The following is a 56,222-nucleotide window of genomic DNA, read 5'->3' as shown; positions in this document are numbered from 1 at the left end:
GCGAGGCCGCACAGGAGCGCTGCAGCTCCTGTGCGGCAGCCTGAAACGACCCGGGCTACAAGAAATAGCGATGTATTTTTCGAGTCGGCAAATTTACTCAAAATTGAGTTTAATCAACCATCTCTGATGCCACTCAAGTTGTATCAAGGTGATGATATGCCCGAAATCGATATTAAACGTCCTTTGTGGATTACGATAACAGCCTGCGGCTTTGCGGCAGTGCTATTTTCCAGCGTTGCGATCGGAGGGACGGCCTGGTACCGGCAGTCGATTGCGACCGATGATGCCTTGCAGCGGGAAGTCGCGAGCGACCTGGCGCTGATCGAGACCGACATGGCAGCCCAGCGCAAAGCTGCTTCCGCTCTTGCGCTGACGCTCGCCGCCGAGCCCGAGGTCGCCGGCCTGATCACCAGCAATGCCCGCGACGAGATCATTGCCCGGCATGCGGCCGCCTGGCCCGTCGTTGTCAGCGAAGGCGGTCTGCAGCTGATGACCTTCATCAACGCGAAGGGCGAGGCCGTCGCACGCATCCATACGCCGGATAAGTTCGGCGACGACATGAAGGGCCGCCGCAAGACCGTTGTCGAGGCCCTGTCGAGCGGCAAGCTCGTGGCGGGCATCGAGCCGGGCCGCACCGCAGTCAGCATGTTCGCTTCCGCGCCCGTCGTCAGCGGCGGCGAGACCGTCGGCGTCGTTGACGTCGGGACCAGCTTGACGAACGCCTACTTCGAACCGCTCGCCGCGCGCATCGGCGGCGAGGTTGCGGTCCATATCCTTGTCGACGGCAAGCTGGCAAAGCAGGCATCGACGACCGAGGCTTCATTGCTTTCCGAAGACGACCTGACGGCGGCCTTCGCCGGAGAGGCAGTTCAGAAGCGCGTGAGCGCCGGTGACACGACGTTCGTCGTCAAGGCCGTGCCGTTCAACAACTATTCCGGCACCAAGATCGGCATCATGGAGATTGCGTCCGACGTCAGCGCTGTCGTCAACGACGGCAAAACAGCCGTGTGGATGACGGTCGCCGGCACGGTCGTGGTTTCGCTGCTGTCGCTTCTCGGCTTCTTCCTCTTCGCCCGCGCGCTGGCCGGTACGCTCGGTCGCCTCACCGGCACCATGACGCGGCTGGCCGGCGGGGATCTCACGGCAACCGTCGAAGGTGACGCGCGTCCCGACGAGGTCGGCGCGATGGCGCGCGCGGTCAAGGTCTTCAAGGATAACGGCCTCAAGGCACGCCAACTCGAACAGCAGGCGGAAGCCCTGCGCGATCAGTCCGAAGAGCATCGGCGCATCACGGCCGAACAGGAGCGCATACGCGCGGAAGCGATGGAACTGGCGACCAGCGGGCTTGCCGGCGGTCTGCAACAGCTCGCTTCCGGCAATCTCGCCGTTCAGCTGAACCAGTCGTTCTCCGAGGAGTTCGAGAGCCTGCGCGACGACTTCAACCGCGCCGTGCGGCAGTTGCGCGATACGATGTCGGCCGTGGCTGATGCGACGGGCTCCATCGACAGCGGCTCTCGCGAAATCAGCCAGAGCGCCGACGACCTTTCCAAGCGTACCGAGCAGCAGGCCGCGTCGCTGGAAGAAACCGCCGCCGCCCTCGACCAGATCACGACCAATGTCGCGAACTCTTCCAAGCGCGTCGAGGAGGCCCGTACGGTCGCCATTCAGGCGAACCAGAGTGCCAGCCAGTCGGGCGAGGTGGTTGCGAAGGCTGTCGATGCGATGGGCAAGATCGAGCAATCTTCGAACCAGATCTCGAACATCATCGGCGTCATCGACGACATCGCCTTCCAGACCAACCTGCTTGCGCTCAATGCGGGCGTCGAAGCGGCGCGTGCCGGTGAAGCCGGCAAGGGGTTCGCCGTCGTCGCACAGGAAGTCCGCGAGCTTGCGCAGCGTTCCGCAATGGCCGCGAAGGAAATCAAGGGCCTGATCAACAATTCGTCCGTCGAGGTCGAAAGCGGCGTTCATCTCGTCAGCCAGACGGGTGCGGCCCTCAAGACGATCGAAGGCTATATCGTCACCATCAACCAGCACATGGATGCGATCACGACCTCATCCCGCGAGCAGTCGATCGGGTTGACCGAGGTAAACACGGCCGTCAACCAGATGGACCAGGTGACACAGCAGAATGCGGCAATGGTGGAAGAAGCCAATGCTGCCGGTGCTACGCTCGCGAACGAGGCGGCCCGGCTGCGCGATGTGGTTGCGCGGTTCCAGCTGGGAAGCGGCACATCTGCGGGCTCCCCGGCACGCCGTGCGGCACCCGCTTTGGCGGCCGCTCATGCAGCCCCTTCGAACTCGCCCGCCCGCAACATGGTCAATCGCATTGCCAACGCCTTCACCGCCCGGGGTTCGGCGGCAGTCGCGGTCGACAAGGATTCCTGGGAAGAATTCTAAAGCCATCACTGGCGCCGCTCCGAGACGAGACGGCCAGGAGCGGATAGACTACATCACTGCTGATACGACACGCGTCGAACCCGAGAGGTTCGGCGCGTGTCGTGCTGTGCGGCTTTGCCGTAAGCCTCTTGCCTCGCGATGATGAACCTTGAGTTGGCCGACGCCCTCGGACCCTTGATGCTTAAAGCCGCGCCAACCGCGCCCGGCGATAGGCATCCGGAATGGACAGGGCCCAGATGAAAAGGCCACCGGCGTGCCGGCCGATGAATGATTGATCCGGCGTCGTCGTCATGAAGGTGAGGATCGAGAAGAGCATGACGAAGAGGGCGAAGGTGAGCCCGCGCCGCGGCTCTCCTATCGCCACATGACCCGCGCCCGGTAAAGCGACGGCAAGGGCGAGAACGAGATAGGGATTGGGTTCTTTTCCCATTGCACAGTCCTTAGGTGATGCTAACCGCTGCGCGTTGCGCAGCACTGCCCGCGAGCGAGCGGAGCTCCATGGCGAGATCGAGCGCCTGGCGTATCGTGCTCTGGGGCACGGTATCGACGGCGAAGCGCGCCTGCCGCAGCAGGAGATGAGCCGATCGCTCGCCTTCCGCGGCCTGCACCACCACGCGGATCATGCGCGGCGTGACGACAGCCTCCTTTAGTCGTGGGTCCGCGACCAGGCCGGCAAGGCTATGCCGCAAGGGTTGCCACTGCTCATCCCTGGCGTTCGCGCTGCCGCGCATGAGCATGGGAACCTGCGACATCGGCGGCGTCAGCCATTCGTTCAGGCCATGCACTGCCGAATAGTACTCCGACCCGGTCGGCCGCGCGAGCACGCCGATTGCCGGCCAGAGGTGAGGAACGCCGTCTTGCAGCGTGACCCTCAGCCAAAGCTGCGGCAGCCGGCGTGTCACCATCGTATCGGTGACGACATCGAGCGTCACCTGGGTGCCATCCTCCAGAACCCCGCTCACGACAGGATGGTGATCGGCGGAAAGCCCGAAACGAGGGGCCTTCAGGACCGCCCCCGCCTCTTCCAGCAGCCGATGCCGCTGCGTCATCGTCTTGCGATGCTCCCTGGTCGCGAGCACCGCGAGAAGGGCGCATGCGGCCAATGAGAGGATCAGGAACAGGGCCTGGGAAAGAATCATGTGACCATACAGCAGGAAGTGTCAGGCGTTGGCGGTCGCAAGGCCGCCAACTGTTTCTTCAGTAGCCCTCGGGCCTCGGCCACGGCATGGTAAACTGGTCGCCGCGCCGCACATAGCGGTAGCGACGGAAGTGGAACCACAGCGAAGCCACGATGTAGAAGCCCGTCATGGCGATGAGCTGCGTGCCGTACCCCAGGAACACCGCGAAGTAGGCCGTGCCGCAAAGCAGCAGCAACACGATGGTCGGCAGGGGATGGAACGGGTGGACATATCCGCGTTTGATGCTCCCCAGTGGCCATTTGTTACGGAACATCACCATGTTGAAGGTCATGAACGTATAGCCGAGCAGGCCGGACAGGATCGAGAAGGTCACGACCTGGTCGAGCGGTGCGCCCAGCGCGAAGATCAGCGCGATCGGTACGAGAAAGACGATCGAGCGATAGGGTGTGCGGTAGACGGGATGTACTGCACCGAACCAGATCGGCAGGTAGCGGTCGCGGCCCATGGAGAACCACGCGCGGGACGCATCGTTGATGCAACCGTTGGCCGAGGCGAGGGTCGAGAACATCGTACCGACGAAGAGCAGCACCATGAGGCCGCTGTTTCCTGTCACCCGGGCGGCATCGAACAGTGGCGTGCCGGCCTGGCCAAGGTATTCCCAGGGGATGAGGCCGGAGCATACATACCAGGTCATCGTTGCGGCAATCAACAGCGTCATGATGCCCGCCATCGTGCCGTAGGGCAGCGAACGGGCGGGTGAGCGCACTTCCTCTGCCGCCTGGCAGGTGCCTTCGATCCCGAGATAGAACCACAGGCCGAAATGCAGCGCGGCGATGATGCCGACCCAGCCATAGGGCATCGGATCGGTCGTCACGGCGGAAAAGTCGAGCGGTACGGCGGAGCCGCCCAATTGCACGACTAGAAACAGTGTGACAATGGCGAGAAATGCGATCGCCGTGATGACCAGGTTGAACGTCAGCGTCGCAAGGACGCCGCGATAGTTCAGCCAGGCAAGGAACATGATCGCCAGCACAATGAAGGGTTGCTGATTGAGGCCGCTGTGCCCCTGCAACCCGGCGACGGTATCCAGCAGGAAGCCGATCGTGATCGCGTTACCGGCTTCGAGCATCGTGTAGGCCATGACCAGAAAGAGACCCACATTGAAGGCCATGAGCGGGCCGACGATGTGTTTTGCCTGGGCATATTGTCCGCCGGCGGCCGCAACCGTCGAGGTCACCTCGGAATCGATCATGGCGACGCACGTGTAGAGCAGGCCGGCGACCCAGCAGGCGACCAGGCCAGCGATCATGCCGCCTTTGCCCACCGAGAAGTTCCAGCCCATATATTCGCCGACGAGAACGATGCCCACGCCAAGCGCCCAGATGTGGGCGGGGCCGAGGACGCGCAAAAGCTGCAGTCTTGCCGGTTGGCCGGCATTCGCATTGGTGTTCGACATTGCCGCAGCCCCCTCAGATCACGTGTCGCTCGGCCTCGGCCTCTATCTCGCCTTCGCGCGATGAGGTCAGCAGGTCGTTGTCATAGGTGGTGTCGATGCGCGCCATGTCGGTGAGCATCAGGATGGCGAAAAGCGCCGAGAGCGCCCACGCGGCGTATTCCAGGATGTTCCAGGTATCCATGTCGTCGCCTATTTCTTTTTGGGGCCGAAGCGCTCTTCGATCACGTCGCGGTACTCCTTGTCGGAGAGCCTCACCACGAGGATGAAGTAGCCGATGACGAGGACGGCCATGATGATGAGGGCCGACCAGCTGAAGGAATAATCGAAGCGGGCGGTGATCATGTCGTTGACGGCGGCAGGATCGGTATAGCCGAGTGCCGCCCACTGGGCCTGTTCGTTGGCGTTCTGGCCGAGCGCTTCCCAGGTCGGGTTCTCGATCGGCGCCGGCGTCTTGGCCGCCCCGGCGAGGCCGAGATAGAGCGGGATGTACAGCGCCCCCACGGTCAGCGCCAGAAGCGTCAACACGTCGAAGATCTGTCCGCCGAGGCTTTGTTTCGGGGGCTTATACGCCATGATGCTCCCCTCCGCGCCGGCGGGCCCGCATCTCGTCGAGATGCTTGAGATCAAGGCCGTAAATGAACTCTTTGTCTTCGACGTAGTGCCGCAGCATGGCAACGATCGCCGCCGTGTTGAAGAGCAACACCAGCGCGCAGAAGACCGCAAGAATGATGCGAATGGCCGGCACGGAAATAAACGGCCAAACGATGAAAAATGCAAAAAGCATCGTGCACCACAGCACGACGACGAATACAATGAGGCTTGCCCGGTCGCGCGCGTGCATCTGGTCGATGCGCCGCGCGAAGTGCACGTCAGCACCTCCGCTATGCGATACCATTCGTTCTCCTCCCGAAGCGAATTTTGCCTTTTAGGCAATTTAATTTCGCTGGAGGAATATGAACCCGTGACCTCAGAAGTCAAGCGACGCCTGTGTGATTTTGTCGCATCTTGGAACGAATCCACCGCCGCCGCCGCGCGCGATCGTGCGGCTGAAAATGGTGAGACGATTTGTGCTGGTTACCGGCGTTCAGGACGTGCGGTCTGTCGGAGCGCCAATCAATTGGCGGTGGTGATCGCCGACCGTTCCGGCGATCACCACAGGCAAATCGGTATCAGGCGGCTTTTCGAGCGCGATAACCCGCGCCTGTTCCCGAACCTAGCTCGAACTGGCTCAGCAGCCGGTTCAGCGCATTGACTTCCATAGCGAGACTATGGCTTGCGGCAGTCGTTTCCTCGACCATTGCCGCGTTCTTCTGGGTGTCCTGGTCCATCTGGTTCACGGCCGTATTGATCTGCTGGAGGCCCGATGCCTGCTCCTGCGCGGATTCCACGATCGCGGCGACGTGCAGGTTGATTTCCTGCACCTCGGTGACGATGGCATCCAGAGCCGTGCCGGTATTGCCAACCAGCTGAACACCTTCCCCGACATGGAGATTTGACGCCGAAATAAGCGCCTTGATCTCCTTGGCGGCGTTTGCCGAGCGCTGGGCAAGCTCGCGAACTTCCTGCGCCACGACCGCAAAGCCCTTGCCGGCTTCACCGGCCCGGGCTGCTTCCACGCCCGCATTCAACGCCAGCAGGTTGGTCTGGAAAGCGATCTCGTCGATGACGCTGATAATGTTGGAAATTTCGTTCGAGGATTTTTCGATGCGTTCCATGGCGCCCACGGCCTGGCGAACCACCTCTCCCGAGCGCTCCGCCCCGACGCGGGTGCGGGCGACCAGCTGGCCCGCCTCATGGGCACGCTTTGCTGCGTCTCGCACCGTCGTGGTTATCTGTTCCAGAGCCGCTGCGGTTTCTTCAACGGCGGCGGCTTGCTGCTCGGTGCGCTTCGCCAGGTCGTCGGCCGCGGACTTGATTTCGTTGGCGCCGGCATCGATGCCCCGTGCATTCTCCGATACATGGACCAACGCGTCCTGCAGCTTCGCGGCGGAGTTGTTGAAGTCGTTTCGAACGGAATCGAGCTGTGCCACGAACGGCTGCGTGATGCGGAAGGAAACATCTCCCTCCGAAAGCTTCGCCAATGCGCCCGCCAGGCTGTCGATCGCAAACTTCACGTCAGCCGCTTCCTTTGCCGCTTTCCGCTGTTGCGTGGCGCGTTCTTCTTCACTGAGATTGCGGTTGGATTCTGCCTCGCGTTCGAGCCGGGCCTTTTCCCTGTTGTTCTCCAGCAGCACTTCGAGCGAGCGGGCAAGATCGCCGATCTCGTCCTTGATCCCGCTGTCCTTCAGGCTGAGCTGAAGGTTTCCTTGTGCGATCTGCGCCGTCTCGCCGATGATGTTGGAGATGCGGCCTATGAAACGACGCGCGATAAGCCAGCCGGCGAGCGCAAGCAGCACCGTTGCGGTCACGATGATGGCCAGCGCGTCACGCATCATGGCGTCGAGCTGCGCAAGCACCGTGCTTTTCGGCACGGAGACGATGGCATACCACTTCATGTCAGCCGTCAGCGAGACGGGCGTGGCCACCGCGAAATGAACCGTCCCATCCGACGCCGTCACTTCCCGCTCAACACCGGGATTTGCAATGAGTGCATCCCAACCTGCCGTTTGCGCGCCGCCATCGACCAGGCTCTTGCCGATCAATGCCGGATCGGGATGGCCGACGATCTTGCCGGCACTGGTAACGAGGCTGAGGAAGCCCGTGCCCATGGGACGGACGGCCGCGAGCGCCTTGCTTGTGTCCTCAAGGGAAAGATCGAGGCCGGCAACGCCGAGCGTCTTGCCATCGACGACGATCGGTTTGGCGACCGAGGTGATCAGGACGTCCTTGCCGTCGATCGCATAGGGATACGGCTCGATGACGACTGTCTTCTGCGTTGTGAACGGAAGCTGATAGTAGTCGCCGGGACCTGCCGTCGCATAGTCGGTGAGGGCCGTGTTGGTGATCTGGCCCTTGCCGCCGCGAACCCAGTAGGGAACGTAGCGTCCCGTCGCATCGTATCCTGCCTTTCCGGCAAAGTCGGCATCCTTGCCGTCGAAGGCGTCCGGCTCCCAGCCGGTCCAAAGTGCCAGAATGTTCGGGTTGCTTTCGAGCATGTCGCGCAGGATATCGTCGGCCTTGCCGCGGTTGGCGTCGCCGCCTTCCTTTATGGTTTCCAGAACCGAGGCCAGGTTGTTTATGATATGCACCGTGCCGCCGATTTCCTTCTCGGAAACCAGGGCTTCGGACTTTGCGATCTGCAGCATGCGCTCCAGGCTGGTGCTTCGGACGTCCTCATAGGATCGATAAAAAAGCACGGCCGAGGCGGCAATCGTCGCGATCACGCCGCATGCGGCAACAGACAGAATATTCCGGCCAGTGGCCGATCGGAAAAGCATTTTCAATCCCCCAAATGCTCGTCCTCGATTGTTTCGCTCTTGGACGAGACTCCCCCCATGACGCTGGCAACAGCCCATTTGGCGAAGCTTAGGGTTTTATGCTTAACGAATTGCACTCGGTTGCAGACACCATTCGCCCGCGCGGCGGAGCGTTCGACATGCCGTCCTGCGGTGTCGCCTCCGCCGGCATTCATGCCTGATAGGGGCTCGCCATTCGCAGCCAACGGACGTCCAGATCGCCGGCGAGCAGCGTGTGGCGCGACTGAAGAAAACTCTGCACATAGGGTTGCGAGAGGTGAGCCTCGAGGTGAGCGACGCTCGCCCAAACCTCGTAGAAGACAAAGACATCAGGATCATCCCGGTCGCGATGCACATGGTACTGTAGCGCACCGTCTTCTTTGCGCGTCGGTCCGACAAGCGCGAGGAGGGCGGCCTGCAGCGCTTCGGCTTTTCCGGGCTTGGCGCGTGCCTGGCCGACCAGCGCATAGGGGCTCGATTCGTCTCGTTCTGGCGCCGGGAGGTTCAAGGCAGGGCTCGACATAGGGTCTCCTTATGGTACGGTTCTGTTCGTACCTATCATTGCAATAGGTATGATGCAATCCGTACCTTTGGAATGAAGATCATGGATAAGGAAGGCCATCCGGACGAGGACGAAATCACGCTCGGCGCTGTCTTGTCAGCACTGGCCGATCCTCTGCGGCGACGCGTCGTCATGGAACTGGCGCAGGCACCTACAGGCACGGATCGTACCTGTGTGTCATTCGGGCTTCCGGTCAGCAAGGCGACGCTGACGCATCATTTCCGTGTTCTTCGGGAGGCCGGGCTGATCCGTCAGGTCGATCGCGGCAACAGCCGGGCGGCGACCCTCCGGCGTGATGAGATCGACAGACGCTTGCCCGGCCTGCTCGACCTGGTTCAGGCGGAAGGGGACGGCGAGCCGGCCGCTTGACCATGATCGGCATGGCCGAGCTGCTATCAGCGTAACGCTGGGTTCCACTGCAAGCCCGCGTGTGAACCAGCCGTTCGATCGCGGCACACTGGAGCGTTCTTTTCCACAAAGCGTCCGCGAAAGAGTGCCTGATTTCTTTAATTGACAAAATTTATAGAGAATTATCAAGCCAGATTGGAGGATACCGATGTCCACATTCAGGCTGTTTCGCCTTGCAGGCAGTTTCAACCGCCTATCCGCGGCCGGTCATGTCTCGTCGATGAGCGAGGCGCGATATGCGGTGGCGCCAGAACGTTGCGATTTGAATGACGTCAGTCCTTCGCGTGGCAAGGCGCTGCGGCGCAGAAATGTGCGCCAACAGGCCTTGCATGCCGATCAAGTTTCCGTTGCGAGAAGAAGGACTGCCTGATGGATATCCGCAAGATCAATGATGACTACTCGGTATCGCCCCAGATCGAAGCCGAGGATGTCGATATCGTCAGCCTGCTGGGTTTCCGGTCGATCGTCTGTCATCGCCCGGACCATGAGCAGGCCGACCAGCCTGAATTCTCCACGATCGCCGCGCGTGCTGCCCAACTCGGCATGGAGGTGCGGCATATACCCGTCGTTCCAGCAGGGCTGACGAGCGACGCGGTCGACAGCATGGCTCAGGCGCTGCGTGACCTGCCGGGGCCTGTTCTCGGCTATTGCCGCTCAGGCGCGCGCTCGACGAAGATTTACGAACAGGCGCTTCAGCCACTTTGATCCACCGCAAATCGTTGGAGCCGCCCATGCCCGGACAGGAAAGCAATGTGGTCTTCCTCCCCGTCGAGGACGTCGCCCGCCGTGAAGTCACGGCACTTTGGGAAACCCTGCGGCTGGAGGCCGGTGCGGCAGTCCACCGCGACCAGGCGCTGGCCCGGGCCATGGGGTCCGCCGTGCTGATGCATGCGAGTTTCGGCCATGCGCTCTCGCACCGCTTGGCGGTCAAGCTTGCCGACCACGACGTCGATCGCGACGAGTTGCTAGCGCTGATCTACGGCGCCTATATCGATCGGCCGAGCCTACTCGGTGCTGCGACAGCCGATCTCCAGGCGGTGAAAGACCGCGATCCGAGCAACAGCGAAGTCTTGATCCCCTTCCTGTATTTCAAGGGTTTTTCCGCGCTGCAGGGCCACCGCGTTGCCCACTGGCTCTGGACGACGGGCCGCCGCCATCTCGCCCGCCACATCCAGAGCCGGATTTCGGAGGTCCTTGCCATCGATATCCATCCGGCCGCCGAGATGGGGCGCGGCATCATGCTGGACCATGGCAGTGGCCTTGTCATCGGCGAGACGGCAGTCGTGGAGGACGATGTTTCCATCCTGCAGAATGTTACGCTCGGCGGTACCGGCAAGGACACCGGTGACCGGCATCCGAAGGTCCGCCGCGGCGTGCTGATCGGCGCGGGTGCGAAAATCCTCGGCAATATCGAGATCGGCATCGGCGCCAAAGTTGGTGCGGGCAGCGTCGTGGTCGCGCCGGTCGCACCTTATACGTCGGTCGTCGGCGTGCCGGCGAGACCGATCGGCAAACCGCACACCGCGCTGCCGGGTATCACCATGGACCAGACGCTCAGCGAACCGGAATACATGATATGACGAGGGCGAGGCCGCTGAATTTAGAGGCCTTTTTCCGTTCCTGAAATCTCCCGATTGCGCCGCCCGTCAGGCCTTCGCCACGACGAGGTCTATCTCCACAAGCGCGTCGCGTCCGAGTGCCGCGACGCCGACGGTCGTGCGGGCCGGCAGATTGTAATCCTCGCTGAAATGCTGGTGGTAGATTGCGTTGAGGCCGGCATAGTCGCGGGCGAAGTTCGTGAGATAGATACGCGCGAAGACGGTGTCTTCCATACGATATCCGGCGGCATCGAGGATATGGCGGAGATTGCGGAAGACGCGTTCGGTCTGGGCCCCGATCGAGGCGGGGAGGGGCGCCTGCGGATCCTCTGGGTCTATCGGCAACTGGCCTGTCACGTGGAGCAGGCCTCCCGCTTCCACGGCGTGCGCATAGCGGGCGGTTTTTGGCGGCGGGGGGGCGTCGGCGACGAAGTGGCGGTGCAGTGTCGGCATGGGGGCAAAAATCCAGTTCGAAGATCGGGCGCCGGCACGGCGGCCGGCACCCGATCCGCTGTCAGCTCCAGGGATGGCGCGGCGGGTTGATGCCGTTGAGATAGAAGTTTCCGACGTGGAAGAACTTCCAGCGCACGGGATCGTGCAGCGTATGCGCCCGCGCATTGCGCCAGTGGCGGTCGAGATTGTGTTTTGCGAGCGTTGAGCGCGTGCCCGCCAGTTCGAACAGTTTGTTCGTGGCAAGGATTGCGATTTCCGTCGTCAATACCTTGGCCTCGGCGGTCTTGACGGTCGCGTCGGTGATCGTCTCCTCCGTCGAATTCTCAAGACCGGCGTCGATGGCCTCGCCGGCGATGCCAAGCAGGGCTTCGGCCGCATGCAGCCTGATCTTCAGGTCGCCGATGGCGGCGATGGTGAAGGGGTCCTCGCCCGCGGTCTCCTTGCCGCTGTCGATCCATGGCCGACTCTGCGTCTTGATGAAGGCGATCGCGTCTTCGATCGCCCCGCGCGCGATACCCGCGTCGATGGCGGCCTGGATGATCTGCGAGACGGGGCCGGCGATGGTCGGCCGGTCGAACGCCGCGACGGGCAGCAGGCGGCTCTTCGGCACGCGCACGTTGTCGATCCTCACCGAGCCCGAGGCGGTGGTGCGCTGGCCGAAGCTCGACCAGTTGTTCGTCACCGTGATGCCGGGCGTGTCCCGCTCGGCGAAGACAAGATAACCCTGTTCTTGCGCATCGACCGCGACGATCGGGATGAAATGGGAGAGCAGGGCGCCAGTCGTATAGAACTTTTCGCCGTTCACCACAGCCTCGTCGCCGTCAATGGTGACGCGCGTCTCGAAGGCGGCGACGGTCTTGCTGTTCAGCTCTGAAAAGGCATTGCCGAAGCGCAGGCCGGAGAGAACCCAGCCGAAGAACTCCTTCTTCTGCTCCTCCGTGCCGTCGAGATCGATATGGCCGTTGATGGCGAGGTGGTTCTGCGTGATCTGGGCGATCGACGGATCGGCGGCGGCGAGAATGGCGATTACGCGCGCCAGCGTTTTGTAGGACACGCCGGGGCCGCCATAGGCCTTCGGAATGTTGATGCCCCACAGGCCGCTCTGCGAATAGGCGTCGATCTCGGCGATCGGAAGCAGGCCCTCCCTGTCGCGAAGGGCAGCGCCCGGCGCGAAATCGGCGGCGAGACGCTTAGCGACGGCGATCGCCTCGTCATCGCTCTTGATAATATGGGCGGGCACCTGCGGCCGCGGCCGCGGCGGAACCGTATCATCCGAATTCACGCGCGGATGCTGCGTGTAATCGATAGGCTGTTTTTCGATAATCCCCATGGCGATGCTCTCCTGTCTGGTCAGGCGAGAGTGGCAATTTAAATATAAAATCCATAGATATTATATATTATAAGAAGGCGGACTTGTGGAAAATTCTTCGAAGGATCGTCTCCCGCCAGCGGGGTTCGATGCCTTTCATGCCTCTTGCGCCTGTGAGAGCGGCTTGGGCTGGCCGACGGCAGGCCTGCCGGCACTTCAACCTCGGTTTACCTATTGCCGGTAAAAGGGACCTTCGCCTCCCATGGCGTTGCACGTCCCAACCTCCGGTGACTCATGTCCGAGACCTTCGATTCCGATATCTTCAACCTCGCCCCCACAGCCATGTGGATCGAGGATTTCAGCGAGGTCAAGGCGCTCTTCGACACGTGGCGCGCCCAGGGCGTGATGGATATCCGGACGTTTCTCAACGAGGACAGGGACCGTGTTGCGCAATGCTCGCAGCATATCAAGGTGCTTGCCGTCAACAGGAAGGTGCTGGAACTCTTCGAGGCCGATGATATCGACCATTTGCGCGCCAACCTGTCGACCATCTTTCGCGGCGACATGCTCGAAACGCATGTGATCGAGCTGGCGAAGCTGTTTGATGGCGAGCTGGGTTTCGAGAGCACCACGTCGAACTATACGATTTCCGGCCGCCGCCTCGATATCCAGCTTCGGGGAACCGTCATGCCGGGCTACGAGACGTCGCTCGGCAAACTGCTGTTGACGACCGAAGATATTACCGCACGCGAGGATGCGCGACGGGCAGAGGCCGTGCAGAGGCGTCATGCGGAAGGCATTTTCGAGCACTCGCCGGTCTCGTTGTGGATCGAGGATTTCAGCCGGATCAGGCTGCTGCTCGAAGACATCCGCGCGCGCGGCATCACCGATTTCCGCACGTTCATGGACGTGCATCCTGAATTCGTGCGCCAATGCATGAGTGAAATTCGCGTCATCGACGTCAACCGCGCGACGCTCGACCTGTTTTGCGCGACCGAGCGAAACCAGTTGCTGCATCGACTAAGCGATGTTTTCCGCGACGACATGGAAAAGCCGTTCCGCGAACAGCTCATCGAATTGTGGAATGGAAACCTCTTTCATCATCGCGAGGTTGTGAACTATGCGCTTGACGGCACCGTGCGCCACATCCTGCTGCATTTCTCCGTCTTCCCGGGACATGAGCTCGATTGGTCCCGTGTACAGGTCGCCCTTACCGACATCACCGCGCGCAAGAAGGCGGAGGCCTACCTCGAATATCTCGGCAAGCACGATGTGCTGACCAAGCTCTACAACCGGGCCTTCTATGCGGAAGAGATCAATCGGCTGGAACGAAAGTCGCTGCGTCCCGTTTCGACGATCATCTTCGACCTCAACGGCCTGAAGGAAGCCAACGACCAGCTCGGGCACGATGCGGGTGACGCCTTGCTGCGCCGCTTCGGGGAAATTCTGAACGGCGCCGTCGCACAGCCCAACCACGCCTGCCGGATCGGTGGCGACGAGTTCGCCGTTCTCATGCCCGGCGCGGATGCGAAAGCGGCGGTGACCATGGCCGAAACCATCAGCGAGCTGCTCAAGATCAACAACCAGTTCTATTCGAGCGCGCCGCTACGCATGTCGTTTGGAGCCGCCACCAGCGAGGGCGGCGAAACGATCGAGAGTGTAGTAAGGCGCGCGGATGTTCAGATGTACGAGCATAAGCGGGCCTATTACGAGGCGAATGGTGTCAGCGGCGTTGCCAAGGCTCGATCAGTGCGACGCGCCACCTGATCATCGGACATCACGTCGGGAGCGGCTATAGGTGTCTTGAATTGAGGCGATCGAGTCGATATCGAACGTACTCGAACGTATCCGCAAAATTTCCGAAAGTTTGACCGGTATGACCCCAGAATTTCTCGTCACGCATTCCGGGGGCTTCCACGCGGATGAACTTCTGTCGAGTGTCGTCCTGACGCGTCTTTTTCCCGACGCGCGCCTGATCCGCAGCCGGGCGCCCGAATGGATCACGCCTGGCACCGACCGGATCATCTACGATGTTGGTGGGGCCTATGATCCGGATGCCGGGATTTTCGATCACCATCAACGCGGGGCGCCGCTGCGCGATGACGGCCAGCCGTTCAGTTCGTTCGGCCTGATCTGGCGCCAGTTCGGGCGGGACTATCTCGCTGCTTTCGGCGTTCCGGCCGAGGATATCGAAACCGTTCATGCAGGCTTCGATGCGGACTTCGTCTTGCCGGTCGATCTCATGGACAACGGCGCTTTGAGCCCATCGGCCGCCGGCGCAATGGCCAAGCTGACGCTGCCCGTCCTTCTGGAGACGCTGAAGCCCGTCTTCGACGAGACGGAGCCGGATGCGGACAACCTTGCGTTCCACGATGCGCTTTCGATTGCGCGCAGTTTTGTGGAGGCGAGCATAAGGCAGAGTGCCGCCAAGCTGCGGGCACAATCGATCGTGCGCCAGGCAATAGAGGCGACGGGAGAAGGCCATGTGCTGGAACTTCCCATGGGAATGCCCTTCCGGCCGGCGATCGTAAAGGCCGGCGCCGACCATATCCTCTTCGTCGTCCATCCGCGCGACACCGATTGGTGCCTGACAGGTGTTCGGCGGTCGAGCGAAGGGTTTGAACTGCGCGCCGATCTGCCGGCGGCCTGGGCCGGCCTTACCGGTCAGCATCTCGAAACCGCCTGCGGCGTTGCCGGCGCAACATTCTGCCACAACGGCCGCTTCATCGCCGCTGCAAAGACGCGTGAGGCCGCGCTTGAGATGGCGAGGATCGCGGTCGCGCAGGCCCTGAGTTCACAGTCGCCAGCCGCTCTCACCGCATGATCCTGCGGTGAGGCAGCCTTCCAAGCCGTATTCGCTCCATCCTGAACCGTAGGGCGAACGTGCAGCAGGCCTTTGCCAGCGGATCTCTACGCCGGCTTCCCTCTATCCAGGCGGACAGATCGCCCCGGTGTCGACCCACGCCTGGATGATCTTTCCGAACTCTTCCTGTGTGCCCGGAGCCGGCTCGCGGCCATCGCCGGGATGCCATCCCCATCCGACCAGGTCGTCCTTGGCCATATGCTCGACGATTTCGACCATGGTCTTGTCGCCATTGCGCGCTGGGTCCTTCAACTGCGTGCAGATCTGGCCAAGCGTCTTGCCCTCCCAGGCCATCTCGATCGGGGCGAGGTGCCAGGCGGGATTGCCGGGTATGCTCTTCAGGGTATCCGCCTGGCCGATGACGGGCGTGTTCTGTTCGCTGTGGCAGGTGTTGCACTGCATGCCCACGAGGCCCATGCCTCCGTCGCCCCGGAAGACCGGCGGCTGGTGCGGATGCATCGACATGCCTTGCAGCGGGCGATCCGTCGCCGGATGACAATTGACGCACCGCGGATGCTGGATGACCTTGCCGGCTTCCTCGAAGAGGGCGAGCGAGCGCGCCCGTTCATCGGAAATCGACTGGAAGGATTCTGCGGGGCGCAGCGAATTGGTGTTTTGCGCCACGACCGCCGGAGCGAGCAGGATGCCCGCGCCGACGATAAGACAGTGTGCCGCGACGCCCGAAAAGAGAAGTTTGATTTTCATCTGACGGTATCCCTCACGCGGAAATGAGACTGACGATGGGAAGCTGACGCACCGGAGCGTTTGTCAGCTTTCGCCACGCATTGGCGACCGCCGGCCCCACGGGAGGCACGCCGGGTTCGCCGACACCGGTCGGACTTTCCGCAGACCTGATAATCACCACCGCTATGTCGGGCATTTCGTTGATGCGGATCGAACGGTAGTCGTGGAAATTCGACTGCATGATCCGCCCACCCTTGCCAAGGGTGATGGCGTCGAAGAGCACGGCGCCCAGCCCGTAGCCGATGCCGCCCTCCATCTGCGCCTTGATGATGTTGGGATTGACGGCAACGCCACAATCGACCGCGCACCACACTTTGTGGACGCGTGGCGCGCCATCGGACCCGACGGACACCTCCGCCACCTGTGCGACGAACGAACCGAAGCTTTCGACGACCGCCACGCCGCGGGCTCGCCCCTCCGGCGGGGTCGATCCCCAGTCCGCCATCTCGGCCGCCTTGCGCAGAACGCCGGCATGGCGCGACTCTTTGTCGAGAAGCGCAAGCCTGCCTTCCACCGGGTCGCGGCCCACACGCGCCAGCAGCTCATCGACGAAGGTCTCGACGGCGAAGCCGGTATGGGTATGCCCGACGGAGCGCCACCAGAGCGGTGGGATCGGGAGCGTCACATTGTGGGAGGTGACCTTCAGGTTGGGAATGCGGTAGGGCAGGTTCGAGGCTCCCTCCACCGAGGTGGTATCGAGGTCTGCCTTGGCCATGATCGACTGGCCGACGATGACCTGCTCCCAGGCTGTGATCCGGCCCTCGGCATCGATCGCGCCGCGCATCTTGTGGGCATACATCGGGCGGTAGAACCCGCCCTGGATGTCGTCCTCGCGGGTCCACATGTGCTTGAGCGGCCGCTCGCCGCCGATCGCCGCATACACCATCGCGGCTTCCTGCATATAGGGTGAGCCGAACTGCGCCTTGCGGCCGAAACTGCCGCCGGCGAGCTGCGTGTTCACGCGGACCTTCGATTCGTCCAGCTTGAGGATCTCTGTCGCCACCTGCTGGTCGAAGCCCGGGAACTGTGCGCCGTTGTAGATATCGACGGAGCCGTCCGCCGCCTTGATGAACACGGCGTCGAGCGGCTCCATGGGCGCATGGGCGAGGAAGGGAAAGACGATTTCGGCTTCCACCGTCTGGAGCCCGTCCTGCCGGAAGGCCTCGTCGACATTGCCGGTATTCGTGGCCTCGAGGCCCGGTTCGTTAAAGTGGCGTACATATTCGGCGGCCAGTTCCGCGGAAGACCGGGTCTCCGCCTTGGCGAGGTCCCATTCGATCTGGAGCGCATCGCGCCCCTTCAGCGCCGAAAAGGTGTTGTCCGCATAGACCGCTATGCCCTGCGGGATCTGCTTGACGTCGACCACACCGCGTACCTTGCGGGCCTCGCCGTCGTCGAAGGATTTCACCGTCGCGCCAAAATGCTTGGGATGGGCGACGACGGCGGTGAGCAGGCCATCGGGCGTGATGTCGAGCGTGAAGATCGCCGTGCCGTTGGTCTTGCCAACGGTGTCGAGTTTCGGCAGGTCCGTTCCGATCAGAACGAAGTCCTTGGGATCCTTCAGTTTCGGGTCCTGAGGCACCGTTTGTGTCGCGGCCTTGTCCGCGAAGGCGCCGAAGCCGCTTTCCCTGGACGATCCGACATGTTTCAGCCGGCCTTTCTCGACGGTGATTTCCGTCGCCGGCACGTTCCATTCCTCGGCAGCGGCGGCGATGAGCATGGCGCGCGCGGTGGCACCCGCCTTGCGCATCTGCTCGTAGGCATTGGCAATCGAGCTTGACCCGCCGGTGCCCTGCAGGCCAAAGGCGAGATTGGCATAGATCTTGTTGTCGGTCGGCGAGTGGACCGCGCGCATCTGGCTCCAGTCGGCATCGAGCTCTTCCGCGACAAGCGTCGCCAGTCCCGTGAATGGCCCCTGGCCGAACTCGATATGTTTTGACAGCACGGTGACGGTGTCGTCCGTGCCGATCTTGACGAAGGCGTTCATCGGCACGAGCTCGGCCGCGCCGCCGGCGGGAACGCCTGTTGGTGCGGCCGCAAGGAATTTCGGCGCGATTGCCACGCTGATGACGAGGCCTGCTCCGGCGAGGAAACCGCGGCGGGTGGTTGTGATGTCATGGATCGTCATCGCTCAACCCTCCATCGAATTGGCGGCATTGTGGATGGCCGCGCGAATGCGATGGTAGGTGGCGCATCGACAGAGATTTCCGGTCATGGCGCCGTCGATCTCATCGTCCGTCGGCTTGGGCACCATCTGCAAGAGAGCCACCGCCGACATGATCTGGCCGGATTGACAGTAGCCGCATTGCGGCACGTCGAGCCCCGTCCAGGCGGTCTGGACGGCTTGCGCCTCCTTGCCTGAGATTCCTTCGATCGTCACCACGTCCGAGCCATCGATCATCGCAATCGGCGTGATGCAGGAGCGCCGCGGCATGCCGTCGAGATGCACGGTGCAAGCCCCGCACTGTGCGACGCCGCACCCGTATTTCGTGCCTGTCAGCTTCTCGAAATCCCGGATGACCCACAAAAGCGGCGTATCGGGATCCCCATCGAAACTGCGTTCTTTTCCATTGAGCGTGAAAGTCACCATGTCCATGCTTCCTTCCAAAGGAGCCGAGTGGGGGCGGGCTTATCGTCAAAGACATATGGCGTCAGTCGAAGATGAAAAGGGACTGAGCGAAAGAGAGGATTAAGGCGGTTCGGTGTTGGCGGATCAAGTCAAATGCGTGTGACAGCGTCCGGGGGCTGAGGCCCCGGGGTCGAGATGAGCCCCGGGGCATTGCGCGGCCAGCCGGCATGGACGCCGAGCTGGATTGTTCAGCGGCATCGGTGCAGCATGTGACAAGCATATAGTACCCTGGGGTTATTGGCTTCAAAGCTATCTTCCTTGACCCTTCACATCGTTATTTGGAGGAGGGGAGCATGACGCAGACTATCAAACTCGACCGGACCCTTGGCTTGTGGTCCGTCGTATTGTTCGGCCTTGCCTATATGACGCCGATGATCGTGTTCGGCACGTTCGGCGCCTTGGCATCGGCGAGCCAGGGAACCACGGCGATGGCCTACTTCATCGCGGCGCTGGCGATTTTCCTGACGGCGGCAAGCTACGGCATCATGGCAAAAGTCTATCCGGTCGCCGGATCCGCCTATAGCTATGCGCGAAGATCGTTGAATCCGGGCGCTGGCTTTCTCGTCGGCTGGGCGGTGCTGCTCGATTACTTCTTCCTGCCCATGGTCATATGGCTGATCGGCGCGGCCTATCTGACGGCCGCCTTCCCGGCGGTGCCCGCCTGGCTCTGGATCGTCGGCTTCATCGTTCTGACGACAGCCGTCAACGTCATCGGTATCGCCTTTGCCAACCGGGTGAATGTTGTGCTGATGCTGGTGCAGCTTTCCGTGCTGCTCATCTTTCTTGCGCTTGCCGCGCGCTACGTCGTAGCGCTCAACGGCGTCGGCGGGCTAGCCTCTGTGCGACCGTTCTTCGAGCCCGGGGTGCCATTCAGCGCTTCCGTCGCCGGTGCGGCGATCGCGGCCTATTCGTTCCTCGGCTTTGATGCCGTCTCGACGCTGACGGAAGAAACCCGCGATCCGACGCGCACCATGCCGAAGGCGATCATGATCATCGCGGTGATCGGGGGGCTCATTTTTACCGGTTCCGCCTATATGACGCAGCTTGCCCATCCGGGCGGTGAATTCGCTGCGGTGGATTCGGCCGCCTCGGAAATCGCGCTGATGATCGGTGGCGATCTCTTCGTTACCGTGTTCCTGGCAACGCTTGTGGTCGCCCAGTTCACCTCCGGCCTCGCGGCGCAGGCAAGCGTCGGCCGGCTGCTCTTCGCCATGGGCCGCGACGGCGTGCTGCCGGCCAGCATCTTTGGCCAGTTGCATGAGAAATGGCGCACGCCCGTGCTCAACCTCGTCTTCGTCGGCATCGTCGGCCTCTTGGCCCTGACGCTGGACGTGACGACCTCCACCTCCTTCATCAATTTTGGTGCGTTCCTTGCCTTCACCGCGGTCAACGTCTCGGTCATTGCGCTCTATCTCAAGGGCAATGCCATCGTCCGGCCGCTTGGCCCGGTGCTAGGGCTCGTGGTTCCCGCGGCCGGCGCGCTCTGCGACCTGTTCCTGCTGTGGAACCTCGATGGCCACGCCAAACTTCTCGGCGTCATCTGGCTGGTGATCGGTGTCGGTTACCTTGCCTATCTTACGCGCTTCTTCCAGCTTGCTCCGCCGGAAGTGGAATTTCAGGAATGATCACCGCTCTTGCCGGCCTTGCCTAGCGCCGGCTGAGGAAGAGATGAAACAGTTCCGCCTGGCTGGAAATGGTGAGCTTGGCATAGGCCTGGCGGCGGTGGACCTTGACGGTGTTGGGCGAAAGGCCGAGCATGGCGGCGATGGAATAGCTCGAATGACCCTTGAGAATGAGGGTCACGATCTCCAGTTCCCGTCTGGAAAGCAGGGGGTGGCTGATCGTCGGCGCCGCCCGTTCGTCTTCCCCCGGCAGGGTGAAGCGCTCACGCCAATGGCGTTCCGCCAGCGCCTGGAGGAGAGGGGCTGCGCTTTCCAGTCGGGTGATGTCCCGGTTGGAAAAGGGCCGCGCATCCCCCATGCGCGACAGCGAGAGCACCGCATCGGCATGGCGCAGCTTCAGGATGAAGCCGATCTCGTCGACGATGCCCGTCGCACGGTAGTGGCGGCGGAAATATTCCGTCTCGGCAAAACGATCGGGTGCCAGGCGCCGCATGACCAGCACGCCGTCGCGCCCGTCGCGCACCGCATCGTAGAAGGGGTCAAGGATATAGGCACCAGCGAGATAGTGGTCGACGATGGTGGTGCGGTCGCCGGCAATGCGCGCATTGTCGAGGTCGAAGGCCTTGCCGCCCGGGGCATAGGCAAAGCCGTTCATCATCTCGAAGGAGACAAGATGACGAAGCGAACGCTCCAACGCCTCGGGAAATGCAGGTTCCCCGAGCGCCACCACGGCCTCGGCGAGGCCGGAATGCCACAGGTCTATATAGGCGCCCGCCGCGCCTGGTCTTGTCGCCACGTTCTTTCCCCTTGTCTTTTCAAGGAGACCTAGCACGGGATCCGCGGTCCCGACAGGACCAGCCCGTTCGATGTGTTGTCGATCGGGCCGGCGTCACGGCGTTGTCGGTTGCTCGATCAGGTGGCGGGCCACTGCCTCGTAGGCCGGCAGCGATGTCGGGTCGTTGGCGGCGTTGCCGGCGACGGGGTGCGAGGAGAAGCGTGCGATGACCATCTCGGCGGTGGGGTCGATGTAGATCGCCTGGCCGTGCACACCGCGCGCCATGAAGGCGCCGTTGGCATTGTGCGTGATCCACCACATCGCGCGATAGCTCCACCCCTTCAGCGCCGGGTAGCCGCCTTTCTCGAAGGCCGCCTTGTCGCCGCCAGCGCGAATGCTGTCGATCGCCTTCTGCGGGATGAGGCGCTGGCCACCTGCCATGCCGCCATCGAGCAACAGCTGGCCGATGCGCGCCATGTCGCGCAGGCCGGCGTTCAGGCCGCCGCCTGCGAAGGGCGTGCCGGTGGAATCGACTGTGTAGTAGGCATCTTGCTCGGCGCCGATCTTGCTCCAGATCCGCTCCGACAGCAGGTCCGCCACCGATTTTCCCGAGATGCGTGCGATGATCCAGCCGAGCGCATCGCTGTTGATCGTCTTGTAACCGAAGGCCGGTCCATGTTCGCCTTGTTTCACGACCGTCTTCAGGTAGTCGAAATAGCTGCGGGGGCCGGTATAGCCCTCAGGCTTGGGAAGGGGATTGCCAGCGGCCGAATAGATCCACACGTCGGCATTGGGATCGGCATAGTCTTCGCTGTAGCGCAGGCCCGTCGTCATATCGAGCACTTGCCGTATCGTCGCATCGCCGAAGGCGCTTTGCGCAAGTTCGGGAACGACGGTCGCGACGTTGGCCTTGTCGTCGAGCACGCCTTCGGCAACCAGAACCTCGCCGAGAAGGCCAGTCAGTGATTTCGTCACCGACATGGCGCCATGTTGCCCCGCCTCGTTGAGGCAACCGGAATAGTGCTCATAGACGAGCACGCCCTTGTGCAGCACCACGATGCCGTCCGTGTAGTTTGCCGAGAGCGATTGCAGCCAGGTCATATCCTGGTCAGCGCCGGTCGGGCGGAAGGTGACGCCGTCGATGGCGGGATCGATCTTCCGTTTGAGCATAGCCGGCGCACCGAGGCCGCGGCTCACATTGGTCGTCGGCATCAGCTGGCGGAAATGGCAGACCGTCCAGCGCGATTTCGGGAAGCTGAAATAGTCGCTGTCCGAAAAGCGGATGATCTTGTCTTCCGGCGGCGGAAAGCCCTGCATCCAGCCGAGGGTGCGAGGATCCGACTGTTCCGCCGAAAGCGGCGCTGTGTCCTGGCCCGAGGCGCCGAGCGGCAATGCCAGAACCGGCAGGGCGACCGCGAGTGCGACTGACAGGGTTTTAGAAATTGACGATGACATTGACGAAGCCTCCAAGCCAGTTCGGCGAATTTTCCTTGGTCAGGGAATCCATGCCCTTGCCGGGAATGGAAATGCTGACGCCGGCCGTCAGAAAGGTGTTGGGATTGATGACGCGCGAATATTCGAGATAGACGTCGTCTGCGAGGTGGTAATCGCCGACGCCGGCTATCGGCGTCGGTGTACCGTCGATGTCGTCGAGGCGCGTGCCCTGGCCGAACTGGATCGGGCTGTTCAGTTCATTGGCGCGGATATGCGCATAGCGCAGCGTCCATGTGTCGGCCTCCGTCGGCCTCACCTGCAGACTGAGCTGGTGTGCGTTCACGTTCGTATTGAGGAACATCATGGACGACTTCGTGCCTGTCGACCAGGCATTGGGATTGCCTTCATAGTACAGGGGGTCGAAGCGCTCCACGCGCGAGGTCGAGGGATCGTCGCCGGAGAAGGTCTGGTAGCTGTAGGCGATCGTCGGCGCCCAGGACAGTTCCTCGAACACATAGCCGATCTGGATGCGGCCGCCCCATGCCTGCAGGTCGATCTCAGGATTCCACTGGTAGGCGAGGTCGCCTCCGATGAAAAACCCGGCCATCGCCCCATCGAAGGGCTGGGTCCGGCCATAGGCGTTGGCGAAGCTCAACCCGTCGCGCGCGCCCGGCATGATTACCGGCGGGCCGATACCGCCGGCCGCAGCCCGCGGATAGGGCGAGTTGGATTCCAGGACATGCCCGATCGTGAGGCCGGCATATTGTCCGTCGTCTGTCTCATAGCGCAGGTCGCCCCCGGCGATCTTCGTTCCGCTGTCCGTGTCGGACAGTTCATTCGCGTCGATGAAAAAGGCCGTCGCGGTCACGTCATCCTGGCCGAACCGCAGGAGGGCCGCCTGTTCCCAGGCCGTGCGGGGGCCGAGCTTCAAGGCGCCGCGCTCGAAGCCGCTCGACCCGCCATTGGCGATCAGCATGCCCGTTCCCGCCTTGAACGGACGCGGCCCGAGGGAAATATCGAAGAAAGGGCCGGTTTCCGCCGTGGAGCGTATGCCGAGATAGCCGTCTTCGAGCGTGATGGCACCCGTGCCGCCCGCGTCGAAGGCATCCGTGCCCAGGGTACCCGAGGCGACGAAGGACAGTTTTCCGTAGATTGCCAGCAGGTCGCCGGCATCCGCGGTGAAGCTGATGTCGGGCATCAAATACCCTTCGAGCCATCGCGTATCGCTGTCGAAATTGGCCTCCGGCGCGAAGGTATCGGCGAAGTTCCAGAACAGGTTCTGCTCAGCCACGACATTGATGCCCGCCTGAAAGTGTAGCCGCACTTCCAGGCCCGGCTCGTCGATCAGGAGCATCGGATCCTGGGCGCTTGCAGCAGCGGGCACGAGCCCCAGACCGATGGCCAGTAGGGTTGCGGTCGTCCGCCGACCGTCCCTCACATTTCCCATGCCGCACTCCGATACCGGTTTGGAAACCCAAACAGAGATGACCGCGCCAGCATAGGCACGGATTCGCAAGAATACCCCATTCAATCGAGATTGATGCGCAAAAAGGTCGTTCCCGGTTTTGACGAGATATGACGGCCGTCCCGGAGCTGCGCCTTTCGCGCTCTAACGCGCGACAAATGCGGAGCATTGGAGGCGCAGCGCATCGACCACGGCAACGTGGCCTGATGATCGGCCGCCCGCATAAGCCAGCGGCGGTCGGAAAGTGTCAACGCCCACTCGACCTCGGCCTAGGCCGGAGGGGGCGAGGTTTTTTTCGGCTATGGTTTGCCCAGGGGATATCTCAAAAGCAGTCCGAAGACGATTTGAAGCAGGGCGTTCAACGTCTATGCGCTTTTGAGGTGGTACAGTCTCGCTGGAGACCTGTGGTGTGGACGCGTGGTTTAGCCCCGCGTCCACACAATACTTATTTGCCAGCTGGCTCAGGCGGATCGAGTTTCGCGATGCGGTCGATCCAGACCCGACGGTACATCAGAGAACGCGAACGTTTTCGGCTTTCGACTTGCCGGTCTTGCGATCCTGGCCGACGTCGTAGCTTACGCGCTGGCCTTCGCTCAGCGAACCGCCCTGAAGCGCGGATACGTGTACGAACACGTCCGTTCCTCCGTTTTCAGGCGTGATGAACCCGAAACCCTTTTCTCCATTGAAAAACTTAACTGTGCCAGTGGCCATAACTTATCCTCGACGATTCTACAGCTGATTGCCGCGGAGAAAACCTATAGCTGTTGCACATTATTCGCAAGACATTCGTAGATGATAAAATTTCCTGTGTATGCAGCCTCCAAATTGAACGAGTTGTGTCTCGTCTGCCCATAGCAGCCTGCCGGATTTGGATGCTCAACTGCTCGGGGTGATTGCAGCAACCCCATGGCGATGCTGCCGGCCGCGCGCCTGGAGGCGACTTTCGCATTTTATCTCTACCCGCCGTGTACTTACGGCCGTTTCAGGAGAAAATGGATTGTATAACGCCATCGGCCCCAAGTCCTGTCGCGAAGGCTCGGTCAGCGCCCGGCTATAAGTGTTGAAACGAGCGCCAGGGCGGGCAGATAGTTTGCGGCAACGCGGTCGTATCTTGTTGATATCCTGTCCGATCGACGTCTTCGACATCGGCTTCATCCAAGTGTGGATGAGGAAAGCAAGCTACATCTATGTGTTGGCATCGGCCGCCCCTCGTTGACAAGAACGATACGATTTCTTTCCCGAGGGTCAGGTGGGCGGCAATGTGGTTACTTCCGAGGGCACCATCTTTCTTTCCGGCACCGTCGACTAGAAGAGCCCGGGCTTGGAAAGCAGTTTGCCGCGCGCCGTGCGCGTGCTAGGCAGTCGCGCTTTGATCGAAGGGCTGCGGGCGAGGTTTCATGAGCGTTGGATTGTATGCTGATTACGTCGCGGACTTGAGGGCGCTGTTTTCCGAGCTGGATCGGTATCCCGACCTCTTCCAGAGTTTTGACACGCGCCTCGAACTGGCGGCCGCCGGCGGCCTTGTCGTCTACGAGACGAAACGGCGCAAAAGTCAGACGGACAGCCTATATTATGGCCGTTCCGCTGCGACCGTCGCCAACCAGCAGATTTCACAGGCGGCGTCCTTCGCTGCGATCGACCGGTTTTTCGCTCTTGGCCAGTTCGTGGCCTTGACTGGTAACGGGACGCAGGCGCGCGCGTTGGATGGACAATATCCGCATTGCGCGGTCAATTTTTCCTATCGCAAGAAGGGCCAACCCAAGGCCAGGTCCATGCTCATGGTGTTCATCGGATTCAACGATGAAGCGGACGCATTGGCCTATGTGTCGGCGAACGACGATCCATCCGCCCTTGTTGCCGAGCGGCCGTACCGCGGGGTGCGGGCCTTCGAGTGGAAGTAAAGAGCCGGCTGATCAGCTGCCCGCAGAAAACAGGCACGATTCAATCGGCGCCCATGGCCCGTCGAGATACTGCCAGATATCGATGCCGATGATCCTGATCTGGCAGGGAACGAAGTCCTCCGACAGCATCTCGAAGAGCACATCGGCCTGGGTGTGCGGCACGCCGTTCTGCACGGTGATGTGCGGCCGCCACGTCTGACGGTCCTGTGGGCCGAGCGTCGGCAAAAGATGCGTCCGGAGATTTGACCGAATTTCCATCAATTGCGGGGATGTGATCGTGAAAGCGGTTCCCGCACCGAGATGACGGACGGCGCTGACCTCCGCCAGGATCGGCCGGTGCCCGGCTGCCTCGGTGCGAACGCATGCGCGAATGTTTTCAACCTCTTCGTAGGGTAATTTATGAAACATCGTGAGGTGGGCGCGCAGAAAATTGCGTTTGGCTGGGAAATGCCGGCTGCGAAGCGCGTCGAACGGAAGGAGGTCTGCCTCCTCGATCCGCGCCGTGATGATGACCGGAGCCTTCAAAGCCTTCACCTCAAAATGGCAGCCGCTCTGCCGGCCTGACGGTCTAGGTATACCGCGGCCGCATCACGAACAGCTCTGAGCGAAGGAAGTGGCGTGTCGCATCTTATCCGTCAAGGAGAAGAAAAAACGGCTGTAGTTGAAGCCCTGACGGGGACGACGCTACCGGATACGATGAAATCCGGCCGCATCCGAGTGACTGTCTTGCTTGCCTGTCGCGCGTCCTCCCGCAGTCCGGCGCCGAAGGCCGCCGCCCGAGAGTCACCAGGCATATGGGTCGCGAGCACGCGGGTTCCGTGATAATATCCGCCCCTGCCCGGGTTGAGGGCAAGCGCCTCATCCAGAAGTGCCACGCCTCGCTCCCATTGCCCAGCGATGGCCAGCCTGGTTCCGAATTCCCCGATCAGTTCCGTATCGTTCGGATTTGCCGCCAGTGCCTGTTCCCCGACCCGTATCGCCTCGGCTACTTGCCGATCGAAGAACAGCGCCGTCATCAGCGCCTGAAGGCCACGAACGTTGGCGGGGTCCAGCTGGATGGCTGAGCGTGCTGCCCGAAGTGCTCGTTGCAGAGGTTCGCCGGCGTCGGGTTTCGGATTGAATCCAAGCCGCTCCTCATCGAGATAGAGAATGGAAAGCATTGCCCAGGCGGTGGCATATCCAGGATAGCGTGCGACAGCCCCTTCCAGGCAGTCACGAACGTCCGCATGACGTTCGACGCTCAACGCCTTGCGATATGTGTAGAAGTTCAAGGTGCAGGTATAGGCTCCAAGATCATCGGGCGGCAGTTTGGTGTTACTTGCCTGGGCAATAATGCCGTATGGCTGCGCGATGGTCGCCGCCACCTTGTTGGCAACGTTGGTCTGAATGGTGAAGAGGTCGCGGGAGCGCAGGTCATTCTCATAGTCCTGCGACCACAGGATTGCACCATTGCTGGTATCAAGAAGCCTTGCCGTCACCCGGATACGACTGCCGGCCGTCTGCACGCCGCCGGAGAGCAGATAGGGCGCAGCATCGCCATCCCGAGCCTGCGACATGCCGACATCCGACGGCAGGGATTGGGATGTTTCGCGGCTGAACACCCTTATCTCCTTGAACCGGGGGAGAGCGGTCAGCAGTTCTTCTGTCAATCCGTTTGTATGGATTTGGGCGTCGGGACCGTCGCCGAGGTTGGCAAAGGGGGCGACTATGAGCGTTGGGAGTCCAATCCCCAGCATATCAGCCTGCTGGATAGCGGTGTCGTCCATCGTCCAGCGGCCGTAGGCGAAGGCGCCTAAGCTGGCAAGGACAACAATCGCAAACAGCATCCGGCTTCTGCCCTGCCAGAGCGCGCCAGTGGCCGGGTTGGAGCGTTCAAACGGCCGGGGCTGGTTGCGGGGCGGTGCCTCCGAACTCTCGTTGTGCCAGGAAAAGACCGGAACATATCCGCCTTTCGGAATGTCGATCCTGACGGGATCGTTCGACCCGGCAACCAGATAGTAGCGTTCCAGTGCGCGTCGGAGCCTGCCCGCTTCGATCCGCACGACGGGATCGTCCTGCGAGAAACTCTCCGATCGCTTGAACACCTCGATCGCGATGGAATGCCCTTTAATTCGCGCTTCGCGCCCGGCCAGCACTTCTTCGACGATATAGGTCAGGAAAAGGCCCACTCGTCCCGTTTGGGGAAATTCGAGGCTTGAATCGAGACGCTGCAGCTGAACGCGAACATCCTGCGCTCCCGGCGGAGGGCGCATAGGCGACCCGGCGTATCGTTCGAGTGTGCCTCCATTCGCGCCTCGCTGCTCGTCTACATTGGGAAACCCATCGTTCGGTATGCTTTTTATGGAGAAGCTCGGAACATAACTGCCTTTGGGAATATCGATGACGATCGGATCGGCCTTGCCGGACGTCAGGTAGTATCGTTCCAGGGCGCGGCGGAGGTGGCTGGCGGCAATGCGCACAATTGGATCAGCTTGTGGATCGAAGGCATCGCTTCGCCCGAACACCTCGAGCGCAATGGTATAGGCCTTTATGCGGTTGCCCCGGTCCGCCAGTGTCTCCTCGACCACGTATTCGAGCAAGCGGCACTCGCGGTCGGTTGCATCGAAGGCAGCGCTCTGTCTTATCCGCGCGAGTTGCCCGCGGCACGCGATGGTGTCTGGTCGCGATCCTTCCGCCCCAGAATAGGCAGCATAAATCATGGACATCCCCCGAAGCGTGAAAGCACGGGGCCGCGCCGGCCACGACTTTGCCTCACACCAACTTCCGGCAAAATGCTATAGATTGCGGGTGTAGGCCGCAATAGCGACAACCATCGCGTGGTTACCGGACAATAGCAGGCCCATTCATCAGAGATGCAAAATCCAGATACCAACCTGACGCCGGCAGCCCGTAGGCGTGGAGTATCGGTGGAGAAATGTCATCCGCGCCGCGCGACAAGAATACCCGCAAGCACGATCAACCCGCCCACGGCCTGCATCATGCCAACGGGTTCGGAAAGCACGAGCCAGGCAAGGATTGCTGCGACGACGGGCTGCAATAGCAACGTCAAGGAGGAAAAGGCTGTCGGCAGATAGGCCAGCGCGTAGGTAACGAGCCCCTGGCCGCTGACATGGCTGATAAAGGCGAGGCCGACGACCATTGCCCAACCGAAGAGCGTGACCGGCATCAGGCTGCCTTCGAAAAACAAGGCAATGGGCAGCATGCAGATGGCAGCCGAAAACGTCGTCCACACCATGATGCGCAGTGTCGAGAAGCGCGACCGGACATGGCCGATCGCCAGCATGTAGCAGGCGTAGAAGATGGCGGCGACGATGGCCGTCGCGTCGCCCGCAAGCTGTCCGCCGCCAATGGCCGCCGGTCCCCCCTTCAGGACGACGATGCCGACCAGCGCCAGCGCCAGCCCCGTCAGGAATATGGGGGTGATGCGCGTGCGGAAAACCAGCCAGGAGCCGAGCGTCACGAAGACCGGCGCCAGATTGGCGAGCAGTGTCGCGTTGGCGACTGAGGTCATGTGCAGCGAGAGGTGCCATGCGACAAGGTCGATGGCGAGGAAAGCGCCCGGTAGGAGCAGGACGACGTAGTCCCGCAGCCCAGAAGGCCGCTCCTCCGCCTCCTTCGTGACACGTGAGATCAGCAAGAAGGGCAGCAGCGCCAGCGAGACACGCCAGAAGCCCGTCGCCAGCGGCCCTACCTCGGACAAGCGGACGAAAATAGGCGATCCGCCAATGGCCGCACCGCCGATCAGGAGAGCGATGAGAGCAAAGCGGGCGTGCTGGGAGCGGGTAATCTGGGACAAGGTGACAGTCCGATGGTCGGGAAAGCAGCGGGCTATCAGACCGGGGCGGTTTGAACCAGCCGGGTCAGGCTAATTTAGTGAAAGGCCATTGAGCACATAAGAAGAGCGGCGCCCCTGCGAGCGCCGCTCCGATTTTATGGCGAGACGGCCGTCAGGCCGCGTCGGGGCGGTGAACGGTCTTCACTTCAAGGAAGTCTTCAAGCCCGAACATGCCGCCTTCACGGCCGTTGCCGGACTGCTTGTAGCCGCCGAACGGGCTGCCATAGCGGTGCGGTCCGCCATTGATGTGCACCATGCCGGCACGCAGCTTTGCGGCGACGCGCTCCGCGCGGTCCGGATTGCCAGTCTGGAGATAGGCGGCAAGGCCGTAGGCGGTGTCGTTGGCGATCGCGATTGCTTCCTCTTCGGTGTCGAAGGGGATGATCGCGAGTACGGGACCGAACACCTCTTCACGCGCGATGCGCATGTTGTTGTTGACGTCGGCGAAGATCGTCGGCTTGACGAAGTAGCCGGTCTCAAAACCCTCCGGCTTGCCGGGGCCGCCGACCAGGACGCGTGCGCCTTCCGCCACGCCCGCCTCGATCAGCGCCTGAACGCGGCCGAACTGGACGTGCGAGACGAGCGGGCCGATGTGTTCGCCGGCCTCTTCCGGATTGCCGACCTTAGCTTCCTTGCCGGTGCGTTCGGCGATTTCGACGACCTTGTCATAGACCGAGCGCTCGACGAGCATGCGGGTCGGCGCATCGCAGGACTGGCCTGAATTGTTGAAGCATTCGCGCACGCTGCCGGCAACGCGATCTTCAAGATCGGCATCGGCGAAGACGAGGTTCGGCGACTTGCCGCCGAGTTCCAGCGTCACGCGCTTGACCGTCTCGGCTGCATCCTTGCTGACGGCGATGCCAGCGCGGGTGGAGCCGGTAAAGGACATCATGTCGACGTCCTTGTGCTTGGAAAGGGCTGCACCGCACTCCAGGCCGTCGCCGTTGACAAGGTTGAACGTGCCCGCCGGGAAACCGGCCTCGTGGACCATCTCCGCATAGAGCAGTGCATTGAGCGGGGTGAATTCCGAGGGCTTCAGCACGCAGGTGCTGCCCGTCGCCAGTGCCGGCACGACCTTCAGCGCGATCTGGTTGATTGGCCAGTTCCACGGCGTGATGAGGCCGCACACACCGATCGGCTCGCGGCGCACGACGTCGCCATTCGGCAGCACTTCACGGGCCTTCAGGCGCTTCAGGCCGTCGATGAATCCCTGGAGGTGGCCGACGCCGACATCCGCCTGCTGCTCGGTGCTCATGGAGATCGGCGCGCCGAGTTCCAGCGTGATGGTGCGTGCCATTTCCTCATAGCGGCGCTTGTAGATTTCCAGCAGCTTTTCGAGCAGTGCCAGGCGTTCTTCGACGCTGGTCTGGCTGTAGGTCGCAAACGCCTTCTTGGCAGCGGCGACGGCGCGATCGATATCGGCGGCGGTGCCCATGGAGATGACCGCGATCGGCTTTTCCGTCGCCGGATTGATCACCGGAAGGTCATTGGGCTTCAGCGGATCGACCCACTGGCCATCGATGTAGAATTTGCGCTTGTCGAGCATTCTGATCTCCCGTCAGTTCTTCTGTTTCTCATCGAGCCAGCCCTTGATGAGCTGGCGGTATCGTTCCCCGCCGAAGCTTGGGAAATGGCCGCCATGGACCAGCCGCACCGGCAGGGTCATGAGCCGCTCCATCGAGGCGATGTAATCCGCCAGGTTGGAATGGTAGGTGTCCTCGATCAGCGGTCCATCGTAGACGATGTCGCCGGAGAAGAGAATTTCTGTTGCCTTTTCGTAGAGCGCAATACCCCCCGGGGAGTGGCCCGGCGTGTGGATGACCTCGAACTGGCGGTCGCCGAGGTCGATGACGTCACCGTCTTCGAGGATACGCGTCGCCGGGGCTCGTTTCACCGCATAACATTTCGAGCAATAGGGCTCGGGCGGCAGCGCGTCGAAGATGTCGTCGGTGACATAAGGGTCGGCGAGCGTTTTTTCCCGTGTCGGGTTGGCGAGAAGATCGGCCTCGGCCGAATGGACGGCGCGGCATTCGAATTCGTGGTGGCAGCCGATATGGTCGAAATGCGTGTGGCTCGCCACCGCGATCAGGTCACGCTCCGTCACAAGCGGCACCCATTCGCGCAGGGAAACGACGCCCATGCCGCTATCCACCAGCATGTCGCGCTCACGTCCGCGGATGTGCCAGACATTGCAGCGATAGAATTCCTGGATATAGTGCTCGGAAATAGCCGTCACGTCGTCGTCGAGGCGACGCACGCTGTACCAATCCTCCGGGCGGATGCGCTGCATTACTGTCCCACTCCCGCTCCGTCCTGAAGCACGACGATGCTATCCGCCTTCAGCCGAAGGTCAAGCTCTGCGCCGACTTCCGGCATCTCTGTTTGTGGCAGGTGCGCCGTCAGCGCCAGACCGTCCGCCGCGACATGGCAGCGATGATGCGTGCCGAAGAAGGCGCTGCCGATAATACGTCCGCGGCCGAGCGAGACGGTCGGGGTTACTGCATTGGCGCTGCGGAAATGCTCGGGTCGGATGCACAGCGTCACGTCGCGGCCCGCAACGGGAAACCCGGATACGAAGGCGGAGGCGGGCAGGGCGACGCGGCCGAGCACGGTTTCCACTTCTGCTTCGTTTGCCGCCGTGCCGCAGATCTTTGCGGGCAGGAGGTTCACCTCGCCCATGAAACCTGCGGAAAACAATGAGCGCGGACGCATGTAGATCGAGGCGGGGGTGCCGACATCCTCGATGCGGCCCTTGTTCATCACCACGATGCGGTCGGCGATCGCCATCGCTTCCTCCTGGTCGTGAGTGACATGCACGAAGGTCGTGCCGACACGCTTCTGGATCGCCTTCAGCTCATCCTGCATCTGCCGGCGAAGCTTCAGGTCGAGTGCGCCGAGCGGCTCGTCGAGCAGCAGCACGTCCGGATCGACGGCAAGCGCGCGGGCAAGCGCCACGCGCTGTCGCTGGCCGCCGGAAAGCTCGTGCGGCTTCTTGGCGGATGATGCCTTCAGGCCAACGAGATCGAGCAGCGAAAACGCCTTCTCGTATCGTTCCGCCTTGCCCATGCCGCGCATGCGCAGGCCGAAGCCGACATTGTCGCGCAGGCACATATGCGGGAAGAGTGCATAGTCCTGGAACATGGTCGTGGTGGGCCGCTTGGCTGGGGAGACATGGGTCATGTCACGCCCGCCGATCGCGATCGTGCCGGAGGTCGGTTCGATGAAGCCGCCGAGGATGGAAAGCAGGGTCGTCTTGCCGCAGCCGGAAGGGCCGAGCAGAACGATGAACTCGCCGGCGGCGATATCCAGCGAGACATCGTCGAGTGCCCGGAAGGCACCGAAGACCTTGGTGGCGTTACGAATGGAAACGTCGGCGGTCATGAGGATTTCCCGGTTTTGCGGAAGACGGTGAGTTCCATGAGGATGAGGAACGCGACCGAGATGAGGAAGACGACGCTGCCGATGGCATTGGTCCGGGGATCGAGACCGGAGCGCAGCATGCTCCAGATCTCGACCGGCAGCGTGACGTCGAAGCGCGACAACAGGAAGGCGACGATGAACTCGTCCCAGCTGAAGGTGACGGAGAGGAAGAAGGCGGCGAGGATCGACGGCAGCAGCATGGGCGCGGTGATGAGCAGCATGACCTGCCAGTCCTTTGCGCCAAGATCACGCGCCGCTCGCTCGATATTCACCTGATGTCCGCCCATGGAGGCATAGATGATGGCAAAGCAGAGCGGCAGGTTGATCACCACATGGCCGATTCCGACGGTCAGGAGCGAAAGCCGCATGCCGGTGAGGTTCAGCACCGAGAGCAGGCCAAGGCCGATGATCAGCGTGCTGACCGTCATCGGCGCGACGATAAGGCCGCGCAACAAGCCTGAGGCCGGCAATGTATAGCGGGCGAAGGCGTAGGCCGCGAGGAAGCCGAGGATGCAGGCGACCGCCGAGGAGAGGACCGCGACGATCAGCGAGTTGCCAAGCGCCGCCATCAGCTTGCTATCGGAAAAGATCGCCTCGTACCAGCGCAGCGTCAACCCGTTCAGCGGCGGCACGGGAAGCGTGCCGTCCTGGAAGGAGAACAGCACCAGCACGATGACCGGCAGGAAGATGAAGAGGTAGATCAGGCCGGCATAGAGGACGGCGAGCGTCGTGGTGAGGTGTCGCATGTTACGTCCTCTCCATCTTCAGCCAGCGTGCGCAGGCAATATAGGCAAGCGTGACGACGGCCATCAGCACCAGCGACATCGCAGCCGCCATCGGAAAATCAGCGCGCCGGCCGAGTTGCAGCATGATGACCTGCGGCAGGACCAGTTCGTTATTGCCGCCGAGGATCTGCGGCGTGATGTAGTCGCCGATGCACAGCACGAAGGTGAGGAACGCGCCGACCATGACGCCCGGCAGCGTCAGCGGCAACACGACATGCCAGAACGTTTGCAACGCGTTGGCCCCGAGATCAGCCGCCGCGCGCCGATAGTTCGGCGAAAGCTGGATGAGGTTGGCATAGATCGTCAGCGTCAGCAGCATGACGAAGAAGTGCACGAAGCCGATGATCGTGCCGGTGCGGTTGGCGGAAAGCTCCAGCGGTTCGGCGATCACGCCGAGCCAGAGCAGCGACTGGTTGACGACACCGCCCTTTGACAACACCAGCAGCCAGGAATAGGAGCGCACCACATAGGACGTCCAGAACGGCAGGATCGCCATGACGAGGGCGAAGCGCTGCCACTTTTTCGGCACGCGCTCGGCGATGATCCAGGCGAGCGGGTAGGCGAGGACGATGGAGATGACGGTGACGACCGCGGTGATCTCGAGTGAGACGACGAGGCCTTTGAAGAGATGCGCTTTCCCGAAGAAGGCGATGTAGTTATCGAGCGTCCAGGTTGCGACGATCTCGCGCCCCTGCCGCGTCCAGAAACTGATCGCCGCCATGTAGGCGAAGGGCACGAGGAAGAAAAACCCCGTCCAGAGCAGCGCCGGCAGGGCAAAGGCCCAGGCCTTGCGGCGTTCCGCGCGCTCATAGGCAGTGGCAGTCATGGGGGCAGGTCCTCGTCGGTGCTCGGAGCTTGGATTCTCGGGTCAAGCCCGAGGATGACGAAAGAAGAGAAGCGGGGTAACGCGGAAACGATATCGCAGGCCGCACCGTTCGGTGGGGCGGGCTAACACCCTCCCCACCGTCATCCTCGGGCTTGACCCGAGGATCCATGCTTCCCCAAGATCCTTACTGCTGCAACATCTCCGTCCAGACATCCTGCATCGCCGCATCCATGTCGGCGTCGGCCACCGGGTAGAGTTGCGAGTTCTTCAGGTATTCCGGCTGCTTGTCCCAGCGCAACGCCGCCTTCTGCGGATCGGTGAGGTGCGCGCCCGCCTTGGCATTTGCCGGCATCGCCCAGTAGCAGGAGGAGGTGGCAAGCCGCGCCTGGCCCTCGGGGCTGACGATATATTGCACGAATTTCAGCGCGAGATCCTGCTTTTCGGAGGTCTTGAAGACGCCGATGGATTGCGCCCAGCGCAGCGCGCCCTGCTTGGGGATCGTCCAGTCGAGGTTCGGCTTTTCGGCGGAAAGACCGGCCGTCAGCCATTCGCCGCCACCGACGACGATATCGACCTCACCGGTCGCAAGTGCGGTCTGCGAGGCGACGACGTCACTCACCTGGCGGGCGACCTTCTTCATCTCGAAAAGCTTTTCCTTGATCGCCGGCAGATCGTCCTGCTTGAGATCCGCCGTCTTCTTGCCAATGCCGACACCGGTCAGGCCAACCATCGGCAGGTAGTAGTCATAGAGCGCGATGCGGCCCTTGTACTTGTCCGACCAGATGACCGAGAGGTCGTCCATGTCGGCCGGGTCGACTTTCGTCTTGTCATAGGAAATCGTGTTGTAGCCGAATTTTTCGGTAACGGCGTAGACCTTGCCGTCCTTGGTGGTCGTCTCTTCCATGCGCACTTCCGGGAAGAGATCGCCGAGCGGCAGCTTGTCGGCAGGCATTTCGCCGAGAATGTCCATGTCGATGGCGCGCGGCACGTCGACGGCGTCGATCACCAGCACATCCCAATCGCCGGGGCGGGACTGTTCGATGATCGAGATTGCAGCCCCCGTGCCTTCATATTCCTTCAGATTGACCTTGACGTTGTTGGCCTTCTCGAAGGGCTCGACCAGCGCCGGATCGGTATGGTCGCACCAGACCAGCGCGTTCAGTTCGTCCTGTGCCTGCGCGGCGGCCGATGACAGGGCGATGGCGCCGGCGGTGGCGAGAAGCATGCGGCGGCGGAGACCGCCGGAAACGGTTTTGCTCATTATCTTTCCCTCTGGTGCAGGCTTTCGGCCTTTGCGGATGGCACTCGTCGCGATGCCTTGAGAAAAAGATTGAACGAGTTCATTTTTTAAGTCAATCTCATTTTTGAGGAGATTCCAACGGAGGATTCCATGGCTGGATTGCGTGCAAAACAGAAGGCGGACAAGACACGCCGCATTCTCGAATCCGCGACCACGCTGTTTCGCGATCAGGGCTATGACAGCGCCCGCATCGAGGACATCGCCGAGATGGCAGAAGTCTCCGTCGGCACGCTCTACAACTATTACCAGAACAAGGGCGACATCCTTGTCGCGACCGTGGCGATGGAAGTCACGGAAGTGCTGGAGGCCGGTGCCCGCATTGTCGCCAATCCGCCGCTGAACGTTGCCGAGGCGTTGCGCACGCTGATCGAGCAGTATTACGACCACTCGCTCTACTATCTTTCCAAGGAAATGTGGCGCACCGCGATGGCTATCTCCATTCAGCAGCCGGACACGCCGCTTTCCCGGCGGTATACGGAACTCGACGGCCAGCTTTGCGCCCAGGTGGTCCAGCTTATCGAGACATTGCAGGTGCGCGGCGTGGTCCATGCCGGCGTGGACGCAAAGGCCATGGGTGAGGTTTTCTTCAACAACCTCAACATGATGTTTATCGAGTTCTGCAAGGTGGACGCCATGCCGCTGGAAGACTTGAAGACGCGGGTCAATGCCCAGCACGCGCCGATTGCCACCCTTATCAGCAGCATCAAGATCGTTTGAGGAACGCATGACCGAAACGGAATCCACCGTGCTTTCCGCCGCCGATGCCTTGGTTAGCGCGTTCGCGCGGCACGACCGTGATGCCTATTTCGCCGCCTTCGCACCCACGGCGACCTTCCTCTTCCACAATATCGACCATATGCTCGAAGACCGCGCCGCCTACGAAGAGGAATGGGCGCTCTGGGAGAGCCGCGACGGGTTTCGCGTGCTCGGCTGCCGCTCGACGGACCGCCAAATCCAACTCGTCGGCGATGTCGCGATCTTCACCCACGCCGTCGAGACCGATATCTCGATGGGCGGCGAGACGATGACGAACAATGAGCGTGAGACCATTGTTTTTTCACGCGATCCGGCAGGTCGGTGGCTGGGTGTGCACGAACATCTCTCGCTTCGCCCCTGAAGCGCTGAGATTTCGTACTCGCGCCTATGCGCGGTTTTCTATGCGCTTAATCAATTAAAGATTGCGATGTCGAGGCAGAGTGATATTCTGCCCGCTAATATACGAACATGCAGGTCTGGAGTTTTCGCGCCGTGGTTTCACGACGCGGACGTGCCTGTTTATGCCCGCAGCAAATTGATTTCGGGGGCCGCCATGCTTTGCATCGGCGGGGGTAACTTCGCATCGGTTCGACATCAATCGTCCATTCCACGGGAGGGCTTCCATGGATACGAAATACGGCTTTACGCGTTTCACCCTCACAGAATTCGAGCAATGGCTGGGAACGATCTCGGTGACCCGCGTGGTCGACAAGGTTCAGGAACACCACACCTGGAGCCCTCGTTATGCGCAGTTTACCGGCAACAACCATTTCGAGATGCAGAAGGGCATGCGTGATCATCACGTCAACAACAATGGGTGGGCTGATATCGGACAACACCTTTCCATTTTTCCCGATGGCATGATCGTCACCGGTCGCCCGATGAACAAAACACCGGCCTGCATTTACAACAACAACAACAAGGCGGTGTGCATCGAGAATGTCGGCGATTTCGATACGGGAAGAGACCAGATGACCGATGCGCAGAAGGAGGCGATCGTCAAAGCCACCGCTGCGTTGGTCCGCCGGTTCAACCTTTTTCCGGTGACCACCAGCAACATTGTCTACCACCACTGGTTCGATCTCAATACGGGGCATCGCACGAATGGCAGCGGCGTCACGAAGTCCTGTCCCGGCACGGCATTCTTCGGCGGCAACAAAGTTGCCGACTGCCAGAACAACTTCCTCCCGCTCGTCGAGCAGGCTTTGACCGGCGTGCCGTTCTCGCCGCCGGCTGCAACACCCACTTACGGCGTCGTCGTTTCCGACACGCTGAATGTCCGGGTTTTTTCAAGCGCCTCGGCCGCTCTTGCCGCAACACAGGGGCCGCTGGAGACCGGCGCGGTCATCCGCGTTTTCCGGGAAGAGAACGGCTGGTACAAGATCGCCAATTCCAAGGAATACTGGGTCTATGGAAAATGGGTCAAGCCGGTCACCCAGCGCATCGTGAACACGGACGATTCGAAAGGGCGCGCTGGACCTGGAACGTCCTTCGAAATCCTGCGGAGCTTCATGAAGGGCGAGGTGGTCTATGTCCACGAGACATCCGGCAACTGGTCGCGGATCGCACTTGACGAACTCTGGGTCAATTCCTCGTTGATCGGCTGACGGAGTGATGCCCCGCCGTGCGGCGGGGTTGTTGCCGGTGATCAACGCGCCTTCGATGCCGAGCGCCTCCGAGTGACGCCTGCATCCTTATAAAACGCGCTCCAGACGATTATCGCAGGAGCGCGTCATTCAACCGGTAACAAACGCCGCGTCAGCCAAGGACGAATCGATTGAGCCGATCCTTCAAGAGAGCGATCGTGTCGACGTCGGCATTGGCAAAGGCGAAGCGCAGATACCCTTCCTGCCCTGCGCCAAAGTAACTGCCCGGCAGGCAGAGCACGCCGGCTTCCTTGGCGAGCCTTTCGGCCACCACGGCGGACGGCGTTTCGCCGAACGGATGGCCGATGAAGGCAAAATAGGCGCCGACGGCACCGACACGCCAGGCGGGCACGGCGGCCATGGTGGAGAGCAGGCCTTCGACGCGCCGCGCAATTTCGCGACGGTTTTCCTCGCGCCAGTCGGCCAGCATGGGCAGGGCGGTGGCAACCGCGGCCTGGGCGGAGCGCGGCGGACAGATCTGCAGGTTGTCCATGATCTTTGCCACCTGCTCGACAACCCCGGCGCCAGCCGTGATCGCACCGAGACGATGGCCGGGGATGCAGAAGGATTTCGAAAAGCTGTAGAGGCTGATGAGCGTGTCTTCCCAGCCCGCCCGGCCGAAGAGGTCATGTGGACGACCGGCTCCGGCCGGCAGGAAGTCGCGATAGGTCTCGTCGAGGATCAGCCAGACGCCGCGTGCGGCGCAGAGTTCGTAGATCGCTGCAAGCAATTCCGGCGGATAGACGGCCCCGGTCGGGTTGTTCGGCGAGACGAGGGCGACGGCGCGCACGTCCGGCGTGATGCCGGCGGCGAGCGTTGTAATGTCCGGCAGGAAACCCTTTGCCGGGTCGCAGGCGGCGAATCGGGTCTTGATACCCAGCATGGCTAGGGTGGTTTCCTGGTTGAAATAGTAGGGGTCGGTCATCAGCACGGCATCGCCGGCGCCAGCCACCGCCATGGCGGCGCAGATGAAGGCCTGGTTGCAGCCCGCCGTCACATGGATGTTGCCGGCGGAAAGCGCCACACCGTAGCTCTCGGAAACATGCGCCGCATAGGCCGCGCGCAGCGAATCCTCGCCCTCGATCGGCCCGTAACCGGTATAGGCGCGCGAGGCGGCATATTCGCCGAGCAGGCGCAGCATGTCCGGGTGCGGCGGGTAGCCGGGCACGGCCTGCGAGAAATCAATCATCGGGCCACTACGGCCATCATAGGCATCGCCCCAGGCGAAAACCGAAGGGATGGGCGGGGCGGCGAGGGTTTCGACGAGTGGATTGAAGCTAGGCATGGTCATTTCCGTTAAAATCAGGCGCGGGTCTTGCGTTGGGGATTGGCGGTGGCCCGGCGTTTGGCCGGGGCCGAAACCGGACGATGGGCTTCGACCAGACGGTTGCCGCGGCCGCGCAGATGCGTGCGGGCGGAGGCCTGCGGTTCGGGCAGGGTTTCTTCCAGGGCGGCGAAGACCCAGTCGATGAACACTTTGACGAGGGGTGACTGGCGGACGGACGGACGGCAGGCGACATAGAAGGCGTCGTTGGCCGGCACTGTCAGATCGAACGGCACGACGAGTTCGCCGCGGGCGATCAGGTTGCTGGCGGTGATCGTATCGCCGAGCGCAATGCCCTGGCCGTGCAGCGCGGCCTCGGTGGAAAGGCGGGCGTCGCTCATGAAATGCTGGCGCCCGCGCACCATGTCGAGCGCGTCGGCCGCCGCCAGCCAGGTGTTCCACTCCCTGCCGTCGTCACCGTGGAACAGGGTGTGGTCTGCAAGGTCGCGTACGGAGCGCAGCGGCCGGCTGTTGAGCAGCGTCGGGCTGGCGACCGGGAAGAGCTTGAGATGCGACCACAGCCGCGTCCAGCTATCGGGCCAGTTGCCGTCTCCATAGAGCATGCAGACGTCCGTATCGAGCGAGCGCAGGTGGTCCGGATCGTTGGAGGCGATCAAGGTGACGCGCACGCCCGGATACTGATCAGTGAAGGTGTTGAGGCGCGGGATCAACCAGAGCGAGAGGAGTGCGGGCACGCAGGTGACGGTGAGATCGCCATGGGCTTCCGGCTGTTTCATCAGGGCTGTCGCCGCCGCAATCTCGCCGAAGGCGTTGGTGACGGCGGGCAGCAGCAGCGCGCCCTGCGGCGTCAGTTTCAAGCGTTTTCCGCCGCGCTCGAAAAGCGTGGTTTCGAGGGATTCTTCAAGTGCACGGATCTGGTGGCTGACGGCGCCGTGCGTGACGTTCAACTCCCGCGCCGCAGCCGAAACGGCACCGCGGCGGGCGGTCGCCTCGAAGGCGCGGAGCGGGTTGAGCGGTGGCAGGCGCGAGGCCATGTAGGGGGATCTCACATGTGAGTTTTTCTCACGGCAATTTCTATAACAACGCTAATTGCTTTTCCAAGCGTTTTATTACGATACTGTAAAAAACGAGGGCAAAGCCCCGGGGGACGATCAGGAGGCTTCAGGCGCTTGAGACGGCGCGGCACGCGTCAAATGGCGTGCAAAAATCTTCTCGAAAATCCGGACCCGATTGCTTTCAGGCCTTCCGTGGCGCAAAGCGCCTGGCGTAGAATACGACAATGGGAACGCTCCGACCGGATCAACGGTCGGCCTAACAGGAGAAAGACGACTATGCGTGACATCCTCAAGACCAATGTCAGCCGCCGCGCGGTGCTGGGCGCCGGCGTTGCCGGTGCTTCGCTGCTCGCCATGCCGGCCGTGCTGCGTGCACAGGACAAGTCGCTGAAGGTCGGCGTCTACGGGGGCTACTTCAAGGACTCCTTCGACAAGAACATTTTTGCCGAATTCACCAAGCAGACGGGCATTGCCGTGGAATCGGTCGCCGAGCCGACCGGTGAAGCGTGGCTCGTCCAGCTCGAGCAGGCCGCCAAGGCTGGCCTGGCGCCCGCCGACGTTTCGATGATGTCGCAGGTCGCCATGCTGAAGGGCCAGTCGACCGAGCTCTGGGCACCGCTCGACATGGCGAAGATCCCGAACGGCTCGAACCTGATCGACCATTTCGTCAACAAATATCCGGATGGCCGCGTCGCCGGCATCGGTGCCGTCGCCTGGTACATCACGCTCGTCACCAACACCGATGTCTTCAAGGAAGCACCGACCTCCTGGACCGCGCTGTGGGATCCGGCAAATGCCGACAAGCTTGGCCTGCTCGCGCTCGTCTCCAACTCCTTCCTGCTCGAAGTGACCGCAAAGACGCATTTCGGCGGCACCAATGCGCTCGACACTGAGGAAGGCCTCCTCAAGGCCTTCGAAAAGCTTGCCGAAGTCAAGCCGAACGTGCGCCTGTGGTATCGCGATGAAGCGCAGTTCGAGCAGTCGCTGAAGTCCGGCGAAATCCCGATGGGCCAGTACTACCACGACGTGACGGGCCTTGCCGCCGCTGACGGCCAGCCGGTCCGCTCGACCTTCCCGAAGGAAGGCGGCATCATGGATTCCGGTTGCTGGGCGCTGTCGCGCGCTTCGACAAAAGTCGAGGAAGCCCACATCTTCATCAACTACATGAGCCAGCCGTCGATCCAGGCGATCCTGTCGCGCAAGGTCGGCACGGCGCCGACGGTCAAGCGCGACCTCATCGACCTGACCGCCGAAGAGTTCGCCGCGGTGTCCTCGGATATCGAGCCGATCATTCCGCGTTACGACCTCTACACCACCAAGGCCGACTGGCTGAACCAGAAGTGGACGGAAATGATCGCAGGCTGATGCCTGTCCATTTGTGAAGACAACCGACCGGTTGCCAATGCCGGTCGGTCCTCAAACCGTAAGCGCCGAACGGAGCTAAAATGTCCGGATTGACCCTCCAGAATATCGTCAAGCAGTTCGGCCAGTTTACGGCCGTCAAGAATGTCGAACTGACGGTGCCGCATGGCACGTTCGTCTGCCTTCTCGGCCCCTCCGGCTGCGGCAAGACCACGCTGATGCGCATGGTCGCCGGCCTCGACCTGCCGACGAGCGGCGCGATCAAGCTGGACGGCAAGGACATTACCAACGTTCCGACGCACAAGCGCGACCTCGGCATGGTCTTCCAGTCGCTGGCGCTCTTTCCGCATCTGACGGTCGGCGAGAACATCGCCTATTCCCTGCGCATCCGCGGCATCGGCAAGGAAGAGCAGAAGAAGCGCGTCGACGAGCTTCTCGCGATGATCCATCTGACGGGTTATGCCGACCGCCCCGTGGCTAAACTCTCCGGCGGCCAGCGCCAGCGCGTGGCGATTGCCCGCGCACTCGCCATTTCGCCAAAACTGTTCCTGCTCGATGAACCGCTCTCGGCACTCGATGCGAAGCTGCGCGAGGCCATGCAGGTGGAATTGCGCCAGCTCCAGCAGCGCCTCGGCATCACCACCATCGTCGTCACCCATGACCAGCGCGAGGCCATGACCATGGCCGATACGGTCGTCGTGATGAACAGCGGCGAAATTCGCCAAGCCGCAGCGCCGGTGGAAATCTACCGCCGCCCGGCCGACACCTTCGTCGCCGACTTCATCGGCATGACGAACCTCATCGATTTCAACGCCGACGGCAGCGGGGCCAATGTGCTCGGCGCCTCGGTTTCGGGCCTTGCCATTCCCGCGGGCTTAAAGTCCGGCATCATTTCGGTGCGCCCGGAAGACGTGCATCTCACCGCACCTGGCAACGCCCCGATCACTGGCACTGTAACCTTCGTGCGCGATCTCGGCGGCACGATCGAGACCTTCGTCGAAGCCGGTGGCAAGCAGATCGTCGCCGTCTCCATGCCGAACGCCCGGCCGGACGTCGCCGTCGGCCAGTCGGTCGGCCTCCAGCTCAACCCCGCAGACTGCGTGGTGCTGAAGTCATGAGACGCGAAGCCCCGCAAAAACTCACCGACTATGGCCCGCTGTTCTTTCCCGCGGGCATGCTGATCGTCTTCTTCGTCGTGCCCTTCGCGACGATGATCGCCGTGTCGTTCTTCCGGCGGGATCCATCCGGCTTCTATACACCGGACTTCGTCTTCGACAATTACGCCCGGTTCCTCAGCCTGTTCTTCGGCAAGGTGCTCGGCTTCTCGCTGTTCCTCGCCGTCACCGTCGCCATCTGCTGCGTCGTGCTGGCCGTTCCCTTCACGTACCTGCTGTCGCGCGCCAAACGCCGGACGCAGGTGCTCTGGCTGGTCGCGCTGCTGTCGATCCTGTCACTTTCGGAAGTGATCATCGGCTTTGCGTGGTCGACGCTGTTTTCACGCACCGCCGGCATCACCAACCTGCTTGTCATGCTCGGTGTGATGGACCAGCCGGTGGCGTTGAACCCGAGCTTCGGTGCGGTGCTTACCGCCATGACCTACCAGGCGCTGCCCTATACCGTGCTCGTGCTCTATCCTGCTCTCGTGCGGCTCGACCCGACTTTGACGGAAGCCGCGCGCACACTCGGTGCCTCGCCGATAAAGTCCTTCTTCACCGTCGTCGTGCCGGCACTTCGCAACACCATCGTCGCCACGCTGATCATGGTCTTCATCTTCGCGCTCGGCTCCTACCTGCTGCCGCAGATTCTCGGCCGACCGCAGCACTGGACGCTCTCGGTGCTCATCACCGACCAGGCGATCTACCAGTCGAACATGCCGTTCGCCGCCGCCATGGCCGTGTTCCTCGTGCTCGTCACGCTCGGCCTCGTCGCACTCACGGTCATCGCCGGCCGCAAGGGAGAAGCCGCATGACCGGGTTCCTGCAGAAGGCCTATTTCAGCCTAATCGGCCTCTTCCTGTCGCTGCCGATCATCGTCGTCGCCGGCGTGTCGGTGAACGAGAAACAGGATCTCGCCTTCCCGCCGAAAGGATTCTCGCTGGGCTGGTACGGTGAGATCTTCGCCAATGTCGAGTGGCGCAACGCGCTCTTCGCGTCGATCACGCTCGCGGCCCTTTCAGCCGCCGTGGCACTTCTCATCGCGCTGCCGCTCGCCTGGTTCCTGTGGCGTCGCCATGCGCCGTGGGCAAACATCTTTCAATTGCTCGGCGTCGCACCCTTCACGCTGCCGCCGGTCATCACGGCGCTCGGCCTGCTCACCTTCTGGGCGACAACCGGCTTCTATGGCCAGCCGGCAACTGCCGTCATCAGCCACGCTATCTTCTTCGTGACGCTGCCGCTGGTGACGCTGTCGCTCGGCTTCTCCTCCATCGACCGTTCGCTGGTGGAAGCCGCCGCGACGATGGGCGCCGATGACCGCACGATCTTCCGCACCGTCGTCCTGCCGCTGATCCTGCCCTACCTCGTCTCGGGGTATGCGTTCGCCTTCGTCTTGTCGCTCAACGAATATATCGTGGCGTACATGACGATCGGCTTCACGATGGAGACGCTGCCGATCAAGATCTTCAACGCGCTGCGCTACGGCTATACGCCGACGATGGCCTCGGTCACGGTGCTGTTCGTGGCGATCGCCGCCACCATCTTTGGCCTCGTCGCACGCTTCGGCGACCTGCCGAAGCTGCTGGGCGCCATGTCGTCGAAGGATTAGAGAAACGGTTCCGCGTTCGGAAACTGTGTAAAACAAAACGGGAGCCAGCATGCGGATCGCCGCCCTCCAGATGCACGCCATTGCCGGTGACGGCGAGGCCAATATCGAGTACATCGCGGCTGCGGCCGCGGATGCCGCGGCGGGCGGCGCCAAGCTGCTGATCGTGCCGGAGCTTGCGGTCACTGGCTACGGGGCAGGGGAGTCGGCATTTGCGCGGCTTGCTTCACCCGCGACCGGCGACGTTGCGACACGCCTCAGTGCCATTGCGCGGGAAAACGGCATTGCCATCGTGGCCGGTTTCGCCGAGCAGGAGGGCACGGTAACCTACAACAGCGCGCTCTTCACAGACGGCATCGGCACCAATGCCGTCTACCGGAAGTCCCATCTCTACGGTGAGTACGAGCGAAATGCCTTCAAACCCGGCGTTCCAACCTCGGTCATGGTGGAGCTAGGCGGTATCCGTCTCGGCATGCTGATCTGCTACGATGTGGAGTTCCCCGAAAACGTCCGCCGCCTTGCACTTGCCGGCGCCGAGCTCGTCGTGGTTCCGACGGCGCTACCGAAGGGGTCTTCCGGCACCTTCATCGCCAATCATATGATCCAGGTCCGCGCCTTCGAGAACCAGGTTTTTGTCGCCTACATCAACCATTGCGGCGCCGACGACAATTTCACCTATGCCGGCCTGTCGCGCATCGCCGCCCCGGATGGTAAGCTGCTTGCCGAAGCCCCCGCGGAAGGGGAAACCCTGCTTTTTGCGGAAATCCGCCCGGAAGACTATGCCAGGTCTCGGGAAGAAAACACCTATCTCGTTGATCTCGGCCGACCGGGCTAGAGACTGATCAAGCCCGTGCCGATCACCGCCAGCGCCGCGCCTATCCAGGCGGGCGCGGGCGGCACGATGCCGGTGCGCGCCCAGATCATCGGCAGGATAACGACCGGCGTCATCGAGGATAGCGTCGAAACCACCCCGACATTGCCATGTGCCAGCGCCGCCATCAGCAGCGACATGCCAAGTCCGACGCCGAAGAAGGCGGAGCCGACCGCAAAGCCGAGCGACCGTTTGGTGATGCTTGGCGCGGGCTTCAACATCGGATGCGGGACGACCATCAGCAGCAGAAAGAACGCGGCCGCAAGACCCGAGCGCACGGCCATCGCGGTGAACGGTTCGACGCCGCTCGCCATGGCAGGGCGGGCGGCGAGGCTGCCGAGCGCCTGCCCAAAGGCGGTAACGACGCCGAGCGCTATTCCAAGCCAGGGCGTGCGCTCGACAGCCGTGGTCTTCGACGGCGAGCGGGCGCCGATCGCCAGCAGGATGCCGAGCAGCACGCAGGCGATGCCGATGCCCTGCTGGCCGGACAGGGTTTCGCCCAGGAAGACATAGCCGAGCAGCACTGCGAAGGGCGAGGTGAGCGAAAAGAGCAGGGCGGTGGTGCGAGGGCCAGCCGTATAGATCGTCGCGAAATAGGTGGTGCTTGCGATGATGATGCCGAAGAGACTGGAGGCTGCCAGGCAGCCGAACTGCCAGAGCTCCACGGTGCGCCAGCCGCCGATCACGAGCGACACGGCCCCCGTCATCAGGAAGGCGGCAAGCATCTGCAGGCGAGCGAGATCGAGGAGCGGCAGGCGACCCCGCAATTCGCTGACGAGCATGCCGCTCAGCGCAATGCAGACGGCGGCGGAAAGGGCGAGGATTTCGGCGATGTACATGAAAAGACCGGGCGATTGATCGCCCGGCCTATCGCATGGATTTGCCCTAGTCGATAGGCTTCTTTTTCGGATCAGGCCTGATAGGTGACGCGGCCGTCGCAGATGGTGGTGACGGGGCGCACTTCGGCGAGGCTGGTGAACTCGGTTGCCTCCACGTCGGCGGAGAGCACGACGATATCGGCGAGATAACCGGCCTTCAGCACGCCCTTGCGATCCTCCATGAACTCCACCCAGGCGCCGTTCTTCGTATAGGCGGCAAGTGTCTCGTGCAGGGAAAGGCGCTCGTCCTTCATACCGTCCTTCCAGACGTCGCGTGACATGGCGCACTGGATGCAGTTCATCGGGTCGAGTGGCGAGACCGGCCAGTCGGTGGCAAAGACGATCTCCGCACCGGCATCGACCAGCGTGCGCCAGGCGAAGGCATAGGGCCAGCGCGCCTCGCCGATATAGGAGAGGTACGGTTCGAGCGGCAGGCCGGCGCTGCCCGGCGGGTGGGTCGGCTGCATGGAGGCGACAGTGCCGAGCTGTTTGAAGCGCGGAATGTCGTCGGGGTGCACGACCTCGATGTGCTCGATGCGGTTGCGGCTGTCGCGCTTGCCATTCGCCTTGATGGCGGCCTCATAGCCATTCAGAATCATGCGCACTGCGCCGTCGCCGATGGCATGCACCGCCACCGGCAGGCCAAGCTTGTCGGCCGTAATGGCGACATTGTCGAAATGCTCCTGCGAGAACAGCGGATCGCCCTTCAGACCCGGCTGATGGCAATAGTCGTCGACGAAGACGGCAGTGCCGGATTCCGTCACGCCGTCCATGAAGAGCTTCACGAAGTCCGAACGCAAGCGATCGGAATTGAAACGCTCACGCCAGGCGGCCGCCTTGGTCTCGATGTCCGAGAGCGGCATGAAATTCTTCATGTGGAAGGGCATGCGCACGCGTACCGGCAGGCCGACCGTCTTCTCGATCTCGTCCAGCATTTCCAGCTGGTAGAGGCTGCCGTCCATGTTCTGCAGCGAGGTGATACCGAGCGAGGCGACGTAGGCGAGGCCTTCCTTGATGATCTCGATGTCGCCGGCGCGCTGTTCCGCCGTCACATGGTCCGGATCGCCGCCCGTGCCGACGCCGAGCATTTCGCGCCCGCCTGTTTCGCTCAGTGCGGAAACGGGGCGGATGGCGTTGCTTTCGCGCAGTTCACCACTGGCAAGCCCATCCTCAGCCATAACGATCTCGTTGCCGATGCCGACATCGCCACCTTCAAGGATACCACCGAGCTTCAGCGCCAGCGTATTGGCCCAGGCGGTGTGGTGGTCCGGGGCGAAGATCAGCACGGCGCGATCCGGCAGGATGTGGTCGAGGTGGTGGCGGGTTACGCGCTCGTCGTCGGAGAGGATCGTGTAGTCCGCGTGCTGCGCGATCAGCAGGTTGCGCTCCGGATATTCTGCGGCATAGGCCTTCAATGCGTTTTCCAGCGCATCAAAGCCTTTCATGCCGTAGAGCGAGAGTTCGCGCAGTTCGGCGGAACCGCCGAAAATGTGCATATGCGCTTCGTTGAAGCCCGGCAGCACCGTGCCGCCCTTGGCGTCGATGACATGCGTGTCGGGGCCGGAAAAGGCATCGATCTGCGCTTCGGAACCGACCGCCAGGATGCGGTTGCCGGAAACGGCGACGGCGCTCGCGCGTGGGTTCGCCTCATCCATCGTCAGCACCCGCGCATTGCGGATGATAAAACTCGCTTCGGTCTGCATGGCGTGTTTCCTCGATGTTTTTTAAATGGACCGGCGGCAGAGCGCCCGGAAGAAGGTGAACAGGTCCTGGTTCTCCTCGTCGCCCAGCGGATCCGGCTGGGACGAGAGTTTCACGATGACCGTCTCGGTGCTCGGATCGACATAAAGCCACTGGCCGTGAATGCCGATTGCGGCAAAGGCGCCGTCCGCTTCGCCGGATTGATACCATTGGCTGCGATAGCGTCCGTTCGGCAGGTCGACATTACGGCCCTGCTGCCAGGCTTGCTTGTCGCCATTCTCCTGCATGTCGCGGATCCACGCGGCGGGCACGATCTGTCGGCCATCCCGGGCGCCGTCATTGCGCAGCAGTTCACCCAGACGGGCTAGATCGCGGGCGGTCATGGAGACGCCGCCGGCGGTGCGCGGCGTGCCGATCGAATCGACCGTAATATCGGCGTTGCCCTTCGCACCCATCGGTTTCCAGAGGAGATCGGAGGTGAGGTCGGCGAAACGGGCGCCCGTCGCCCGCTCGATGATGACGCCGAGCAGATCAGCGTTCGGCGAGGCATAATAGAACGGCCCGCCATGCGGACGCTCGGCCTTCTGAAGGGTCAGCAGGAAGGAGGCCAGCGTTTCCGGCTCGGCGCCCACCATCGGCGGGTTCCAGAGCATCGAGCGGCGATAGCGCGCGAAGGCGCCGTAGGGATCGAGATAAGCTTCCTCGAAATCGAGGCTGACGCGCATATCGAGCACGTCGCGGTAGGTGCAGTCGCCGTAGACGCTGCCCTTGGCTTCCGGCAGGTAGTCCGTCACCGGCCGGTCGGGATCGAGCAGACCATCCGCCTCCAGAATACCGGAGACCACGGCCGTCAGAGACTTGGAAATCGAGAAGACGAGGTGCGGCGCGTTGGGATCGGCATGCGGCGCGTAGTATTCCGCAAAGATCTCGCCCTTGCGCATCAGCACGAAAGCGTCCGTATGGGCAAATTCGAGGAAGGCGCGGGCGGTGGACGTGCCGGCAAGGCCCGTTTCCATCGCCGCATCGAAAAAGGCGTCGCTGGCGAGGGGCTGCTCGGCGGTCGCGGCCTCGGCAGCGATCACCGCAGTCGGCACGAAGTCGCGAACATTCTGAAAGGTCCAGCGGCTGAAAGGGGCGGTGCGCCAATTGGCGAGCGTAACATCGGCGCGGGCAAACCCGTGCCTGTCCTTGAAGGTCTTGATCATGAAACATCCGACCGAAGCGCGGGAAGGCGAGTTGCCTTCCCGCGTACGGAAGTCCTCGTTCTATGCGGCCGAGCCGCTTACTTCTGCAGTTCGGTCCAGAGCTTGGTGTAGAGTTCCTGTACTTCCGGAGGGCAGGCGAGGTTGAACTTGCCGGCAGCCTTCAGTTCTTCCGGAACGACGATTTCCGGCGCATCCTTCATCTCAGCCGGCATGAAGGCTTCCGATCCCTTGATACCGTTTGCATAACGGCCGAAGGCCGAGAGCATGGCGGCATTTTCCGGGTCCATGATGAAGTTCAGGAAAAGCTTGGCGTTGTCGACGTTCTTGGCGTCCTTGAGGATGGCGGCGTTGTCCATCCAGACCGGGTAGCCTTCCTTCGGATAGCCGTAGATGACATCAGGGTTTTGCAGACGCGAGCGGAACGAGGCACCGTTCCAGTTCGTGCCGGCGGCGATGTCGACCTTGGAATATTTCTCGATATTGCCGTAGTCCATCGAAAGCCACTTCGGCTTGGCGGTCGCCAGAAGATCGCGGGCCTTTTTCAGGATTGTCAGGTCGCCCGTGCAGGGCTCGCCGCCGGCATAGGTGACGACCATGTGCATGACGTCGGACATTTCCGGCAGCACGTTGATCTTGCCGACAAGTTCGGCCGGCGGATCGAGGAAGATCGCGGAGGTGTTCGGGTCACCCGAATAGATCGACTTGTTGACGGTCACGCCGGTGGTGCCCCACAGCCACGGAACCGAATAATGACGTCCTTCGTCGAACGGCACGCTCACCCACTGTGGGTCGACGTTCTTGAAGTTCTCCATCTGGTTGGGTTCGGATTGCAACAGCAGGCCTTCCGAGATCCAGATCGGCATCACGCTCGCGGACGGCACGACGATGTCGAAGCCGTGGCCGCCCTGGCGGATCTTTGCCAGCGCGGTGTCGTTCGAGTCGTAGTCGGTGATCGTCACCTTGACCTTGTGGGCCTCCTCGAACTTCTTGATCATTTCGGGGCTCGTATAGTTGCCCCAGTTGAAGATGTTGAGTTCTCCCTCGGCGTGCGCGATGGCGGTAGAGGCCATCATGCCGGCGGCAAGTGCGAACAATCCCAGTTTGGTTTTCATTCCTGTTCTCCTTTATCTATTGATTGTCTTTGTTGGGGTTCCGGCTGAGGAAGAAGAAGAGCGTGACGATAGCCAGCGACAGCACGAGGAACGCTGTCGAGATCGCGTTCATTTCGGGTGTCACCACGCGGCGCAATTGCCCCAGCATGTAGGTCGGCAATGTGTCCTGGCCGCCGGATTTGACGAATTCGGTGATGACCACGTCGTCGAGCGAGATCACGAAGGCGAGCATCATGCCTGCGAGAATGCCCGGCCAGAGCAACGGCAGCGTGACGTAGCGGAAGGTCTGGAACGGTGACGCGTAGAGATCCGATGCGGCACGCTCCAGCGAGAGATCCATGCTTTCGAGGCGTGCGCGGATCGGCATGTAGGCGAAGGGAATGCAGAAAGCCGCATGCGCGACGATGAGATAGCCGAGGCCGGAGTAACCGGTCCACACCTTGACGCGCGAGAAAAGGATCAGCAGCGCCACGGCCGTCACGATTTCCGGCACCAGAAGCGGCATGTTGATGACGGAATACTTGAAGGTGAGGCCGCGGTAGGGCGCCGTTCGCGTGGTGGCGATGGCCGCAAGCGTCGCGCAGGCCGTCGCGATCAGCGCGGCGATGGAGGCGATCCGGAGCGAGCGCCACGATGCCTCGATAACCTGTTGGTTGTTCCAGGCGCTCTGAAACCATCGAAGCGAAAAGCCTTCCCAGGTGGCGATCGACATGCCCGAATTGAAGGCATAGACGACGAGCGTCGCGATGGGCAGGTACAGGAGGAAGAAGCAGAACATCGCAATCGTCGCGAAACCCGGCTGCCGCTTGATCGAGAAAGACTTAGCCATGGGCGCTACCTCCCGACTTCGATGCATTGCGGACATAATAGAGCATCGCGAAGAGCACGATGATAACGAGCGTGACGGAAAGCGCGGCACCAAGCGGCCAGTTTCGACCCTGGCCAAACTGCAGTTCGATCAAGTTGCCCACCATCAGGTTCTTGCCGCCGCCGAGAACGCGTGGCACCACGTAGGACGACAGTGCCGGAACGAAAACGAGGATGGAACCGGCGATGATGCCGGGTTTGACCAGCGGAATGATGATGCGCCACAGCACGCCGAAGCGTGAGGCGTAAAGATCGTAACCTGCCTCGATCAGCCGGAAATCCAGCTTTTCCAGGCTGGCATAAAGCGGCAGAACCATCAGCGGCAGGAAGACATAGGTCATGCCGAGCATGATGGCGAAGTCGGTGAACATCATCTGGATCGGCGCGGAGATGATGCCGATCTTCAACAAGAGCGTGTTGATGATGCCTTCCGAACGGATCACCTCCTGAATGGCGAAGGTGCGGATGAGCATATTCGTCCAGAAGGGAATGGTGATCAGGAACAGCCAGAGCGAGCGGTTGTGCGGTGCGCGCGTGGCGATGAAGTAGGCCGTCGGAAAGCCGAAGATCAGGCAGAACACCGTCGTTGCAAAGGCGAGCTTGACGCTGCGCCAGAAAATCGAGAAATGCGCGTCCGCAAGGGAGACGGTGTCGTCGAAGATGTCGCGTGTAAAGAGAACGTTGAACCAGCCCTCCGTCGAGAACTCCCATTTCACGTCACCATAGTTGCCTGGCGCGAGAAAGGAATAGACCAAGACGATGAGGAGAGGGCCGACGCTGGCCGCGAGGATGAGGAGGAGGGCTGGAGCACTGAGCATCCAGCGATCCCGAACATGTTTCTTTTGCCGCTGTTCGGTGGCGTCCTGAGCGCTGAGCGTCATGGCTAGTCCCTCAGAATCTGGGCGACATCGTCATTGATGGCGATGCTCACACGTTCCTGCTCGGAGAAGCCGCAGGGACCGCTCTTGGCATTCTGCTGGCGCACGATGAAGGTGCCGCCGCCATCGACCTTGACGTGGAAATGGTTGTCCGTGCCGAGATAGACGATGTCGTCGAGCACGCCCTCGAGCGCACCGGAGCCGGGCGGACCGAGACGGGCATGTTCCGGGCGGACGACGATGGTAACCTTGCCCTTCGGCGTGATGCCTTCCGGGTAGGTCGCGGAAATTTCCACACCGGAGGAAAGCCGGACGCGGGCGCTGTCGCCGGCAACGGAAACGACCTCGGCTTCCAGAAAGTTCGTCTCGCCGATGAAGTCAGCGACGAAACGTTCGGCCGGGCGATCATAGATGTCCCAAGGCGAGCCCACCTGGCGGACCTTGCCCGTCGACATGACGGCGATACGGTCGGACATGGTGAGTGCTTCTTCCTGGTCATGCGTGACGAAGACGAAGGTGATGCCGGTTTCCAGCTGCAGGCGCTTCAGTTCCATCTGCATGGACTTGCGCAGCTTCAGGTCGAGCGCCGAAAGCGGCTCATCGAGCAGCAGCACTTTCGGCCGTGGCGCGAGGGCGCGGGCGAGCGCCACACGCTGCTGCTGGCCGCCGGAAAGCTGCGTGACCGGGTTGTTGCCGCGCCCTTCGAGATGCACGAGCTTCAGCATGTCCTTGACGACGGAGTCGATCTCCGACTTCGGCTTGCCGAGCATCTTGAGCCCGAAGCCGATGTTCTCCGCGACCGTCAGGTGCGGGAAGAGGGCGTAATTCTGGAAGACTGTGTTGACGGGGCGCTGGTTCGGCAAAAGGCGGGAAATATCGGTCCCATCAAGCAGAACCTGCCCTTCGGTGGGCAGTTCGAACCCGGCGATCATGCGCAGGAGGGTGGTCTTGCCACAGCCGGAAGGGCCAAGAAGGGTGAAGAATTCGTTCGAGCGGATTTCCAGCGTCACGTCATCGACGGCCTGGAAGGTGCCGAACCATTTCTTGATGCCATGCAAGCCTATAGCTCCGCCATGGGCTGCGGTCGTTCGGGTATCAGTCATCGGTTCCCCGTTTTTCGACCGACGCTCGAGCTTCCTCCGCCCAAACCGCCGGCTGTCCTCTGTCCGGCCGCTGATCACGGCTCTTATGTGATAGGCTTATCTTGCTTATGATCACAACAAACCATAATTTGATCAAATCTGTAAAGGGCCATTTTAAGCTTTGCGACAATATCAGTTTTGCGTGCAAAGCTCCTGAAATTCAGCCCTGAGGCGTGAGGCCGGCAAAAGCCGGGCCTGCAGAGGGGAGGGTACAGCATGTTCGTGGCAGCCAGTCGTGAAGCGTCCGAATCCGCCAAACAATGGGTCTACCGTGTGTTGCGGCGGGGTATCATGACGGGGCAGTTCGAGCCGGGCGATCCGGTGACGATCAATGGATTGGCCGAGGCGCTTGGCGTCAGCGCCATGCCCGTGCGCGAGGCATTGCACCGGCTGGTTTCGGAAGGGGCGCTGGAACTGCTCGACAATCGCCGCGTCCGCGTGCCGGATCTCGACCCGCAGAGTTTCGAGGAAGTTCTTGAAGCCCGTGTCGCACTGGAAACCCGTGCCGCCGAACGTGCCATGCCCTTCATCGACGACAGGCGGCTGACCCGTATGCGGGCGTTCGACCAACAGGCCGATCAGGCACTGGCTGTCGGTAATTTCGGGCGGCTGGTGGAGGCGAATTTCGATTTCCACCGCTGCCTCTACGAGGCACGGCCCGGCACCGTGATGCTGCCGCTCATCGAATCTCTCTGGTTGCGTCTTGGACCCTTCATGCGTCGGGCCGGCGAGACACTCTCGCAAACCTATCAGGTCGATCGCCACGCCGAGGCGCTCGCCGCCATCGTGCAGCAGGATGCCGAAGCCCTGAAGGTGGCGATTGCCGCCGACATCCGCGACGGCACCGGCTATCTTGGCCAGGGCCATTTCGCGCGGGTTGCGGCTTTGGCAAAAACGGGCTGAAGATGGTTGATCCGCTCGGTCGGCTCTTGCTCTCCGATCCAAATCGCGTAAGTCATTCCCGTGACTTGCAGTGCGATGGAGGGCGCCTTGAACGACAACAATGTTCTGAAATTCGAAAGCCGGAAGCCGCAGCAGGACAACGGGAACAAACCTGAGGTGCCGAGGCCGAAAAAGGGACGGATCTGGATCGCCGTTGTCATCGTGATCGCGCTCGTCTGGGCGTACTACCAGTTCATGGCGCCACAGAGCCTTTGACACGCCGGCCTCGAGCTGCTCCTCCATGTAGGAAATCAGGTAAAATGCCCTGCCATCTGAATAAAATCAATATGTTATTATCTGGAATTCATTCCTATATGTCCTGAAAGTCGACATGAAATGACCGAGACAGCTAGGTCATTGTTGTCATTAAATCAACTTGTCTAGTTGGTCTGAGAATGCGGGGACTTTGCATGTGCCGCTATGCATTGGAACTGCTGGTCCTGATCTGTCCGAACAGAGGGGCGAATTGCCATCCCCCAAGGAATTTTGTGATCGCTAACGAGCTTCGACGAGCATTATTGGTCTCACGAACGTTCCGCGCACATCCTTGGATAGGATTTGTTGGCATGAACTCCTTGATGGCGTTCGTCGGGGAACCGACACTCACCGAATTATCTTTGTTAGATTCTAGCGTGCATCGCGGCGCAGATTGCAAGAAGCGTTGCAATTAAGCGAAGCTCGTGCGTCCTTCACTAAGTTGATCGGCCAAGCCGAAAGGCAACAGCGATCCGTAGTGATGAACCACGGCAGACCGGTTGCCGCCATCGTACCATTGGCAGACCTGGAAAGACTCAGACAGTTGAACGCCGCGCAGCGGAAAAAGATGGTGTTCCGGCAGCCTCACGATAATGAGATGAAGGATTTCCTTGGCGAGGAGGCGGAGCTACCCACGGAGGCGATAGAAGCGTTCGCCGCATTGCTTGACTTTGTGGCAAAGGACGATCGCCTTGTGGAGTTAATTCTGAGGGAGAGATCCAAGGAGAAGGCGAAAAACGACGACTCTATCGAACGGGAACATCATGCAATGGCACAGTTCTAGCGCGACATGGCCCGGCACTCCTACCTCCTCCGTATCCCGGCTTCAATAACCGCGATGGTCACGTGTTGACGGAGATCAAAGAAGGGAAGATGCGGCCATCGGCGCGGTCCCTATAAGCTGGCATTCTAGGGCTGTTCCGGGCGGGAGCCTGCGAGCTGTGTAAGGGGAAGTCCGCGTCGTCATCAGTGTTGCGACGCTCTTTGCCCGACGCGCGCCGGACAGCCGCGCGATCTTCAAATTCGTATTCGCAGCCACAGGGCTTTAATTGGCGGTCATGAACCAAATATGTCGTCCGACGCTAAGTCGTATTGATGCCCCGTCGAGTCTCGGTAATCCTCCCGCGCACTAATCGGGTTCAAAAGTAGAATTTTCTCGGCAATATGCATGAGGAGATTTTGATGAAG

General features: G+C 61.7%; 54 protein-coding genes. 19 read left to right on the top strand and 35 right to left on the bottom strand.

The genetic code is table 11. The annotated features are described in order from the left end of the window. The first annotated feature begins 156 nt into the window (after positions 1-156). Positions 157-2,400 (top strand): methyl-accepting chemotaxis protein, encoded by a 2,244-nt coding sequence (locus tag AC1RT2_RS30065; protein WP_493107897.1) that lies wholly within the window; start codon positions 157-159, stop codon positions 2,398-2,400. A 181-nt stretch (positions 2,401-2,581) separates the two neighbouring features. On the opposite strand, the gene AC1RT2_RS30060 is transcribed toward AC1RT2_RS30065, so the two are convergent. The 8 genes from AC1RT2_RS30060 to AC1RT2_RS30025 form a co-directional block, all read right to left on the bottom strand. Beyond that, positions 2,582-2,830: a hypothetical protein gene (locus AC1RT2_RS30060; RefSeq protein ID WP_069063084.1), complete on the bottom strand. Its 249-nt coding sequence runs from the start codon at positions 2,828-2,830 to the stop codon at positions 2,582-2,584. Positions 2,831-2,840: 10 nt separating this feature from the next. Next, complete coding sequence (locus AC1RT2_RS30055) at positions 2,841-3,539, bottom strand: hypothetical protein (protein ID WP_493107895.1); 699 nt, start codon at positions 3,537-3,539, stop codon at positions 2,841-2,843. A gap of 58 nt (positions 3,540-3,597) precedes the next feature. Further along, positions 3,598-4,995, bottom strand: a complete 1,398-nt coding sequence (locus AC1RT2_RS30050) for an APC family permease (RefSeq protein ID WP_493107893.1) — start codon at positions 4,993-4,995, stop codon at positions 3,598-3,600. Between the two features lie 13 nt (positions 4,996-5,008). Beyond that, positions 5,009-5,176 carry a hypothetical protein gene (locus tag AC1RT2_RS30045; RefSeq protein WP_150130170.1) on the bottom strand — a complete coding sequence of 56 codons (168 nt, stop codon included), beginning with the start codon at positions 5,174-5,176 and terminating at the stop codon, positions 5,009-5,011. Positions 5,177-5,184: 8 nt separating this feature from the next. Further along, complete coding sequence (locus AC1RT2_RS30040) at positions 5,185-5,568, bottom strand: hypothetical protein (RefSeq protein WP_069063081.1); 384 nt, start codon at positions 5,566-5,568, stop codon at positions 5,185-5,187. Further along, a complete protein-coding gene (locus AC1RT2_RS30035; RefSeq protein WP_493107890.1) occupies positions 5,558-5,890 on the bottom strand; it encodes a hypothetical protein in 333 nt (110 codons plus the stop codon). The genes AC1RT2_RS30040 and AC1RT2_RS30035 overlap by 11 nt, the downstream gene beginning before the upstream one ends. Positions 5,891-6,164: 274 nt before the next feature. Then, positions 6,165-8,372 carry a methyl-accepting chemotaxis protein gene (locus tag AC1RT2_RS30030; RefSeq protein ID WP_493107888.1) on the bottom strand — a complete coding sequence of 736 codons (2,208 nt, stop codon included), beginning with the start codon at positions 8,370-8,372 and terminating at the stop codon, positions 6,165-6,167. 190 nt (positions 8,373-8,562) lie between these two features. Further along, on the bottom strand, positions 8,563-8,913 hold the full coding sequence (locus AC1RT2_RS30025) for a putative quinol monooxygenase (protein WP_083243155.1): 351 nt from the start codon (positions 8,911-8,913) through the stop codon (positions 8,563-8,565). 81 nt (positions 8,914-8,994) lie between these two features. Here AC1RT2_RS30025 and AC1RT2_RS30020 point away from each other — a divergent pair, with 81 nt between their 5' ends. From AC1RT2_RS30020 to cysE, 3 genes are all read left to right on the top strand, one after another. Then, entirely contained in the window at positions 8,995-9,321 is a 327-nt protein-coding gene (locus tag AC1RT2_RS30020; RefSeq protein ID WP_069063759.1) for an ArsR/SmtB family transcription factor, read from the top strand. 408 nt (positions 9,322-9,729) lie between these two features. Then, a complete protein-coding gene (locus AC1RT2_RS30015) occupies positions 9,730-10,065 on the top strand; it encodes a protein tyrosine phosphatase family protein (protein WP_493107885.1) in 336 nt (111 codons plus the stop codon). A gap of 26 nt (positions 10,066-10,091) precedes the next feature. After that, complete coding sequence (cysE, locus tag AC1RT2_RS30010) at positions 10,092-10,940, top strand: serine O-acetyltransferase (protein ID WP_493107883.1); 849 nt, start codon at positions 10,092-10,094, stop codon at positions 10,938-10,940. Between the two features lie 66 nt (positions 10,941-11,006). Here cysE and AC1RT2_RS30005 read toward each other — a convergent pair whose 3' ends face one another. Both AC1RT2_RS30005 and AC1RT2_RS30000 read right to left on the bottom strand, forming a co-directional pair. Beyond that, a complete protein-coding gene (locus AC1RT2_RS30005) occupies positions 11,007-11,411 on the bottom strand; it encodes a RidA family protein (protein WP_493107881.1) in 405 nt (134 codons plus the stop codon). A gap of 61 nt (positions 11,412-11,472) precedes the next feature. Continuing rightward, entirely contained in the window at positions 11,473-12,741 is a 1,269-nt protein-coding gene (locus AC1RT2_RS30000; protein ID WP_493107879.1) for an SfnB family sulfur acquisition oxidoreductase, read from the bottom strand. 273 nt (positions 12,742-13,014) lie between these two features. Here AC1RT2_RS30000 and AC1RT2_RS29995 point away from each other — a divergent pair, with 273 nt between their 5' ends. Together AC1RT2_RS29995 and AC1RT2_RS29990 are read left to right on the top strand one after the other, a co-directional pair. Next, on the top strand, positions 13,015-14,487 hold the full coding sequence (locus AC1RT2_RS29995; protein ID WP_493107877.1) for a sensor domain-containing diguanylate cyclase: 1,473 nt from the start codon (positions 13,015-13,017) through the stop codon (positions 14,485-14,487). 109 nt (positions 14,488-14,596) lie between these two features. Then, positions 14,597-15,544 (top strand): MYG1 family protein, encoded by a 948-nt coding sequence (locus tag AC1RT2_RS29990; RefSeq protein WP_493107875.1) that lies wholly within the window; start codon positions 14,597-14,599, stop codon positions 15,542-15,544. Positions 15,545-15,646: 102 nt separating this feature from the next. Here AC1RT2_RS29990 and AC1RT2_RS29985 read toward each other — a convergent pair whose 3' ends face one another. Genes AC1RT2_RS29985 through AC1RT2_RS29975 form a run of 3 tightly spaced genes read right to left on the bottom strand, consistent with a single transcriptional unit; the run spans position 15,647 to position 18,917 of the window. After that, positions 15,647-16,288, bottom strand: coding sequence for an Isoquinoline 1-oxidoreductase subunit (locus tag AC1RT2_RS29985; RefSeq protein WP_493107873.1), 642 nt, complete (start codon positions 16,286-16,288; stop codon positions 15,647-15,649). A 13-nt stretch (positions 16,289-16,301) separates the two neighbouring features. Continuing rightward, positions 16,302-18,455, bottom strand: coding sequence for a xanthine dehydrogenase family protein molybdopterin-binding subunit (locus AC1RT2_RS29980; protein ID WP_493107871.1), 2,154 nt, complete (start codon positions 18,453-18,455; stop codon positions 16,302-16,304). 3 nt (positions 18,456-18,458) lie between these two features. Continuing rightward, positions 18,459-18,917, bottom strand: a complete 459-nt coding sequence (locus AC1RT2_RS29975; protein WP_493107940.1) for a (2Fe-2S)-binding protein — start codon at positions 18,915-18,917, stop codon at positions 18,459-18,461. 332 nt (positions 18,918-19,249) lie between these two features. On the opposite strand from AC1RT2_RS29975, the gene AC1RT2_RS29970 reads away from it, so the two are divergent. Continuing rightward, complete coding sequence (locus AC1RT2_RS29970) at positions 19,250-20,581, top strand: APC family permease (protein ID WP_493107869.1); 1,332 nt, start codon at positions 19,250-19,252, stop codon at positions 20,579-20,581. Positions 20,582-20,603: 22 nt separating this feature from the next. Here AC1RT2_RS29970 and AC1RT2_RS29965 read toward each other — a convergent pair whose 3' ends face one another. The 4 genes from AC1RT2_RS29965 to AC1RT2_RS29950 all read right to left on the bottom strand — a co-directional run bounded on the left by AC1RT2_RS29965 (position 20,604) and on the right by AC1RT2_RS29950 (position 24,963). Next, positions 20,604-21,374 (bottom strand): helix-turn-helix transcriptional regulator, encoded by a 771-nt coding sequence (locus AC1RT2_RS29965; protein ID WP_493107867.1) that lies wholly within the window; start codon positions 21,372-21,374, stop codon positions 20,604-20,606. A 93-nt stretch (positions 21,375-21,467) separates the two neighbouring features. Next, positions 21,468-22,808 (bottom strand): serine hydrolase domain-containing protein, encoded by a 1,341-nt coding sequence (locus tag AC1RT2_RS29960; RefSeq protein WP_493107865.1) that lies wholly within the window; start codon positions 22,806-22,808, stop codon positions 21,468-21,470. Next, complete coding sequence (locus AC1RT2_RS29955; RefSeq protein WP_493107863.1) at positions 22,789-24,234, bottom strand: alginate export family protein; 1,446 nt, start codon at positions 24,232-24,234, stop codon at positions 22,789-22,791. The genes AC1RT2_RS29960 and AC1RT2_RS29955 overlap by 20 nt, the downstream gene beginning before the upstream one ends. 528 nt (positions 24,235-24,762) lie before the next feature. Further along, positions 24,763-24,963 carry a cold-shock protein gene (locus AC1RT2_RS29950; RefSeq protein ID WP_069063067.1) on the bottom strand — a complete coding sequence of 67 codons (201 nt, stop codon included), beginning with the start codon at positions 24,961-24,963 and terminating at the stop codon, positions 24,763-24,765. 686 nt (positions 24,964-25,649) lie between these two features. Here AC1RT2_RS29950 and AC1RT2_RS29945 point away from each other — a divergent pair. Beyond that, positions 25,650-26,153, top strand: coding sequence for a hypothetical protein (locus AC1RT2_RS29945; protein WP_493107861.1), 504 nt, complete (start codon positions 25,650-25,652; stop codon positions 26,151-26,153). Positions 26,154-26,165: 12 nt separating this feature from the next. Here the strand turns inward: AC1RT2_RS29945 and AC1RT2_RS29940 are convergent, their stop codons facing one another. The 9 genes from AC1RT2_RS29940 to AC1RT2_RS29900 all read right to left on the bottom strand — a co-directional run bounded on the left by AC1RT2_RS29940 (position 26,166) and on the right by AC1RT2_RS29900 (position 36,280). Next, entirely contained in the window at positions 26,166-26,678 is a 513-nt protein-coding gene (locus AC1RT2_RS29940; protein ID WP_493107859.1) for a 2'-5' RNA ligase family protein, read from the bottom strand. Between the two features lie 110 nt (positions 26,679-26,788). Next, positions 26,789-28,852, bottom strand: coding sequence for an adenylate cyclase (locus tag AC1RT2_RS29935; protein ID WP_493107857.1), 2,064 nt, complete (start codon positions 28,850-28,852; stop codon positions 26,789-26,791). A 218-nt stretch (positions 28,853-29,070) separates the two neighbouring features. Then, the gene (locus tag AC1RT2_RS29930; protein ID WP_493107855.1) at positions 29,071-29,949 is read right to left on the bottom strand and encodes a DMT family transporter; all 879 of its coding nucleotides are present in this window, start codon (positions 29,947-29,949) and stop codon (positions 29,071-29,073) included. 151 nt (positions 29,950-30,100) lie between these two features. Next, a complete protein-coding gene (locus tag AC1RT2_RS29925; RefSeq protein WP_493107853.1) occupies positions 30,101-31,534 on the bottom strand; it encodes an aldehyde dehydrogenase family protein in 1,434 nt (477 codons plus the stop codon). A gap of 12 nt (positions 31,535-31,546) precedes the next feature. Further along, the gene (locus AC1RT2_RS29920; RefSeq protein WP_493107851.1) at positions 31,547-32,278 is read right to left on the bottom strand and encodes an MBL fold metallo-hydrolase; all 732 of its coding nucleotides are present in this window, start codon (positions 32,276-32,278) and stop codon (positions 31,547-31,549) included. Next, a complete protein-coding gene (locus tag AC1RT2_RS29915) occupies positions 32,278-33,369 on the bottom strand; it encodes an ABC transporter ATP-binding protein (RefSeq protein ID WP_493107849.1) in 1,092 nt (363 codons plus the stop codon). The genes AC1RT2_RS29920 and AC1RT2_RS29915 overlap by 1 nt, the downstream gene beginning before the upstream one ends. Next, positions 33,366-34,154 (bottom strand): ABC transporter permease, encoded by a 789-nt coding sequence (locus AC1RT2_RS29910; protein WP_493107847.1) that lies wholly within the window; start codon positions 34,152-34,154, stop codon positions 33,366-33,368. The genes AC1RT2_RS29915 and AC1RT2_RS29910 overlap by 4 nt, the downstream gene beginning before the upstream one ends. A 1-nt stretch (position 34,155) precedes the next feature. Then, positions 34,156-35,019 (bottom strand): ABC transporter permease, encoded by an 864-nt coding sequence (locus tag AC1RT2_RS29905; RefSeq protein WP_493107845.1) that lies wholly within the window; start codon positions 35,017-35,019, stop codon positions 34,156-34,158. Positions 35,020-35,203: 184 nt separating this feature from the next. Next, positions 35,204-36,280 (bottom strand): polyamine ABC transporter substrate-binding protein, encoded by a 1,077-nt coding sequence (locus AC1RT2_RS29900; protein WP_493107843.1) that lies wholly within the window; start codon positions 36,278-36,280, stop codon positions 35,204-35,206. A gap of 129 nt (positions 36,281-36,409) precedes the next feature. Here AC1RT2_RS29900 and AC1RT2_RS29895 point away from each other — a divergent pair, with 129 nt between their 5' ends. The 3 genes from AC1RT2_RS29895 (at position 36,410) to AC1RT2_RS29885 (ending at position 38,682) form a co-directional block, all read left to right on the top strand. Then, positions 36,410-37,036 carry a TetR/AcrR family transcriptional regulator gene (locus AC1RT2_RS29895; protein ID WP_069063056.1) on the top strand — a complete coding sequence of 209 codons (627 nt, stop codon included), beginning with the start codon at positions 36,410-36,412 and terminating at the stop codon, positions 37,034-37,036. Between the two features lie 7 nt (positions 37,037-37,043). Next, positions 37,044-37,436 (top strand): YybH family protein, encoded by a 393-nt coding sequence (locus AC1RT2_RS29890; RefSeq protein ID WP_493107841.1) that lies wholly within the window; start codon positions 37,044-37,046, stop codon positions 37,434-37,436. Positions 37,437-37,698: 262 nt separating this feature from the next. After that, positions 37,699-38,682, top strand: coding sequence for an N-acetylmuramoyl-L-alanine amidase (locus AC1RT2_RS29885; RefSeq protein WP_493107839.1), 984 nt, complete (start codon positions 37,699-37,701; stop codon positions 38,680-38,682). 151 nt (positions 38,683-38,833) lie between these two features. Here the strand turns inward: AC1RT2_RS29885 and AC1RT2_RS29880 are convergent, their stop codons facing one another. Together AC1RT2_RS29880 and AC1RT2_RS29875 are read right to left on the bottom strand one after the other, a co-directional pair. Continuing rightward, on the bottom strand, positions 38,834-40,006 hold the full coding sequence (locus AC1RT2_RS29880) for an aminotransferase (protein ID WP_493107837.1): 1,173 nt from the start codon (positions 40,004-40,006) through the stop codon (positions 38,834-38,836). A gap of 17 nt (positions 40,007-40,023) precedes the next feature. After that, positions 40,024-41,040, bottom strand: coding sequence for a LysR substrate-binding domain-containing protein (locus AC1RT2_RS29875; RefSeq protein WP_444798266.1), 1,017 nt, complete (start codon positions 41,038-41,040; stop codon positions 40,024-40,026). 297 nt (positions 41,041-41,337) lie between these two features. Between AC1RT2_RS29875 and AC1RT2_RS29870 the strand changes: the two genes are divergently transcribed. The 5 genes from AC1RT2_RS29870 to AC1RT2_RS29850 all read left to right on the top strand — a co-directional run bounded on the left by AC1RT2_RS29870 (position 41,338) and on the right by AC1RT2_RS29850 (position 46,018). Next, positions 41,338-42,426: an ABC transporter substrate-binding protein gene (locus tag AC1RT2_RS29870; RefSeq protein WP_444798221.1), complete on the top strand. Its 1,089-nt coding sequence runs from the start codon at positions 41,338-41,340 to the stop codon at positions 42,424-42,426. A gap of 80 nt (positions 42,427-42,506) precedes the next feature. After that, a complete protein-coding gene (locus AC1RT2_RS29865) occupies positions 42,507-43,541 on the top strand; it encodes an ABC transporter ATP-binding protein (protein ID WP_493107835.1) in 1,035 nt (344 codons plus the stop codon). Continuing rightward, positions 43,538-44,392 (top strand): ABC transporter permease, encoded by an 855-nt coding sequence (locus AC1RT2_RS29860; RefSeq protein ID WP_069063049.1) that lies wholly within the window; start codon positions 43,538-43,540, stop codon positions 44,390-44,392. Before AC1RT2_RS29865 ends, AC1RT2_RS29860 begins: the two co-directional genes overlap by 4 nt. Continuing rightward, positions 44,389-45,186: an ABC transporter permease gene (locus AC1RT2_RS29855; RefSeq protein ID WP_069063048.1), complete on the top strand. Its 798-nt coding sequence runs from the start codon at positions 44,389-44,391 to the stop codon at positions 45,184-45,186. Before AC1RT2_RS29860 ends, AC1RT2_RS29855 begins: the two co-directional genes overlap by 4 nt. A gap of 49 nt (positions 45,187-45,235) precedes the next feature. Continuing rightward, positions 45,236-46,018 (top strand): carbon-nitrogen hydrolase family protein, encoded by a 783-nt coding sequence (locus tag AC1RT2_RS29850; protein WP_493107832.1) that lies wholly within the window; start codon positions 45,236-45,238, stop codon positions 46,016-46,018. Here the strand turns inward: AC1RT2_RS29850 and AC1RT2_RS29845 are convergent. From AC1RT2_RS29845 to AC1RT2_RS29815, 7 genes are all read right to left on the bottom strand, one after another. Beyond that, positions 46,015-46,893, bottom strand: coding sequence for a DMT family transporter (locus tag AC1RT2_RS29845; RefSeq protein WP_493107830.1), 879 nt, complete (start codon positions 46,891-46,893; stop codon positions 46,015-46,017). The genes AC1RT2_RS29850 and AC1RT2_RS29845 overlap by 4 nt on opposite strands. A gap of 71 nt (positions 46,894-46,964) precedes the next feature. Further along, a complete protein-coding gene (locus tag AC1RT2_RS29840) occupies positions 46,965-48,635 on the bottom strand; it encodes an amidohydrolase (protein WP_493107828.1) in 1,671 nt (556 codons plus the stop codon). 21 nt (positions 48,636-48,656) lie between these two features. After that, positions 48,657-49,838, bottom strand: a complete 1,182-nt coding sequence (locus tag AC1RT2_RS29835; protein WP_493107826.1) for a serine hydrolase domain-containing protein — start codon at positions 49,836-49,838, stop codon at positions 48,657-48,659. 77 nt (positions 49,839-49,915) lie between these two features. Beyond that, positions 49,916-50,950, bottom strand: a complete 1,035-nt coding sequence (locus tag AC1RT2_RS29830) for an extracellular solute-binding protein (RefSeq protein ID WP_069063044.1) — start codon at positions 50,948-50,950, stop codon at positions 49,916-49,918. A gap of 16 nt (positions 50,951-50,966) precedes the next feature. Beyond that, entirely contained in the window at positions 50,967-51,779 is an 813-nt protein-coding gene (locus AC1RT2_RS29825) for an ABC transporter permease (protein WP_069063043.1), read from the bottom strand. Further along, the gene (locus tag AC1RT2_RS29820; RefSeq protein ID WP_069063042.1) at positions 51,772-52,698 is read right to left on the bottom strand and encodes an ABC transporter permease; all 927 of its coding nucleotides are present in this window, start codon (positions 52,696-52,698) and stop codon (positions 51,772-51,774) included. The genes AC1RT2_RS29825 and AC1RT2_RS29820 overlap by 8 nt, the downstream gene beginning before the upstream one ends. 2 nt (positions 52,699-52,700) lie before the next feature. Beyond that, entirely contained in the window at positions 52,701-53,798 is a 1,098-nt protein-coding gene (locus tag AC1RT2_RS29815; RefSeq protein ID WP_493107822.1) for an ABC transporter ATP-binding protein, read from the bottom strand. Positions 53,799-54,053: 255 nt separating this feature from the next. Between AC1RT2_RS29815 and AC1RT2_RS29810 the strand changes: the two genes are divergently transcribed. From AC1RT2_RS29810 to AC1RT2_RS29800, 3 genes are all read left to right on the top strand, one after another. After that, entirely contained in the window at positions 54,054-54,740 is a 687-nt protein-coding gene (locus tag AC1RT2_RS29810) for a GntR family transcriptional regulator (RefSeq protein ID WP_069063040.1), read from the top strand. 87 nt (positions 54,741-54,827) lie between these two features. After that, positions 54,828-54,995, top strand: coding sequence for a hypothetical protein (locus AC1RT2_RS29805; protein ID WP_493107820.1), 168 nt, complete (start codon positions 54,828-54,830; stop codon positions 54,993-54,995). 433 nt (positions 54,996-55,428) lie between these two features. Beyond that, positions 55,429-55,818 carry a type II toxin-antitoxin system Phd/YefM family antitoxin gene (locus AC1RT2_RS29800; RefSeq protein ID WP_493107819.1) on the top strand — a complete coding sequence of 130 codons (390 nt, stop codon included), beginning with the start codon at positions 55,429-55,431 and terminating at the stop codon, positions 55,816-55,818. Positions 55,819-56,222: the final 404 nt, after the last annotated feature.

The sequence above is a fragment of the Shinella sp. GW821-FHT11G07 genome, from assembly GCF_058808115.1.
Note: the sequence above shows the minus strand (reverse complement) of the source record. Positions and strands in the feature narration are given on the sequence as shown.

Bases quoted from the DNA above. Each gene is read 5' to 3' on its own strand.
- AC1RT2_RS30065 (WP_493107897.1), top strand. From the start codon at position 157: ATGCCCGAAATCGATATTAAACGTCCTTTGTGGATTACGATAACAGCC.
- AC1RT2_RS30060 (WP_069063084.1), bottom strand. From the start codon at position 2,830: ATGGGAAAAGAACCCAATCCCTATCTCGTTCTCGCCCTTGCCGTCGCT.
- AC1RT2_RS30055 (WP_493107895.1), bottom strand. From the start codon at position 3,539: ATGATTCTTTCCCAGGCCCTGTTCCTGATCCTCTCATTGGCCGCATGC.
- AC1RT2_RS30050 (WP_493107893.1), bottom strand. From the start codon at position 4,995: ATGTCGAACACCAATGCGAATGCCGGCCAACCGGCAAGACTGCAGCTT.
- AC1RT2_RS30045 (WP_150130170.1), bottom strand. From the start codon at position 5,176: ATGGATACCTGGAACATCCTGGAATACGCCGCGTGGGCGCTCTCGGCG.
- AC1RT2_RS30040 (WP_069063081.1), bottom strand. From the start codon at position 5,568: ATGGCGTATAAGCCCCCGAAACAAAGCCTCGGCGGACAGATCTTCGAC.
- AC1RT2_RS30035 (WP_493107890.1), bottom strand. From the start codon at position 5,890: ATGGTATCGCATAGCGGAGGTGCTGACGTGCACTTCGCGCGGCGCATC.
- AC1RT2_RS30030 (WP_493107888.1), bottom strand. From the start codon at position 8,372: ATGCTTTTCCGATCGGCCACTGGCCGGAATATTCTGTCTGTTGCCGCA.
- AC1RT2_RS30025 (WP_083243155.1), bottom strand. From the start codon at position 8,913: ATGTCGAGCCCTGCCTTGAACCTCCCGGCGCCAGAACGAGACGAATCG.
- AC1RT2_RS30020 (WP_069063759.1), top strand. From the start codon at position 8,995: ATGGATAAGGAAGGCCATCCGGACGAGGACGAAATCACGCTCGGCGCT.
- AC1RT2_RS30015 (WP_493107885.1), top strand. From the start codon at position 9,730: ATGGATATCCGCAAGATCAATGATGACTACTCGGTATCGCCCCAGATC.
- cysE (WP_493107883.1), top strand. From the start codon at position 10,092: ATGCCCGGACAGGAAAGCAATGTGGTCTTCCTCCCCGTCGAGGACGTC.
- AC1RT2_RS30005 (WP_493107881.1), bottom strand. From the start codon at position 11,411: ATGCCGACACTGCACCGCCACTTCGTCGCCGACGCCCCCCCGCCGCCA.
- AC1RT2_RS30000 (WP_493107879.1), bottom strand. From the start codon at position 12,741: ATGGGGATTATCGAAAAACAGCCTATCGATTACACGCAGCATCCGCGC.
- AC1RT2_RS29995 (WP_493107877.1), top strand. From the start codon at position 13,015: ATGTCCGAGACCTTCGATTCCGATATCTTCAACCTCGCCCCCACAGCC.
- AC1RT2_RS29990 (WP_493107875.1), top strand. From the start codon at position 14,597: ATGACCCCAGAATTTCTCGTCACGCATTCCGGGGGCTTCCACGCGGAT.
- AC1RT2_RS29985 (WP_493107873.1), bottom strand. From the start codon at position 16,288: ATGAAAATCAAACTTCTCTTTTCGGGCGTCGCGGCACACTGTCTTATC.
- AC1RT2_RS29980 (WP_493107871.1), bottom strand. From the start codon at position 18,455: ATGACGATCCATGACATCACAACCACCCGCCGCGGTTTCCTCGCCGGA.
- AC1RT2_RS29975 (WP_493107940.1), bottom strand. From the start codon at position 18,917: ATGGTGACTTTCACGCTCAATGGAAAAGAACGCAGTTTCGATGGGGAT.
- AC1RT2_RS29970 (WP_493107869.1), top strand. From the start codon at position 19,250: ATGACGCAGACTATCAAACTCGACCGGACCCTTGGCTTGTGGTCCGTC.
- AC1RT2_RS29960 (WP_493107865.1), bottom strand. From the start codon at position 22,808: ATGTCATCGTCAATTTCTAAAACCCTGTCAGTCGCACTCGCGGTCGCC.
- AC1RT2_RS29955 (WP_493107863.1), bottom strand. From the start codon at position 24,234: ATGGGAAATGTGAGGGACGGTCGGCGGACGACCGCAACCCTACTGGCC.
- AC1RT2_RS29950 (WP_069063067.1), bottom strand. From the start codon at position 24,963: ATGGCCACTGGCACAGTTAAGTTTTTCAATGGAGAAAAGGGTTTCGGG.
- AC1RT2_RS29945 (WP_493107861.1), top strand. From the start codon at position 25,650: ATGAGCGTTGGATTGTATGCTGATTACGTCGCGGACTTGAGGGCGCTG.
- AC1RT2_RS29935 (WP_493107857.1), bottom strand. From the start codon at position 28,852: ATGATTTATGCTGCCTATTCTGGGGCGGAAGGATCGCGACCAGACACC.
- AC1RT2_RS29925 (WP_493107853.1), bottom strand. From the start codon at position 31,534: ATGCTCGACAAGCGCAAATTCTACATCGATGGCCAGTGGGTCGATCCG.
- AC1RT2_RS29920 (WP_493107851.1), bottom strand. From the start codon at position 32,278: ATGCAGCGCATCCGCCCGGAGGATTGGTACAGCGTGCGTCGCCTCGAC.
- AC1RT2_RS29915 (WP_493107849.1), bottom strand. From the start codon at position 33,369: ATGACCGCCGACGTTTCCATTCGTAACGCCACCAAGGTCTTCGGTGCC.
- AC1RT2_RS29910 (WP_493107847.1), bottom strand. From the start codon at position 34,154: ATGCGACACCTCACCACGACGCTCGCCGTCCTCTATGCCGGCCTGATC.
- AC1RT2_RS29905 (WP_493107845.1), bottom strand. From the start codon at position 35,019: ATGACTGCCACTGCCTATGAGCGCGCGGAACGCCGCAAGGCCTGGGCC.
- AC1RT2_RS29900 (WP_493107843.1), bottom strand. From the start codon at position 36,280: ATGAGCAAAACCGTTTCCGGCGGTCTCCGCCGCCGCATGCTTCTCGCC.
- AC1RT2_RS29895 (WP_069063056.1), top strand. From the start codon at position 36,410: ATGGCTGGATTGCGTGCAAAACAGAAGGCGGACAAGACACGCCGCATT.
- AC1RT2_RS29890 (WP_493107841.1), top strand. From the start codon at position 37,044: ATGACCGAAACGGAATCCACCGTGCTTTCCGCCGCCGATGCCTTGGTT.
- AC1RT2_RS29885 (WP_493107839.1), top strand. From the start codon at position 37,699: ATGGATACGAAATACGGCTTTACGCGTTTCACCCTCACAGAATTCGAG.
- AC1RT2_RS29880 (WP_493107837.1), bottom strand. From the start codon at position 40,006: ATGCCTAGCTTCAATCCACTCGTCGAAACCCTCGCCGCCCCGCCCATC.
- AC1RT2_RS29875 (WP_444798266.1), bottom strand. From the start codon at position 41,040: ATGGCCTCGCGCCTGCCACCGCTCAACCCGCTCCGCGCCTTCGAGGCG.
- AC1RT2_RS29870 (WP_444798221.1), top strand. From the start codon at position 41,338: ATGCGTGACATCCTCAAGACCAATGTCAGCCGCCGCGCGGTGCTGGGC.
- AC1RT2_RS29865 (WP_493107835.1), top strand. From the start codon at position 42,507: ATGTCCGGATTGACCCTCCAGAATATCGTCAAGCAGTTCGGCCAGTTT.
- AC1RT2_RS29860 (WP_069063049.1), top strand. From the start codon at position 43,538: ATGAGACGCGAAGCCCCGCAAAAACTCACCGACTATGGCCCGCTGTTC.
- AC1RT2_RS29855 (WP_069063048.1), top strand. From the start codon at position 44,389: ATGACCGGGTTCCTGCAGAAGGCCTATTTCAGCCTAATCGGCCTCTTC.
- AC1RT2_RS29850 (WP_493107832.1), top strand. From the start codon at position 45,236: ATGCGGATCGCCGCCCTCCAGATGCACGCCATTGCCGGTGACGGCGAG.
- AC1RT2_RS29845 (WP_493107830.1), bottom strand. From the start codon at position 46,893: ATGTACATCGCCGAAATCCTCGCCCTTTCCGCCGCCGTCTGCATTGCG.
- AC1RT2_RS29840 (WP_493107828.1), bottom strand. From the start codon at position 48,635: ATGCAGACCGAAGCGAGTTTTATCATCCGCAATGCGCGGGTGCTGACG.
- AC1RT2_RS29835 (WP_493107826.1), bottom strand. From the start codon at position 49,838: ATGATCAAGACCTTCAAGGACAGGCACGGGTTTGCCCGCGCCGATGTT.
- AC1RT2_RS29830 (WP_069063044.1), bottom strand. From the start codon at position 50,950: ATGAAAACCAAACTGGGATTGTTCGCACTTGCCGCCGGCATGATGGCC.
- AC1RT2_RS29825 (WP_069063043.1), bottom strand. From the start codon at position 51,779: ATGGCTAAGTCTTTCTCGATCAAGCGGCAGCCGGGTTTCGCGACGATT.
- AC1RT2_RS29820 (WP_069063042.1), bottom strand. From the start codon at position 52,698: ATGACGCTCAGCGCTCAGGACGCCACCGAACAGCGGCAAAAGAAACAT.
- AC1RT2_RS29815 (WP_493107822.1), bottom strand. From the start codon at position 53,798: ATGACTGATACCCGAACGACCGCAGCCCATGGCGGAGCTATAGGCTTG.
- AC1RT2_RS29810 (WP_069063040.1), top strand. From the start codon at position 54,054: ATGTTCGTGGCAGCCAGTCGTGAAGCGTCCGAATCCGCCAAACAATGG.